Raw genomic sequence first — 54,452 nt, 5'->3', positions numbered from 1 at the left:
GGCGGCTGCCGTCGATTCGAGCAAGGACGCCATGCAGGCGATGTTCGGCGGCCCCGCCCAGCGCAGCGCTTCCGAAAGCGCGACGCTGAGCGCCGCCGGCCGTGCCGACGCGGCCGCCGGCATCCGCTCGCAGGCCGGCGATCCGGGTACGGACGTAGTGAACAAGGGCGACACGACCCGCGACATCATCGCCGCGCCCGAAGGCGACGGTCAGGAAGCCCGCGCCGCCGTCCCGCAATAATCCTGGCGGGAGGCGGCCTTAGCCGTCTCCTTCCAACAGGTCGCGCAGGCGGCCAAGCGTCCCGTCCCATTGCGCGCCGACCTGGTCGAGCCAATGGCGGGCCGTTTCGATTCCCTCACGCCGCAATGTGATCTGCACTTCGCGCCCGCTCTTGCGGCGGCGGACGAAGCCTGCGTCCTGCAATATGTCGAGATGTTTGGCGACCGCCTGCCGGCTGACCGGCAGGCCTTCGCCGAGCCGCGCGATCGAATATTCGCCGCCATCGGCCAGCCGGGCGAGCAGGCCCAGACGGGTCGGGTCGCCCAGCGCGGCGAACAGGACGGCCGGTTCAGCCTTCGACATGGCGCCTGATATTCTGCACCTGTTCGGCCCAGCCGCCGTCATTGGACCGCATCACATGGGTCCGGCGGGGTTCGGGCACCTTGTCGAAGCCGCTTTCGGTGACGACGAGCTTCGTGCCGAAAGCGATCGGCTGAAGCAGAAACTCCACCAAAGTCCATTCCGGCACGCCCGACCTGATCGCGTCCGCATCGCCGCCGGTGGCGGGCCATTCAAACGCGAAGCGGGTCATCGGCTCGATCGCGACGGTGCGCGATTCCCAGGGGAAATGCTCATAGCCGGGATAGGTCATGCGCCCGGTCGTGATCTGGCCGACGACGAACGGCTGGTCGAGCGCCACCTGGAACCAGGCGCCGAATTTCTCATGGTCGATCAGCGCGTCCCAGACTTTTTCGCCAGGGGCGGCGATCTCGATGGTCTTGATGATGGAATCGGTCATATAGGCAACCTCCTGGTTGCTCATATGGGCGATGGACGGAAATATGCAACCAAATTGTTGCTTTTTCCATTTGGGTTGGAGGCAGTGGGCGAAGTCTGCGCTTCGCCCTCCGACAACGTCAGGCCCGCGCCTCCGCCCCGACGCTGTTGTGGCGCAGCGCGGTCAGGACCGTGGTCACGATGCCGTCCGCATCCAGCTTGGCCTCGGCATATTGTTTCTCGGGCTTGTCCTGGTCCTGGAACAGGTCGGGCAGGCGCAGCGTCCGCAGTTTCAGGCCATTGTCGATCAGGCCAAGGTCGCTCGCCAGCGTCAGCACATGAGCGCCCAGGCCGCCGATCGACCCTTCCTCGATCGTGACGGCGACATCATGGGTGGTCAGCAGCTTGCGGATCATCGCCTCGTCCAGCGGCTTGGCGAAGCGCAGGTCGGCGACGCTGGTGGACAGCCCCTTGGCCTCTAATATCTCGGCCGCCTTGAGCGCTTCTTCCAGCCGCGTGCCCAGCGAAAGGATCGCGACATGGCGTCCTTCGCGCATGATCCGCCCCTTGCCGATCTCCAACGCTTCCGGGACTTCCGGCATGGCGATCCCGGTGCCGTTGCCACGCGGATAGCGCACCGCGATCGGCCCGCTGTCATGGACGGCGCAGGTATGGACCATATGGACCAGTTCGGCTTCGTCGGCGGCCGCCATCACCACCATGTTGGGCAGGGTCGCCAGATAGGTGACATCGAAGCTGCCGGCATGGGTGGAACCATCCGCGCCCACCAGCCCCGCGCGATCGATGGCGAAGCGGACGGGAAGATTCTGGATCGCCACGTCATGCACGACCTGGTCATAGGCGCGTTGCAGGAAGGTGGAATAAATGGCGCAGAAGGGCCGCATCCCCTGCGCCGCCAGACCGGCGGCGAAGGTGACGGCATGTTGTTCGGCGATGCCGACGTCGAATATGCGGTCGGGAAATGCCTGCTGGAACTTGTCCAGCCCGGTGCCCGAAGGCATGGCGGCGGTGATGGCGCAGACGGCGGGATCGCGCGTAGCTTCGGCAATCAGCGCCTGGGCGAAGACATTGGTGTAGCTGGGCGGTCCCGGCGGCGCCTTGGCCTGGGCGCCGGTGACGACGTCGAATTTCTGCACGCCATGATATTTGTCTGCCGCCGCTTCGGCCGGGGCATAGCCCTTGCCCTTTTGCGTCACGACATGGACCAGGCACGGCCCCTGCGCGGCGTCGCGGACATTTTCGAGGACGGGGAGCAGCTGGTCGAGATTATGGCCGTCGATCGGGCCGACATAATAAAAGCCCAGTTCCTCGAACAATGTACCGCCCATCGCCATGCCGCGCGCGAATTCGTCGGTCTTGCGCGCCGCATTATGGAGCGGGCGTGGCAGCTTGCGCGCCAGCTTGCGCGCCAGATCGCGCAGGCCCAGAAATTCGCGGCTCGACACCAGCCGGGCGAGATAGGCCGAAAGCCCGCCGACCGGCGGCGCGATCGACATGTCATTGTCGTTCAGGATGACGACGAGCCGGTTGCCCGCTTCGCGCGCATTGTTCATCGCCTCATAGGCCATGCCCGCGGACATGGCGCCGTCGCCGATCACGGCGATCGCCTTGCCGGGCTTGTCCTGCATCTTGTTGGCGACGGCGAAGCCCAGTGCGGCGCTGATCGAGGTCGAGCTGTGCGCCGCGCCGAACGGATCATAGTCGCTTTCCGCCCGCTTGGTGAAACCGCTGAGGCCGCCGCCCTGGCGCAGGGTGCGGATGCGGTCGCGCCGGCCGGTCAGGATCTTGTGCGGATAGCATTGATGGCCCACGTCCCAGATCAGCTTGTCGTCGGGCGTGTTGAAGACATAGTGGATCGCGGTGGTCAGTTCCACGACGCCGAGGCCCGAGCCGAGATGACCGCCGGTGACGCCCACCGCCGCGATGGTTTCGGCGCGCAGTTCATCGGCCAACTGGCGGAGCTGCTCCGGTTTCAGGGTGCGAAGGTCCGACGGCCAGACAATCTGGTCGAGCAGCGCGGTTTGGGGGCGATCATTCATGAAAGATATAGACTCCGATGCGCGCCGGGCCGTTCCGGGGCCAGGCGCAACGTCCCATCAGGCCGCGCACTTGGCGCACAGGCCCAATATCTCGATAACCGGCCGTTCCGGGCGAAAGCCCTCCTGTTCCGCGATGGCGCGGACCTGACCGGTCACCTTGTCGTCGTCGACATGGGTCGCTTGTTTGCAATTGCGGCAGACCATGAAGATGCAATCATGATGGCAACCGGGATGGGCGTTGGCGATGTAGGCGTTCGCGCTTTCGACGCGCATGGCGATGTTGTTCGCCACGAACAGGTCGAGGATGCGATAGACGCTGTTGGGGGCGACCCGCTTGCCCCGCGCCTTCGACACGGTGTCGGCGATGTCATAGGCGGATGCCGGTTTCTCCTCCGCCGCCAGCGCATCGAAAATGGCCGCGCGCATGGGCGTCCATTGTTCGTCCTGCGCTTCCAGGGAGATGCGGGCGGCGTCCGCCAGCTTTGCGCCGGTCGGTTCCAGATGGTCATGATGGTGGTGGTCGGCCATGGGTTCAATCTATGCGTGCCGGACGGCGGGGGCAAGGGCGGTGCGTCAGCGCTGCCCGAAGGACCATGCGGCCCACAACCAGCCGGCGATCATCAGCGTGCCGCCAACCGGCGTGACGGCGCCCAGCCATTTGGGTCCGCCCAGCGCCATGAAGTAAAGCGTGAGGGCAAAAATGGCCGCGCCCGCCAGCAGCAGCGCCGCCGCGCCACGAGCGGTGCCCATGATCGCCAGCGCCGCGACGGCATGGATGAGTTGATAAAGGCCGCCGGTACGCAGCCATTCGGCCGCCTTGGGATCGGCAACGCCATGCGCCCCGAACGCGCCGGCGCCGATGGCGAGCGCCGCCGACAGGCAGGCCAATATCGCGATCATGCCTCTTCTCCATCCCCTCTGCTGAGCAGGCGCATGGACTTGCCGGGGCGATACATCAAGTCCTTTGCCGCCAGCAGCGTGCCATGTTCGATCTGGAGCGCCATGCGCTGCTCGTCATTCTGGCGATATTGACGCTCGACCTCCTCCACCTCCTTGGAGGGGACGCCGAGTGCCTCCATCGCCTGCACGCCCATGCAGATGGCCGATTCATAGACTTCCCGCACCACGCCGGCCAGGTCCATCTCCTGCAAACTGAGCACCTGCCGCCGGTCGAAGGCGCGCACCATCAGCGCCGCCTGCGGAAAGGCTTCGGCGATGGGTTGCAGCGCGCGCGCATCCAGCGACGGATCGTCGATGCAGAAGGCGATGAGGCGCGCCTCGTCACCTCCAGAGCGGCGCAGCAGGTCGATGCGGGTGCCGTCGCCATAATAGACCTTCATGTCGAAACGGCTCGACACCTCGATCTGCGCCGGCTTCTTGTCGATCAGCACGACGCCGAAGCCATGTCCCATCAGCATCTGCGCCACGGTCTGGCCGAACCGGCCATAGCCAACGATGATGGCGGTGCCGCGCGGCGCGTCCTCCGGTCCGGGCAGGTCCGCATGATCCTTTGTCCGGGCGAATTCGAAGCGGCGGGCGAACAGCATCAGGAAGGGCGTCGTCGCCATGGAGAAGGTGACGATCGCGCTGAACAGGCTGGCCGCCTGCGGCGCAATCAGCAGCGCGCCCTGCGCCTGGGTGAACAGCACGAAGCCGAATTCGCCGCCCTGGCTGAGCAACAGGCCGGCGCCCAGCGCCTGTTGCCAGTTCATGCCGAACAGGCGGGCGAGGCCGGCGATGACCGCCGCCTTGGTCGCGACCAGGATCGCCGCCATCGCAATCACGAACAGCGGGTTCGCCGCGACCGCGTGCAGGTCCAGCACCATGCCGACGGCCAGGAAGAAGAGGCCCAGCAGGATCGAACGAAACGGTTCGACATCGGATTCGATCTCGTGGCGATAGGGCGAATCGGCCAGCATCACGCCGGCGACAAAGGCGCCCAGCGCGGTCGAGAGATGCAGCGCGTGCATCAGCGCCGCGGCCGCCAGAACGGTGAACAGGCCGACCACCACGAACAGTTCGCGCTCGCCCATCCGCCCGACCAGCCCCAGCAGGGGGCGCAGGATGAAGCGGCCGGCCAGCACCAGGCCGGCAATCGCCGCCACGGTATAGCCCGCCATCATCCAGCCCGGCGGACCGCCCGCATCGGCAGGATTGCGCGACAGGGCGGCGATGATGGTGATGAGGGGAACGATCGAGAGATCCTGGAACAGCAGGATCGAAAACACTTTCTCGCCGAAGGGCGAGTTGATGCGGCCGCTGGACTTGAGGCCCGGCAGCACCTGCGCGGTGGAGGACAGCGCCAGCGGCAGGCCGAGCGCGATCGCGGCGCCCCAGGTGAAGCCGGTGCTGTAGAAGATGATCCCGGTCAGCGCGCAGCCGCAGATGACCACCTGCGCGAGGCCGAGCGCGAAAATATCGCGTTTCAGTCGCCACAGCCGCGCCGGGTGAAGTTCCAGCCCGACCAGGAACAGCAGCAGGACGATGCCGATTTCCGCAATGGCGAGCTTCGATTCCCCGCCGCCGACCAGCCCCAGGCCATAGGGTCCGACCAGCGCGCCCGCGACCAGATAGCCGAGCACCGCGCCCAGGCCGAAGCGGCGGAAGAGCATCACGAAAAAAACTGCTGCGCCCAGCAGGATCACGCCTTCGGACAGCAAGATGTCGGTGGCGCTGGTCGCGCTATGCCCGTCCATCAGGCGTCCGCCATCCGCGCGGCTTCGGCGATCGCCTCGAACCCCAGCCGGATGGAGGCGTGGCGCGCGGGATAGCCGCGCGCGGGCGCCAGCACCGCCAGACCCGGCCAGAAATCCAGATCGTCGCTGTCGCCGGCCAGATAGGCGGTGATCCGGTCGCGCGCTTGCGCCAGTTCATCCGCCGTCAGGCCGATCGCCTGCGCCGCCATCAGCGCGGCAGACGCCTGGCCCAGGGCGCAGGCCTTCACGTCCAGGCCCATCTCCGCCAGTCGGCCATCGGCCATCCGCACATCGGCCGTCACCCGCGATCCGCAGGTAGGGGAGCGCTTCTCGACGCTCGCCTGCGGGGCGGGCAAGCGGCGATGGTGCGGAATGCTGGCGGCGAGCCGCAATATGTCGTTGTTATAAAGGGGGGCGCTCATGCTGCTCCATGTAGGACAGGAATGGTCTTTGGTGAAGGCGATGATGGGTGTGCCGACGAAATAAGCCGCCTGCCATTGTTTCGCGCGGCAGGGCCGCCTATCGCGCCCAATATGAAGATCCTGGTCGATGCCGATGCCTGCCCCGTCAAGGACGAGATTTACAAGGTCGCCTGGCGTCATGAGGCGCCCGTCACCATCGTCAGCAACAGCGTGATCCGCGTGCCCGCCCATCCGCTGGTGGATCGGGTGGTGGTGAGCGACGGTTTCGACGCCGCCGACGACTGGATCGCCGAACGGGCGGGGCCGGGCGCTGTCTGCATCACGGCCGACATCCTGCTGGCCGACCGCTGCCTGAAGGCGGGGGCGGTGGTGATCGCGCCCAATGGAAAGCCCTTTACCCAAAGCTCGATCGGCGCCGCCATCGCCACGCGGGCGATCATGGCGGACCTGCGGGCGGGCGCGGTGGGCGATCCCATTGGCGGTCCACCGCCCTTTTCGAAAAGCGACCGGTCGCGCTTCCTGTCGGCGCTGGACGAGGCGCTCGTCCGGCTCAGGCGGACACGCTGATGAGCGATTATGACGCCATCATCCTGGGGGCCGGCGCGGCGGGCATGATGTGCGCCGCTATCGCGGGGCAGCGGGGCAGGCGCGTGCTGCTGGTCGATCATGCCGATGCGCCGGGCAAGAAAATCCTGATTTCCGGCGGCGGACGGTGCAACTTCACCAACATTAACACCGTGGCCCACGCCTATCTGTCGGCCAATCCGCATTTCGCGAAATCGGCGCTGGGTCGCTATACGCCGCAGGATTTTCTGGCGCTGGTCGAACTTTACGGCATCGCCTGGCACGAAAAGACGCTGGGGCAGCTATTCTGCGACGGATCGGCGCGGCAGATCGTGGCCATGCTGGTGGAGGAATGCGCCAAGGGGCGCGTGACCATGGCGCTGGGACAGCCGGTGAGCGATGTCGGCCATGGCGACGGCCTGTTCCAGGTGACACGCGGCGCCGATCTGTGTCGTGCGCCCGCGCTGGTGCTGGCGACCGGGGGCCCGTCCATTCCCAAGCTGGGGGCGACCGGCTTCGCTTATGACGTGGCCCGGCATTTCGGCCTGAACATCGTGCAGCCCCGGCCGGCACTGGTGCCCTTCACCCTGGGGCCGGACGATGCGCTGTTCCAGGCGCTGTCGGGCGTATCTGCGGATGTCGCGGTCCGCTGGAACAAGACCCGGTTTCGCGAGGCGGCCCTCTTCACCCATCGCGGCCTGTCGGGACCGGCGATGCTTCAGATCAGTTCCTACTGGCAGCATCGCACGCCGATCCATGTGAATTTCCTGCCGGATCAGGCAGCCGACTGGCTGATCGACCAGAAACGGGAGCGCCCGCGCACCCTGCTGCGCCGGCTGTTGGGACAGGCGCTGCCCGAACGGCTGGCCGACGCCTTGCTGGAGCGAACCGGCGTGCAGGGAGAATTGGGCAATCTGAGCGACAAGGCGCTGCGTCAGCTTGGCGCGCGGCTTGCCGATTGGCCCTTCACGCCATCGGGAACCGAGGGCTATGCGAAGGCGGAAGTGACGGTTGGCGGCATCGCCACCGCCGGCCTGTCCTCCCGCACCATGGCGGCGACGAAAATGCCCGGTCTCTATGCGATTGGCGAGGCGGTGGACGTGACCGGATGGCTGGGCGGCTATAATTTCCAATGGGCCTGGGCCAGCGGCTGGGCGGCGGGGCAGGCGCTATAAGGCCGCGCCTCTGGTCAGGCGCGCTGTGCCCGCGCGGCGGCGATGCTGGCTTGCAGATGCTTGGGCCGATATGGTTTGGACAGGCGCACCACATCGGGCGCGATCAGATCGACGCCCTGATAGCCCGAGATGATGAGCAGGGCGATGTCGGGATGGTCGCAGCGCAGGCGGATCGCCAGTTCCGCGCCGGTCATGCCGGGCATGACATGATCGGTGACGACGATGTCGGGGCGGTAGCCGGCCTCGATCATGGTGAGCGCCAGTTCGGCATGATCGACATCGACGACATCATAGCCCATGTCCGACAGCATGTCCCGCGTGCTGGCTCTGACCAGGGCGTTATCGTCCACCAGCAGGATCTTGCCCCGCTGCCGGCCGCCCTGGCTTTGTTCGTCTGCGACATCCGCCGTCCCGGCCGGCGCCGGTTCGACCTGCAACCAGAGCGTGACGGTCGTCCCCTTGCCCACTTCGCTGTCAATTTCCAGCGTGCCGCCCAGTTGCCCGGTCAGGCCATGCGCCATCGACAGCCCCAGGCCCGTGCCGTGGCCCGCAGGCTTGGTGGTGAAAAACGGCTCCGTGGCCGCTTTCCGGACGGCCGCCGTCATGCCGACGCCGGTGTCGGTAATGTACAGGCGCACATATGCGCCCGGCGCCAGCGAGGCGGGGCGTTGCGTCTCCCCCCGGTCGGCCGCGATGGTGAGCGTGCCGCCGTCCGGCATGGCGTCGCGGCTGTTGATGGCGAGATTGAGGATCGCCAGTTCGAGCTGATTGGCATCCGCATGAACCGCCGGCAAGTCCATCGGCATATCGACCGACAGCGCGATGCGCGGACCGACCGTGCTGGCGAGCAGGGGCTGCATACCGGCCAGCAGGTCCGGCAGGTCGACGGCCGTCGGTGACAAAGGCTGGCGCCGGGCGAAGGTGAGCAGGCGCTGAACCAGTATCTGGGCCGCTTCGGCCGCCTGCATCGCGACGCCGGCATGGCGGTCGATCGATTCGGGCGATCGTTTGCCGGTCAGGATCAGGTCCAGGCCGGCGATGATGGGTGTCAGCAGATTGTTGAAGTCATGGGCGACATGGCCGGTCAATTGCCCCAGCACCTCCATTTTCTGAATCTGGCGCACCGTTTCCTGCGCCTGTTCCAGTTCGTTGGTCCGTTCACGGACGCGTTCGTCAAGCTGGTCGTTCAGCGCTTCCAGCGACGCGAACAGACGGCCATTTTCCAGCGCCGTCGATGCCGCGCGGGCCAGCGCTTCCAGCAGCGCGATCTCGTTGTTGGTCGGTTCGCCCTGTTCGGACCAATAGGCGCCGACCGCCGCCATCGGGTCCAGCCGGCCGATCGGCACCATCAACATGCTGCGGACGAAGGTCTTGCGATAGGCATCGACCGGGACGCGCGGATCGTTGAATATGTCGGGGATGACCGCCGTCTCGCGGTTGGCCATGGCCCAGCCCGATACGCAATTGCCGGCGGGGAAACGTTGGCCGGCCCAGAGCGGGGCCATCGAATCCTCGGCGATATAATGGCACAGATTGCCTTCGCGCAGGATGATGGCGATGCCGTCGGCTCCGACCGCCCGGCGGGCGAAGGCGCGCAGGACGTTGGCGATCGCGTCCAGCGAGCGCGCGCCGGCCAGGGCTTCCATGGCCTCGGCTGCGATGCTCCATCGCGCAGCCAGCGCCTTATGCTCCGCATTGCGCTCGGTCATAAACCCCTTGTTCATCGACGGTCCTCTGAATCAGAGTCGCATCGCATATATCATCGAAAGGCGGCCGTCGTAAAATGCTCGATAGTCAGTGACTTAACCGCCGAACCGAAGATGGAGGGCGGACGCATCACGTTAACCGTGAGCCACCCGAGCAAACCAAGACTTTTCGCCTTTTCAGCCCCCTGCCATTAACATTTGCGTCAAGGCCCGCCATCCTCGGCGGCGGGCTGCGTCCGGGCGACGGGGGGCGGGGGAGCGCCCGTTGGCGGCGCCGGCGCGGATTGATCGGACGGGAGGCGGATGCGGTCCTGTCCGATATTCAGTGTCATCCCGTCCTGATCGACGCCCAGGCCGATATTGCCGATCTGTGTTTCCAGGCTGATATTGGCGATCGCGTTGACCAGGTCGGCGTCCTGCGTTTCCTGCGGCGCATCCTCGACCGGCTCGTTGATCGCCCCGCTCATGAAATTGCGCCAGATGCGGGCGGGCACGCCACCGCCGGCCGCGCCACCGGGCAGCGGACTATTATCGTCATTGCCGATCCACACCGCAGTGACCAGGCCCCCGGCATAGCCGACGAAGATGGCGTCGCGGCTATCCTGCGTCGTCCCTGTCTTGCCGAAAGTGCTGGTGCGCAAGGCCGCGGCGCTGCCCGTCCCGCGATTGGCGGCGGAGGACAGAAGGTCGCGGATCATCGTGAGGTGGGCCTCGCTGAAGCGGCGCTGACGCTTCATCAGTCGCTCGATCCAGCCCTGATCCTCCGGCGGAAGGCCATGGGCCGTGACGGGATAGGCCCCGGCCGCCACGGCGGCATAGGCCTCGGCCAGTTCGACCAACGGAATTTCCGATGTGCCGAGCGCGAGGCTGAGGTCTTCGGTCAGCGGCGCCGTGACGCCCAGATCGCGCGCGACCTTGATGACATTGGCGACGCCGACCTTTTGCGTCAGCCGCACCGCCGCGACATTGCTGGACGCGGCGAAAGCCTGGCGCAGGGAGATGGGGCCGCGATATTTACCGCCATGATTGGCCGGGCGATAGGTGCCGGTCGTGATCGGCGTGTCGTCGATCATGTCGTCGGGCGTCATGCCCGCGCGAAAGGCGGCGAGGTAGACGAATAATTTGAAGGTGGAGCCGGGTTGGCGCTTCGCCTGCACCGCCCGGTTGAAATTGCTCTTGGTGTAATTTTTGCCCCCGACCATCGCCAGCACGCTGCCGTCCGGCTTCATCGCCACCAGCGCGGCCTGCGCTCCGCCCAGCGGCGCGCGGCGGATGGCGGCCTCGGCCAGGCGCTGGATGCGCCAGTCGAGCGTGGTCTCGATCCGCTGCTCGCCATAGACGGCGCCGGCCCGATCGCGGGCGGTGGGCAGCACCCAGTCGGCGAAATAAGTGCCGCTGGTCGGGTCGGGATCATCATGCACGTCCAGCCGGGGCGGGCGCAGCGCATTGCGATCGGCCTGGCTGATATAGCCGGCATCGACCATTGCCTGCGTGACCAGTGCGGCACGGGCGCGCGCGCCGGCCAGATTGCCGGTCGGGGCCAGGCGGGACGGCGCCTTGAGCAGGCCCGCCAGCATCGCCGCCTGCGAAATGGTCAGGCGGCCGGGCGCGCGGTTGAAATAATGGCGCGCGGCCGCGCGCAGGCCATAGACATTGTCGCCGAAATAAACGTTCGACAGATAGCGTTCCATGATCTGGTCCTTGGTCAGCCAGACCTCCAGCCAGATGGCGATCAACGCCTCGCGCGCCTTGCGGCCCAGCGTCCGGTCGCTGGAGAGGAACACGCCCTTGGCCAGTTGCTGGGTGATGGTGCTGCCGCCCTGCGACGCGCCGTCGGACCAGATATTGTGCCACAGCGCACGGGCGATGCCGCGCGGGTCTACGCCCCAATGGGTGGGAAAACGCCGGTCCTCGATCGCCATGAACGCCTGGGGCACATGGGCGGGCAGTTCCGCCATCGTCACCGGTTCGTCGATCACCGCGCCACGCCGCGCGATGAGATGGCCGTCGGCCGACATCAGGCTGATGCTGGGCGGCGCGATCGGCTTCAGCGATTGGGACAGGGGCGCCGTGACCGCCAGCCAGGCGACCAGGATCATCAACAGCGCCAGCCCGGCCGCGATGATCCAGCCGAAAATCTGGAGCCGCCGGCGCCAGGGGGTGGGCGGCGCGAAGGCGCTGGGCGGCCCCGCGCCAAATTCGCGCGAGGGCGGCGGAGAGGGGGCGAGTGGACGCGTTTCGTTCATCGGTTGGGTCACACTGTATTATTCATATCATACAGTCAAGCATGTCCCGCACCGGGACAAGGCCAGATTAGCCATCATTGGCGATGGCTAAAAAGGTAAATTTTTGGTTAATCACGACTCATGCGAACCCGTCCTCTCGTCCTCACGACCGAATCGGCCCGCCATCCCTTCCGGCAGAGCTTGCCGCCCCATGTGTTTCGGGTCCGGGACGAATCGGCGCGCAAGCACAAGCGGATGGTGGATGACGATCAGGACTGGAAGCTGTTCGCATTGAGCTTCTGCGCCTTTTTCACGGCCTTCTACAGCTTCATCTTCTAACAGCGCAGCGGACACGGCCCGCCGAAGGCCCCATTAATGGCAGATCGGCCCGTCGCACGCCTTGTGCAGCTTCCACGCCATGGCCGCGCAGGGCAGCGACAGGATGGCGACCAGCAGCAACTGCATCACCACGGACACGCCCGCGATGCTCAGGCCGATGGCGCAGAGCGAACCGACCACCATCGCCCCGGCATTGACGATATTGTTCGCCGCCACGGTGCGGGCCGCCTCGCATTTTTCGACGGTCGTGGTCAGGAAAGCGTAGAGCGGCACGACGAACATGCCGCCGAAGGTCGCCACCCCCAGCAGGCAGAGTGACAGCGGCAACGCCAGCGGATGGGCCAGGAACTGGGCAAGCGACAACATCTGCCCGTCCGGCGCCGGTGTCCACAGGTCGCACACCACATGGAAGGCGACGATGCACAGCCCCATGCCGATGACGGATGCGGGCGCATATTTGGCCGATACATGCCCCTGGAGCAGCCGGTTGATCGCGACCGATCCGATGGCGATGCCGATCGAGAAGATGGCGAGGAACAGGCTGGCGACGGGCTTGTCGGCCGTCAGCACATTCTTCACCAGCGGCGGGAACTGGATGAACAGGATCGATCCCACCGCCCAGAACAGGCTGATCGCCATGATCGCCAGGAACAGGCGGCGGATATGCATGGTGCCGCGCACCAGCGCGACCGACGATCGAATGATGTGGAAATCGATCGGCTGCGCGTCCAGCAGCGACGGGGCAGATGGCACCTCGCGCCCGGCGACATAGCCGATCAGCGCCGTCACGATGATGCAGACCGCGGCGATTTCGACCGGGATGATGCCGGCCAATATGGTGCCGGCCAATATGGCGATATAGGTGCCCGCCTCCACCAGGCCGGTGCCGCCCAGCACTTCTTCGTCGTGAAGATGCTGGGGCAGGATGGCATATTTGATCGGACCGAAGAAGGTTGAATGGACGCCCATGGCGAACAGGGCGGCGAGCAGCAGCGGGATCGCCAGCGTATGGACCGCGATACCGCCCCAGATCAGCGCAAGGCCGATCGCGCCCACGCCCATGATGGCGATTTCCGCCGCCTTCACCCAGCGGATGATGACGGCCTTGTCGCGCTGGTCGGCAAGCTGCCCCGACAGCGCCGACAGCAGGAAGAAGGGCAGGATGAACAGCCCCGTCGCCAGCGCGCTGAACCATGTTTCGGAGCGTTCGTCGTTATAGACCTGATAGACGACGAACAGCACCATCGCGTTCTTGAACAGATTGTCGTTGAACGCGCCCAGCAACTGGGTGATGAAAAGCGGCAGGAAACGGCGCTTGTTCAGGAGCCTGAGAGAGGCTTGCATGGAATTGGGGATCTTCTTTCCCGTTAGCGACCGGCGCGGGGTCTAGCCGCTGGCGGCGTGCATGTCCAATGGTTGCGCGGTCGATGTTCGGGGTCGCTTGTATGCGGCGGCGGACTGTGGCAGTCCGCGCTCATGCTGACGCTGCCAAACCTGCTGACGCTTTCGCGTATATTCACCGTCCCGCTGCTGGTCGCGTTGCTCTGGCCCGCGGAGATGGGCGCGCGCTGGATCACCGGCTATGCGCTGGCTTTCGGCCTTTATTGCCTGATGGGCGTGACCGACTATTTCGACGGCTATCTGGCCCGCGCCCAGGGCACGGTGTCGAAACTGGGCGTATTCCTTGATCCCATCGCCGACAAGATCATGGTCGGCGCGGTCATACTGATGCTGGCGGCCACGCGCGACATAGCGGGGCTGCACATCGTTGCGGCGATGATCATCCTGTTGCGGGAAATCGCGGTGTCGGGGCTGCGGGAATTTCTGGCGGGCCTTCAGGTATCGGTGCCGGTATCGCGGCTGGCCAAATGGAAAACGACCTTTCAGATCATCGCGCTGGGCGCGCTGATCCTGGCGGGCGCCGTGCCGCAATTCCCCTTCGTGCAGATGGTGGGGATCGTGACGCTCTGGGCGGCCGCGATCCTGACGCTGGTCACGGGCTGGGATTATCTGCGCGTCGGCATCAAGCATATGGATTGACCCATGGGGCCGCTCACCATCGTCTATTTCGCCTGGGTGCGTGAAGCGATCGGCCGGGACCAGGACGTGGTGGACCATCCGGGGCCGGGGGCGACGCTGGCCGATCTGGTGGCGATGCTGGCCGGGCGGGGCGGCGGCTATGCCCAGGCGCTGGGTGATTCGGCCCGGCTGCGCGCCGCGATCGATCAGCAATTCGCGCCGCTCGACACAATGATTGGCGATGCGCGCGAAGTGGCGATCTTCCCCCCGGTGACGGGCGGATGAAACGGGTGGCGGTCCAGCCGCAGGACTTTGACGCGGCCGCCGAACTGGCCGCGCTGGAAGCGCTTGGCGGCGGCGGCGTCGCCAGTTTCACGGGTATCGTGCGCGGCGAAGGCGGGCTGGTCGCGCTGGAACTGGAGCAATATCCCGCCATGACGCAGGCGCAGATGGCGCGGATCGTCGATGATGCCATGGCGCGCTGGCCGCTGCTGGGCGTCAGCGTCATTCATCGTGTCGGCAGGCTGGAACCTGGCGCGCGGATCGTCTTTGTCGGCACCGCGTCGCGGCATCGCACGGCGGCGCTGGAAAGCTGCGCCTTCCTGATCGACTGGATGAAGTCGGACGCGCCCTTCTGGAAGAAGGAATATTTCGACGACGGCCGGACCGCCTGGGTCGCCGCCCGGAGCGAGGACGACGCCAGGGCGCGGGCCTGGCAGCGTTAGGCCGCTTCGGGTAAACGGCAGCTCAGCGTCGCAGCATCCCGCAAAATGCCGGCCAGCATGTGAAATTCCTTCTCGCGCGGGCTGTTCTTGCGCCAGACCAGCGCGATGTCGCGCGCCGGCCGGTCCGACCGGATCGGGCGGGCCGTGATCCTGGTATGTTCCAATATCCCGCTGGCGATCGCCATTTCCGGGATCATGGTGACGCCCAGTCCATTGTCGACCATCTGGATCAACGTATGGAGCGACGTGCCCATCATGGTGGTGCTGGCGCGCAGGTCCGGCCGGTTGCAGGCGGCCAGCGCATGGTCCTTCAGGCAATGGCCGTCTTCCAGCAGCAGCAGCTTGCTCTCGTCGATCATGTCGGGGCCGATCCATTCCGGCGGGTCGCGCGGCTCGTCATGAGGAAAGGCGACATAGAGCCGGTCCTGGAACAGGATCTCGCTGTCCAGTTCGCCCATCGGGAAGGGCAGAGCGAGCAGCACGCAATCGACATGACCATGGCGCAGCGACTCGATCGCCGCCTGCGTCGTTTCTTCGCGCAGATAAAGTTTGAGTTCCGGCCGGTCCGCCCGCAACCGGGGCAGCAGGCGCGGAAGCAGGAAAGGCGCGATCGTCGGGATCACGCTCATGCGCAACTCGCCGGTGAGGGGCTTGCCCGACGCTTCGGCGATTGCCGCCAGTTCCTCCGCCTCGCGCAGCACACGATGCGCCTTTTCGACGATGCGGTCGCCCAATGCCGTGAAGCGCACCACCCGCCGCGTCCGCTCGACCAGCGTCACGCCGATCAGCGACTCCAGTTCCCGGATGCCCGCCGACAGCGTCGATTGCGTCACGAAACAGGCGTCGGCCGCCTTGCCGAAATGCCCCTGTTCCTTGAGCGCGACCAGATATTGAAGCTGTTTGAGCGTGGGCAGGTAACTGGACATTTATCGGCTTCCTCGATCAGAAAGCCGAATATAAGAGGTTTAACCGATATATCCAAGCCATTTGGCGACGCCGAAGGCCGATGTCAGGGTCAGGATCACGCCCACCGCCATGAACAGCAGGCGAGGCGCGATGCGCCGGGCCAGCATCGCGCCGAAGGGCGCGGCGACGACGCCGCCGATCAGCAGCCCCAATGTGTAGGTGGTAAAGGTTTCCCAGCCGAGATGGATCAGGAAGGTCAGGCTGATCGACAGGGTCAGGACGAATTCGACGCTGTTCACCGTGCCGATGGTGTGGCGCGGGCTGGACCCTTGCAGCAGCAGGTTCGACGTGACGATCGGCCCCCATCCGCCGCCGCCGCTCGCATCCATGAAGCCGCCCACCAGGCCCAGCGGCGTCACCCATTTGGGATCGCGCGGCTTGGGCGGCAGGTGAAAGCCGCGCCAGAAAAGATAGACGCCGATCGAGGCGAGATAGACTTGCACGAAGGGCTTGATGACGGCGCCGTCGATATTGGACAGCAGATAAGCGCCGGCCACGCCGCCGACCACGCCGGGGACGATCAGGCGGGCGAACAGCTTCCAGTCGACATTGCCATGCAGGATATGGCTGATCGCGGAGACGCCGGTGGTGAAGGTTTCGGCGGCATGGACGCTGGCCGACACGCGGCTGGGCGGCACGCCCATGGCCAGCAGAAGCGTGCTGGAAATGACCCCATAGGCCATGCCGAGCGCCCCGTCGATCATCTGCGCGCCGAAGCCGATCAGGATGAAGGGCAGAATATCGCCGAAATTGGCGAAGAAGGCGTCAATCATCCGGGGTCCTTTGGTTTGATTGTCTACCTCATTGATAGGCATATAGTCATTTGCAAAGCAAGTTCCCCTTTGTACCGGAAAAGCTGCGCATTGGCGCGCCTCTGGAAAAAAGGATGCCAGGGCCTTATGTAGGCGAAACCAGAGGCAGGATTTCAGGGACGCGGGATGCTGGGCAATCTTATTGCTTATATCGATTCGGTGAAGGCGCGCGATCCAGCGCCGCGGTCCCGTGCGGAAATCCTGCTTTATCCCGGCCTGTGGTCGCTCGCCTTTCATCGCGTCGCCCATCGGCTCTATCGCGCGCGCCTGTTCTTCCTCGCTCGCGTGGTCAATCATATATCGCGCTTCCTGACGGGGAACGACATTCATCCGGGCGCGAAGATCGGCAAGCGCTTCTTCATCGACCATGGCTTCACCGTCATCGGCGAAACCGCCGAGATTGGCGACGATGTGACGCTGTACCAGAATGTCACGCTGGGCGGGACCGATCCGGCCAACGGCATTGCCGGCAAGCGGCATCCGACCCTGTGCGACGGCGTGATCGTCGGTTCGGGCGCGCAGGTGCTGGGGCCGGTTCATGTCGGCGCGCGCGCGCGCGTCGGCGCCAATGCGGTCGTGACCAAGAATGTGCCCGAAGGCGCGACGATGGTCGGTATCCCCGCCCGCCAGATGCTGGTCGACGTGACCGCCTATCAGCGCGATTTCGTACCCTATGGCACGCCTTGTTCCGATTGCTTCGACCCGGAAAAGCAGAAGCTGGAAATGCTCCAGTGCGAGGTCGAGCAGTTGCAGAAGCGGCTGGCCGAACTGATGGCCGAACGGCAAAAGCCGCAACTGCCCGACGCCGATGAACTGTTCAAGGATCGCGGCCGGGCCTGATGACCAATGTGACGCCGTTTCCCGCGGTATCGCCCGGACAGGTGGGTTTCGAGCGGCTGGAGTTGCAGCGGATCATGGACCTTTACGGCCGGATGGTTTCCGCCGGCCACTGGCGCGACTATGCGATGGATATGGGCCGGGAGGCAGCGGTGTTCAGCGCCTTTCGCCGGTCCGCCGAACGCCCTGAATATCGGATCGAGAAACGGCCGGCCCTGCGCCATCGGCAGGGCATGTGGGCGCTGGTCGGGGAGGGCGGGCACATCCTCAAGCGCGGCCCGGACCTGCATAATGTGCTGGCCCCGGTCGAGCGAAAATTGCTGCGGATCGTCAAGGAATAGGCGCGACGCGGAGCCGCGCCTGGGACCGCCCATTGCGATTGTCGCCAGCGCCGCTATCTCTGCCCCATGTCCTCCCCCCAATCCCCCGACCGTTTCAACGAAGACAAGGCGACCTATACCGTCACCGGCAGCCAGCCCGATATCGACACGGGTGTGGAGGCGATCCGCACGGTGCTCAAGACGCTGCCGATCCGCCCCGGCGTCTACCGGATGCACGATGCGCGCGGCGACGTGCTCTATGTCGGCAAGGCGCGGGCGCTCCGGAACCGCGTCGCCAACTATACCCAGGTCGATCGCCTGCCGCGCCGGCTCCAGCGCATGGTGGCGCAGACCCGCAGCATGACCATCGTCACCACCAACAGCGAAGCCGAAGCGCTGCTGCTGGAGGCGCAACTCATCAAGCGCTACCGCCCGCCCTACAATGTCCTGCTGCGCGACGACAAAAGCTTCCCTTTCATCCTGCTGCGCGAGGATCACGCCTTTCCCCGCGTCCAGAAGCATCGCGGCGCGCGCAAGGCGAAGGGCCGCTATTATGGCCCCTTCGCCAGCGCCGGATCGGTGACGCGCACCATCAATGCGTTGCAAAAGCTGTTCCTGCTCCGCTCCTGCACCGACAGTTTCTTCGCCAACCGTTCGCGCCCCTGCCTGCTCTACCAGATCAAGCGCTGCTCCGCCCCCTGTGTCGGCCGCATCGACGAAGCGGGCTATGCCGAACTGGTGAACGACGCGCAGGATTTTCTGGGCGGCAAGTCGACCGAGGTGCAAAAGAAGCTGGGCGCGACCATGCAGGCGGCGGCCGAGGCGATGGATTTCGAGCAGGCGGCGGTGATCCGCGACCGGCTGAAGGCGCTGACCTTCATTCAGGGCAGCCAGGCGATCAATGCCGAAGGGCTGGGCGACGCCGACATATTCGGGCTGGCGGAAAAGGGCGGAGCGATGTGCATCCAGGCCTTCTTCATCCGCGGCGGCCAGAATTGGGGCCATCGCAGCTTCTTCCCGGTCCACACCGCCGACGTCGCGACGGAGGAAGTGCTGGAAAGCTTCATGGCGCAATTTTACGAGGAAGTGCCGCCGCCCAAGCTGATCCTGACCGACCGCGAGCCGGCCGAGTGCGCACTCATGGCGCTGGCGCTGACCGAACGGATCGGCAGCAAGGTGCGGATCGAGGTGCCCCAGCGCGGCGAGCGCACCCGCCTCATCAAGCAGGCGCAGCGCAACGCGGTGGAGGCGCTCGACCGGCGGCTGGCCGAAACCACCAGCCAGGGCCGCATCATGGACGATATGGTCGAGGCTTTCGGGCTGGAGGGCGTGCCGGACCGCATCGAAATCTACGACAACAGCCATATTCAGGGCGCCCATGCGCTGGGCGCGATGGTGGTGGCGGGGCCGGAAGGCTTCCGCAAAAACGCCTATCGCAAGTTCAACATGAAGAACCCCGAAATGTCGAACGACGATTTCGCGATGATGCGCGAGATGTTCGAGCGCCGCTTTGGTAGAGCGCAGAAGGAAGACCCGGACCGCGACGGCGGCGAATGGCCAGACCTTGTCCTGATCGACGGCGGCAAGGGGCAGCTCTCCGCCGCGCGCACGATGCTGGAGGAAATGGGGATAGAGGACGTCACCATGATCGGCGTCGCCAAGGGACCGCATCATGGGCGTGAGGGGCGGGAGGTGTTCCACCTGCTGGACGGCCGCGAAATCACCTTCCCCCTCAACCATCCGGTGCTCTTCTACCTCCAGCGCCTGCGTGATGAGGCCCACCGCTTCGCCATCGGCGCCCACCGCGCCAAGCGCAGCAAGGCGATCACCGTATCGTCGCTGGACGAAGTGCCCGGCATCGGCCCCGCGCGCAAGAAAGCGCTGCTGATGCACTTCGGCACGGCGCGGGCGGTACGAGACGCCGCGCTGGACGACCTGCAACGCGCGCCCGGCGTATCGAAGGCGGTGGCGCAACAGGTCTATGACTATTTCCACGGGTGATGGGTGACGGGCGCGAATGGGGTGGCGTAAATGGGTGGGGAGCGGACTGCGGGTTTCGGAACGCCGTAGTTTGAAAACGGACGCTTTAGCGTGACTGCCTCTTATCTCTAAACCGACGCTAAATTGCATAGGCAATCGACGTGGGTAGAGCGATGATCAGATAGACTATCGGAGCCAAAAGTCCCCATGCCAATATAGCCGCAAAATCGCCCCGCCCTGGATTGCCATGAATATTTGGATTATAATTTTCGGGAACCGGCGTGGGGAATAATAAGACATAAAGCGCCAATGAGAGAAAGATAATCGGAACAAGCCCAAGCCGAAGCAACCACCATTGCAAGGGAAATCGTTCCCCAAAAATTGTGCTGAGCAGATAGCCGAGGCCGAAGATCACTAGTGGTGGAGCCAATATTAGAGCGGTCACAGAGCAGCCTCGGGCAATTACCTTACCATGATTATAAGTGGATGACGGGTTTGGCGAAACCATTTCCATCCGCAAATTTCCAAAATGCTCGTCCGCAGTCATTCCCGCGCGTCAGGCCGGGCTCGACCCGGCATCCCGCTGCCTTCTCGCGCATATCCGAACACAGCCTCTACAAATGTAGGATTTTCTCTGATCTATCCTGTGGGATGAACCGCTCACCCTGCTTTCCCGCACCGTCACCGTCACCGCCGCGCAACATGCGTGACCCCGGTGTCGCGCAACCATGACCCCGATGGCGCGTCAGTGGCGCGTCAGGGGCGCGTCAGTGGCGCGTCAGTGGCGCGTCAGGGGCGCGTCAGTGGCGCGTCACTGTGACCCACCTGTAGCGTCCCTGTAGCCTCCCCGTAGCAATTGGCCCCAAAACCGCGCATTTCGACGCACAAGAACGGTGTGAACTTCGATGCTGTGAACGAGTTGTGACCGTGCAGGGGCGGCGGCCGCCGCCATCCCCGTCCTCATTTCCCCACCCCCGGAGTCGTCCATGAAAAGCATCAACCCGGCCACCGGCGAACAGATCGCCACCCATGAGGCGCTGACCGAGGCACAGGTCGACGCCGCGCTCGACCGGGCGACGGCGGCGTTTGCCAAGTGGCGGCTGACCGGCCTGTCGGACCGCACGGCGCTGCTTTCGCGCCTCGCCGACGCCTATCATGCCAATCGCGACACGCTTGCCCGCATGGCGACGCAGGAAATGGGCAAGACGCTCAAATCCGCGCTGGCGGAGGTCGATAAATGCGTCGCCGCCTTCCGCCATTATGCCAGGCAAGGCCCCGCGATGCTGGAGGGCGGCAGCATCGCCCTTGCGTCCGGCGGCCGGGCCGACCTGGTGTGGCTCCCGATCGGCCCGGTGCTGGCGGTGATGCCGTGGAATTTTCCTTATTGGCAGGTGGTCCGCTTCCTCGCCCCCTGCATCCTCGCGGGCAATGTCGGCCTGCTCAAACATGCCAGCAATGTGCAGGGCGTCGCCGCGCTGATGCAGGATATGATGGCGCAGGCCGACGCGCCCGAAGGCCTGTTCCAGAATCTCCCGATCCGCTCGGACGCGGTGGCCGCGATCATCGCCGACGACCGCGTCGCCGCCGTCACCCTGACCGGCAGCGAGGGCGCGGGCCGCGCGGTCGCGGAGCAGGCGGGCAAGGCGCTCAAGAAAGTGGTGCTGGAACTGGGCGGCTCAGATCCGTTCATCGTCATGCCATCGGCCGACCTGGACGCGGCGGTCGGCCAGGCGGTCACGGCGCGCACGCAAAATACCGGCCAGTCCTGCATCTGCGGCAAGCGCATGATCGTCCACGCCGATATTTACGACGCCTTCCTCGCCAGATTTTCCGCCGCCATGGCAGCGGTGAAGGCAGGCAATCCGCTGGACGAGGGCACCGACATGGGGCCGCTCTCCAGCGCGGAACAGCGCCGCACCGTGCAGGACCAGGTCGGCAGGATGAAGGCCGCCGGCGCCACCCTGATCGGCGGCGAGACGCCCGATGGTCCCGGCGCCTTCATGCGGGCGGGCATCCTCACCGACATGCCCGCCGACCCGGCGCTGATGGGGGAGGAGATTTTCGGCCCCATCGCCATGGTGTTCAAGGCGGCGGACATGGACGAAGCCATCGCCATCGCCAACGCCATCCCCTTTGGCCTGGGATCGTCGGTGTGGACGCGGGACGCCGATGAAGAAGCGCGCTTCGTCCGCGACATCAATGCCGGCATGACGGCGGTGAACCAGATGCTCGCCTCCGCGCCCGAAGCGCCCTTCGGCGGCGTTAAACGCTCGGGCCATGGCCGCGAACTGGGTCCGTTCGGCCTCCACGAATTCATGAATCTGAAGAGCGTCTATCGCGCCGCATGACTGACGAATAAACGAGGCAACCGACCCTGATCCCGCTATGGCGACTTCATGCCCAGCCTCTCCACCGCCGCGATCGTCTGCGCCGTCCGCCATCATGGCGAACATGGCGCGATCGCGCGGCTGCTGACGCCCGACCATGGCTTGGTGCCCGGCTATGTGCGTGGGGGGCGGTCGCGGGCCATGCGGCCGATCCTGCTGCCGGGGAACGCGGTAAAAGCCGATTTCCGCGCCCGGACCGAGGATCAGCTGGCCGGCCTCACCGTCGAACTGGCCCACAGCCGCGCGCCGCTCCACGCCGAACCGCTGCCCGCTGCCGCGATCGACTGGAGCTGCGCGCTGACCGCCGCCGCCTTGCCGGAGGAGCAGGCCTATCCCGCGCTGCATCAGGCGCTGGACGGCTTGCTGGACGCGGTGGAGGCGGCCCCGGCCGCGCGCGGCTGGGCGGTGGCGCTGGTGCGCTACGAACTGCTGCTGCTGGCCGAACTGGGCTTCGGCCTCGACCTGACGCGATGCGCCGCGACCGACAAGGCTCAAGACCTCGCCTTCGTCAGCCCGCGCAGCGCCGCGGCGGTCAGCCGGGCGGGGGCTGTCGGCTATGAAAGCCGCCTGCTGCCGCTGCCCGCCTTCCTGATCGAAGGCGGCATGGGCGATTGGGGCCAGATCCTCGACGGGCTGCGCCTCACCGGCTTCTTTCTGGAGCGTTCGGTCCTGACCGACCGGCGCGCCGACGTGCTGGCGGCGCGGGAAAGGCTGGTCGAGCGGCTGAAAAGAGCGGTTGCCTAAGCGGCCTTCCTTCTGCAAAGGCCTGCCCCCATTGTACGCGCTTTTCTTTCAATAAGCGGCATCGAAGCGATAAATAAGGAATGAAGCATATGTTGATCGCCCTGTTCCCCGGTGACGGTATCGGCCCCGAAATCGTCGCACAGGCAAAGCGCGTGCTCGATGCGCTGGGGATCGACGGACTCACCTATGAGGACGGTCTGGTCGGCGGCGCGGCCTACAAGGCGGTGGGCCATCCGCTGCCGCCCGAAACGCTGGACCTGGCGAAGCGGGCCGACGCCATCCTGTTCGGCGCGGTGGGCGATCCCGACTGCGACGCGCTGGAACGGCATCTGCGCCCGGAACAGGCGATCCTTGGCCTGCGCAAGGAACTGGGTCTCTTCTCCAACCTGCGCCCGGCCAAGGTGTTTCCCGAACTGGCGGGCGAGTCCGCATTGAAGCCGGAAGTTGCCGCCGCCATCGACCTGCTGATCGTGCGCGAAACCAATGGCGACGTCTATTTCGGCGAAAAAGGCTTCCGCACCACCGCTGACGGCCTGCGCGAAGGCTATGACGTCATGTCCTATAACGAAGCCGAGGTGCGCCGCATCGCCCATGCCGGGTTCCAGGCGGCGCAGGCGCGGCGCGGCAAGCTCTGTTCGGTGGACAAGGCCAATGTGCTGGAAACCAGCCAGCTCTGGCGCGACGTGGTGATCGAAGTGTCGGCCGACTATCCCGACGTGGCGCTCAGCCATATGTATGTCGACAATGCCGCCATGCAGCTCGTCCGCAACCCCGGCCAGTTCGATGTCATCGTCACCGGCAACCTGTTCGGCGACATTCTCTCTGACCAAGCGAGCATGTGCGTCGGCTCCATCGGGATGCTCGCCTCGGCGACGCTCAACGGCAGCGGGCAGGGGCTGTATGAACCGATCCACGGTTCCGCGCCCGATATCGCCGGCACTGGCAAGGCCAATCCGCTGGCGACGATCCTTTCGGCGGCGATGATGCTGCGCTATTCGCTGGACCTGCCCGCGCCGGCCAACCGGATCGAGGCGGCGGTGGCGAAGGCGCTGAGCGAGGGCGCGCGTTCGGCGGACCTGGGCGGCGCAATGACGACGGTGGAGATGGGTGATGCGGTGCTGGCCGCGCTATGATCTTTCGGCTCGTCGCATAAGCGATGGAAAAATTTAAGTTTTGCGGCCCCATGTCGTTTAAATATAAAAATGGGGTCGCTTATTATGAAATATGATTTGGCGCGGGATCATGACGATCTGCGCGTGACGATGCGGGAGTTTGCGCAACTCCTGCAACGGTCCAACGTGGAGGACATGCCGGAAATCGCCCGTCGCCGGATCGTCTTTTCCCAGTTGTTCCGGGAACATATGGGGCGGGAGGACGCCGTTGTCCGGGGTGCCGGCCCGGCGCTGATGACGCCGGAAGCGACGAAGGCCGTGCGCGAACATGGCCGCGCCATGGTCGCGCTGTTCCTGCGCTATAGCGACCATATCAAATGCTGGACCCCGGCGCAGATCGTCAATGACTGGCAAGGTTATCGTGACGCGGTGCTGGCCCTGCAAGATGCTCTCTATGAGCGAATGGAGTGGGAGGAAGCGCATCTGCATCCCTTTTTCGCGACTATGCCTCGCAAGGCGGCGTGAACGGTCCAATCCGACGGCATCGGTCCTGTCGCCGGGCCTGACGGATCGATACAGGCGACAGGATGACCGACCTGTCACTCGCTTCGCTTCGTGCGGCCGCCGCCATGGTTCATGCCCAGGTGCCGCCCACGCCCCAATATGCCTGGCCGCTGCTGGCCGGGCGCACCGGCTGCGAGTTGTGGGTGAAGCATGAGAATCACACGCCCACCGGCGCGTTCAAGGCGCGCGGGGCGATCACCTATATCGACTGGCTGCGCCGCACTCATCCCGACGTGACCGGCATCATCACCGCCACGCGCGGCAATCACGGCCAGGCGCAGGTGCGCGCGGCGCGGGCGGCTGGCCTGGCCGTCACCATCGTCGTGCCCCATGACAATGCGCTGGAGAAGAACCGGGCGATGCGGGCCTTTGGCGCCACCCTGATCGAACATGGCCATGATTTCGACAGCGCCAAGGCGGAGGCGCTGCGCCTGTCCGAGGAACAGGGGCTGTTCATGGTGCCGGCCTATCATGGCCAACTGGTGCGCGGCGTGGCGAGCTATGGCCTCGAACTGTTCGACGCTGTGCCGGACATCGATACGGTCTACGTGCCCGTGGGCTGCGGGTCGGGCCTGTGCGGCACGATCGCGGCGCGTGACGCGCTTGGCCTCAAGACGAAAGTGGTCGGCGTGGTTTCCGCGCATGTCGATGCCGCCAAACTGTCGTTCGAGGCGGGCCGCCTGATCGCCAGCCCCACCGCCTACACCTTTGCGGACGGCGTTGCGGTCTGCACGCCGGTCCAAGCCGCGCTCGACTATTTCGGGCCGCGCGCCGACCGTTTCGTCGCGGTCACCGACGACGAGGTGGCTGGGGCGATCCGTATCTATTGGGAAGACACGCATAATCTGGCCGAAGGGGCGGGCGCTGTCGCGCTGGCCGCGCTGATGCAGGAAAAAGAGGCGATGCGCGGCAAGCGGGTTGCGGTAATCCTGTCGGGCGGTAATGGCGACAGGAGCCAGATGGCCGAGATATTGGGCGGCGCGACGCCGCGCGTGACGATGGATATGCGGAAAGCGATATGAAGCGGAAGAGCGGGCAGAACCCTGAAATCACCAATAACTGGAAGCCGGCGACGCTGGCCGTCCGGGGCGGCACCGCGCGCACAGAATATGGCGAAACGTCGGAGGCCTTGTTCCTGAGCAGCGGCTATTGCTACGATCGGGCCGAGGATGCCGCCGCGCGCTTTGCGGGCGATCAGGTCGGCATGACCTATAGCCGCCTTCAGAACCCCACCGTCGACATGCTGGAACAGCGCATCGCCCTGCTGGAGGGGGCGGAAGCGTGTCGCGCTACGGCCACCGGCATGGCGGCGATGACAGCCGCCCTGCTGTGTCAGCTTTCGGCGGGCGACCATGTCGTCGCTGCGAAGGCTGCGTTCGGCTCCTGCCGCTGGCTGGTCGACACGCTGCTGCCCAAGTTCGGGATCGAAACGACGACTATCGACGGGCGCGACAGTGCAGCGTGGGAAGCGGCGGTGAAGCCCAATACGAAGGTCTTCTTCTTCGAGACGCCGGCCAACCCCACCATGGACGTGGTGGACATGGCCGCCGTCTGCGCCATCGCAAAGGCGCATGGCGTCACCACGGTCGTCGACAACGCCTTCGCTACGCCCGCGCTCCAGCGGCCGATGGAATTTGGCGCGGACGTCGTCGCTTATAGTGCGACCAAGATGATGGACGGGCAGGGGCGTGTGCTGGCCGGCGCAATTTGCGGGACGCGCGACTGGATCGACAATGTCCTGCTGCCCTTCCACCGCAATACCGGGCCGACGCTCAGCGCCTTCAATGCCTGGGTGGTGCTCAAGGGGCTGGAGACGCTGGACCTGCGCATCCGTCGCCAGAGCGAGAATGCGCTGAAGGTTGCACGCTTCCTTGAAACCCGGTTGCCGAAAATTCTGTGTCCCGGTCTCCACAGCCATCCTCAGCATGATCTCGCCATGCGGCAGATGGAGGCGGCCGGGCCGATCTTCTCGCTCTATGTCGGTGGCGGCCGGGCGGAGGCCCATGGCCTGCTCAACGCGTTGGAACTGGTCGACATCAGCAACAATATCGGCGATTCCCGCTCGCTGATGACTCATCCGGCCTCCACCACCCATTTCGGCATGGCCGAGGAAGCCCGGCTGGAGGTCGGCATCACCGAAGATATGCTGCGCCTCAATGTCGGCCTGGAAGATCCGGACGACGTGATCGCCGATTTCGATCAGGCGCTGCGTGCGATAGGGCGTTGACGGAAAGGGGGGCAGGGCGCATCTCTGGGCCATGACGACCACATTCGCGCTCTTCCCATTCCATGCGACGACGCGCGACATCGGCGTGCACGTGGCCGTCACCTATCTGCCCGAACAGTCGGAGCCGGACCGGGGCCGATGGTTCTGGGCCTATCATATCCGCATCGAGAATATGGGCGAACAGCCGGTCCAGTTGTTGACCCGACACTGGGTCATCACGGACGGGCGGGGTGGACAGCATCGGGTCGATGGCGATGGCGTCGTGGGCGAACAGCCTGTGGTGCAGCCGGGAAAAAGCTATGATTATGTTTCGGGCTGTCCGCTGGGTACGCCCACCGGCTCGATGAAGGGGGCCTATCGCATGATCGGGCTGGACGGAGAGACGTTCGAGGTGGTGATCCCGCATTTCGCCCTGATCGCGCCGGCGGTGGCCGAATGAAGCGCACCCATTTGCCGCTCAACGGCCTGCGCGTGCTGGATGCGGCGGCGCGGCATCTGTCCTTCACCCGCGCGGCGGACGAACTGGCGGTCACCCCCGCGGCGGTCGGCCAGCAGATTCGCGCGCTGGAGGATATGTTGGGCGTCGTCCTGTTCCGCCGCACGCCCAAGGGGCTGGAACTCACGCCGGAGACGCAAGCGGGTCTGGACGCGCTGCGCGCCGGATTTCTGGAATTCGAGGAAGCGGTCCGGGCGATGCAGGCGGGCCAGTCCAGCAGCGCGCTCACCATCGCCGCGCCGCGCGACATCACCGCCAAATGGCTTCAGCCGCGGCTGGCGGCCTATGCGGCCACGCAACCGGATCTCACTTTTCAGCTAATTGCCGCCGATGAGGCTTTGGATTTCACCGAAGCCAATCTGGATATCGCCCTGCGCCTGACCGACGGCGCGGGCGAGCATGAGGGCATCAAGACCGGCGAGGCGGCCTATGTGACGGTCGAGGCGGCAGCGGGCGGCCCCGACCAGCGCATCGACTGGCCGGGCTGCCCGGCGGGGGACAAGCCCGCGACGATCCGGGTGGCCGATGGCGGCCTGGCGATCGAGGCTGCGGCTAACGGGTTCGGCCGTGCGCGGGTGCCCTTGTTGCTGGCCCAGGCCGACATCGCAGCCGGAAGGGTGCGGCAAGTGGGCGATCGGACGCCGACCCTGCTCGCCTATTGGCTGATCGCGCCGCTGCCGCAATGGCGGCAAAAGAAGGTCAAGGCGCTGGTCGAGGCGCTCACCGCATAGCCGGATCGACCGCCCGTCAGTGGCGGAAGAACAGGGTCACGGACGCCACATGGTTGATCCGCCTGTCGCCGCCGCTTTGGTTGATGAGCTGGTTGAGATAGCCAACCTCCAGCGTCGATGCGCCGGGCAGGCTGACCTCTGCGCCAACGAAGCTGCGAAGCTGGTCGAAGCCGCTCTTCGCCCCCCAATCGGTGTCGTTGAGCGCGACGAAGCCCTCGGCATAGACCAGTGCGTTGAACGCGTCGCTGCCGGCGGTGAGGGGCTTTTCATAGCGAATCATTTCGCGCAAGCGCCAGCCCATGTCGTCGCCGTCGGAACGCCAGCGCTGTTCAAGCCGGGTGCGCGACGATAATTCGCCGCCCCAGGGCTGGCCCAGCGTCCAGTTGAGCTGCTGAAAGCTGCGTTCCTCATTAACGTCCTGACCGCCGTCGATCGGCAAGACGATATGGGCAAAGCCCTGATAGAGGGTGAGGGAAGGCGAAAATTTCCAGCCCAGCGCGCCACGGAATAAAGACTGGTCTATGCGCGAGACGCCATCGCCCGCGCGCGGCTGGATTTCGGCGAAATAGACCAGTTCATCCTTCACCGACCCCATCGCCGTCAGGTTCAGCCAGAATTGCTCATCCTCGCTGGTCGCGGCGCGCGCGGGAGCGGAAAGCAAAGCAAGGCAAGCGGAGAGACAGAGGGCACGACGTCGCATCAGATTTCCTGGCGGGCGAAAAGGACAAGCGGCCTGATGGCCGCTCGCGCTTCCTAAAGGCCATGCGTTTCCGGCTTGTTTCCAGGCTGTTAGTTTGCGTTGGGCTGTTCGCTCGAAACGATCGAACCGGGCTTCAGGTGATGACGCTCGGTCTGTCCATACCGGTGAAACCGGCGATGTCCGCGACATCCTGCGCGGCGGCGATCAGCGGGGCGAGCGCATCGGCGGTGTCGAGGCCCAGATCGCCGTCCGGTCCCACATAACGCTCGATATAGACGCGCAGCGTCGCGCCTTGCGTGCCGGTGCCCGACAGGCGGAAGACGATGCGCGATCCGTCCTCGAACAGGATGCGAACACCCTGGTTGCGGCTGACCGATTGGTCGGTGGGGTCGGTATAGGCGAAATCGTCGGCGCTTTTCACCGTGCCGGCGCTGTTGGTCGTACCGGGCAGATCGTCGAGCTTGCCGCGCAGCGCCGCCATCAGCGCGTCGGCGTGATCCTTGGCGATCGCCTCATAATCATGGCGGGCATAATAGTTGCGGCCATAGGTCGCCCAATGGTCGGCCATGATCGCGACGACGCTCTGCTTGCGGACAGCGAGGATATTGAGCCAGAGCAGCACCGCCCAGATGCCGTCCTTTTCCCGTACATGGTCGGAACCGGTGCCGGCGCTTTCCTCGCCACAAATGGTCGTCATTCCGGCGTCGAGCAGATTGCCGAAGAATTTCCAGCCGGTCGGCGTTTCGTACAGTGGCACCCCCAGCTTTTCCGCGACTCGGTCGGCCGCGCCACTGGTTGGCATGGATCGCGCGATGCCCTTGAGGCCCGCCGCATATCCCGGCGCCAAATGGGCGTTGGCGGCCAGCACGGCGAGCGAATCGGACGGCGTGACGTAACAATGGCGTCCGATGATGAGGTTGCGGTCGCCGTCGCCGTCGGACGCCGCGCCGAAATCGGGCGCGTCGGACGCCATCATGCGCTCATATAATTGTTTGGCATGGACCAGATTCGGGTCGGGATGATGATGGCCAAAGTCGGGCAGCGGCGTGCCGTTCATCACCGTGCCTTGCGGCGCGCCCAGACGTCTTTCGAAAATCTCCACTGCATAGGGACCGGTGACCGCGCTCATGCTGTCAAAGACAAGGGTGAAGCCGCCCGCGATCATCGCCCGGATGGCGGCGAAATCGAACAGGCTTTCCATCAGATCGGCGTAGAGCGCAACCGGATCGACCACCTCAACGGTCATGTCGCCGATCCGGCTGGTGCCGATGATGTCGATGTCCACATCGTCCGCGTCGATGATCTTGTAGCTGTCGATCGTCAGGGTGCGGGCGTTGATCGCGTCCGTCACCTTTTCCGGGGCGGGGCCGCCATTGCCGATATTATATTTGATGCCGAAATCCTCGTCCGGCCCCCCAGGATTATGACTGGCCGACAGGATGAGGCCGCCAAAGGCGCCGGCGGAGCGGATCAGGTGCGATGCCGCAGGCGTCGAGAGGATGCCGCCCTGGCCGACCAGCACCCGGCCGAAACCGTTGGCGGCGGCCATTTGGAGCACCGTCTGGATGACGTCGCGATTGAGGTAGCGGCCGTCGCCGCCGACGACCAGCGTCTGGCCCGCAAATCCCTCCAGACAGTCGAACACCGACTGGATGAAATTTTCGGCATAATGGGGCTGCTGGAACACGCGCACCTTCTTGCGCAGGCCGGAGGTGCCGGGCTTCTGGTCGGTGAAGGGGGTGGTCGATCGGGTCTGGATCATGCCGGCATCCTTTGGAACATCATGTCGGTGGAAATCTCTCTGGCGCGCACTGCCGCACCCTGGCCATGCAGCATGTTCAGCGCTTTTGTGCAAACCAGATGACATGGCGTGGGCCTTTGCCATTGTCGCGGGCGCGAACCGCCACTTCATCGACGGCGAAACCGGCGCCCCGCAGGCGCCGGGTGAAGGCATCGTCCGATCCGGCGGACCAGATGGCGAGAATACCGCCCGGCTTCAAAGCCGCGCGCGCGGTTTCCAGTCCATGTCCACTATAGAGCCGGTCATTGGCCGCGGCGGTGAGGCCGTCGGGGCCATTGTCGACATCCAGCAGGATTGCGTCATAGCTGCCACGACCGGCGGCGATCACAGTGACGACATCGTCCAGGACGAGGGTGACGCGCGGATCGTCGAGGCATCCGGCCGCAAGCTCCGCCATGGGGCCGCGCGCCCATTGGATGATTTCGGGCACGAGTTCGGCGACGGTCAGCCGCGCAGTCGCGTCAAGCGCCCCCAAAGCGGCGCGCAGGGTGAAGCCCATGCCATAGCCGCCGATCAGCAGACGCGGCGCGGCGCGGCCCGTCAGCCGCTCGATCGTCATGAGCGCGAGTTGCTTTTCCGATCCGCTCATCCGGCTGCTCATCAATTCATTGCGCTCGAGCACGATCATGAAATCCCCGCCTCGTCGGTAGAGCTTCAGTTCCTGCCCGCCTGGCACGGCGGCGGACCCCAGATATTCGCGCGGCGTCATGACGGCTGTTCCTTACACGATAGTTCGATTAGCGGCGCATGGCAGCTTGGCTTCCGTCGCGCAAATGCTACAGGCGGGCGCGGGCGCCGTTCATGGCTTGGCCCCATCGCCGCCGGGATGCTATCGGCGCCCCGCCGGCGGCAGGTGATCGCCGCCACCGACCCGAATCTGGACAGGCTTGTTCTTCATCATGCGCTATTTTCTCGATACCGAATTCAACGGCTTTGGCGGGACGCTGATCAGCGTCGCCCTGGTGCCCGAACATGGCGACCAGGAATGCTATGTCTCGCTGCCGTTGCCTGATGAAATCGAGCCATGGGTCGCGAGTCACGTCGTTCCCTATCTGCGCCATGTGCCACCAGGCATCGACCATGAGCTGGAGCGCGCGGAAGCCGCCGACCTGGTCGCGACCTATCTGGCCGGCGACGCCGATCCGGTCATCATCGCCGACTGGCCGGAAGATCTGGCGCATTTCTGCGCGCTGCTGGTGACCGGGCCGGGACGCATGGCGGGGATTGATTTCGGTCTGAAGCTGGAACTCATCAATGCCGCCGGGTTCAGTGCGGCGGCCAACAGCCGCGTGCCGCACAATGCCCTGCACGACGCGCGGGCGCTGCGCGACTTCTATCTGGTCGACCGGGTCGGCTGACGGGCGAGGCGGCTGCGTTCCAGCCACCACAGCAGCGCGCTGGCCACCAGCCAGCCGAGCAGAAACGGCCATGCCGCGCCGGGGCGATCCTCACCCTTCGGATCGGCCGAGCCGTCACCGCGCAACATCAGCGTGGCGTCGCGATCCCGCGCGGCGCGCATGACCGGCAGGGCGGTGGCGGGCTGGACGTAAAAGGGCGTCGCATCGTCCTTGCTGCGCAGGACGTGCCAGCCGGCGCTGGCGGGCCAGAAGGCGGCGCAGCCGCTGATCGGGATCAGGCGCGCGGCCCCGCCATCGGGCCGTTCGACCCGCGAGTCGTCGGTCAGTCTGCACAGCGTCATGCGCTCGCCGGCCCAATGGACGCCCTCGATCGCCGGCGGAGCGGCGGCAGGACGAACCACAGCGCCGAGCAATGCGCGCCACCATTGGTCGTGCAGCAGCCGATGACCGGTCAGGGTCAGGGCATAGCTGTCAACACCCGTGAAGAGCGCCATGCGCCCCACGCCCAGCGCGCGCCAGACCGCGAGCGGTCGATCGCCGGCGTCCCGCAGCAACGGCACGGTGTCGGCGCCCGCCGGAATGGCGGCAAGGCGGCTGACTTCCGGCAACAGCGTATCGGGAAGCGTCAGATCGCCCGGCATGTCGGGGTCGGCTATCCCCGCGCGCGTGCGGGCGATGGCCGCGGCAGGCGGCTTGGGCAGGGCGAGCGGGGCGAGACCGGCCTGGCCGGTAAGCACAAATCCCAGTGCCTGCCATTGGGCGCGGGTGGCGGCGTCGAGCGGGCCGCTGGGACGCAGGATCAGGCCCAGCCCCTCCCGCACTGCGGCAAGCAGTGCGCTCCGTCTCGACCCGAGCGCCGCCCAACTGCGATCGTCCAGCAGGACCGCGTCGAACCGGCGCAAGGTCGCGCCGTCGATGGACACCGGCGGATCGCCCAACTGGACCCCGCCGCCCGCGCTCATCTGCGTCGTGACGGCAAAGCCCGCGTCCGTTGCCCAGCGACGCAGATATTTGACCTCTGGTCCGGGCGCGCCGGCCATGATCAACAGGCGTGGCCTGGCGCTGTCCTGCACGATGACGGGGACAACGGCTTGCTCCATGGTGGGGTCGCCGTTGCGCAGGCGCAGGCGGAATTCGGCCGCGCCCGCCGCGCGGGCGGTGCCGCTCAGCGTGAAATGCCCTTGTGCGTCCGGCTTGGCGCTGTCGGTCACGCGTCCTGCGGGATCGATCAGCTCGACTTTGGCCTCGGCCAACCCCTCCAGCGTGCCGCCTACCGGGAACGCCGCGCCCGGCGAAACGGGAGAAGGCGTGGCAAGATAACGGATACCATTGCGGAGAGGGGGTGGAGTGAAGCGGACCGCAAGCCCGGCCGCCGCCGGCAGGTCGCGGGGGCCTAGTCCCTGGCCGAGCAACTCTATCGTGCGCGTGGCGGGGTGCCGGCGCAGCGCGGTGGCGAGGTCGGGCACAGCCTCTGCGCCCACCATATCCGAACCGGGCAAAGCAACCAGCGGCGCGCCGCCCTGGGTCGCGGCCAGCCGGGGCGCGCCAGCGCTCGCCACGCGCAGCATATCGCTGCCGCCGCTGACGGTCGGCGGGAACAGGCCAAGGAACAGGAGGAGCGCACAGACCGGCTGAAGCAGCAGGAGCAGGATGAGGCGCGTGAGGGAAGCATATTCCCCCGCCGCGCGATGCCAGAGCAGGAGGCGGAGGGCCGCAATCAGCACGGCAAGGCCAAGGATGGCGGCGACGATCAGCCGGATGGTCATTGCCGCCCGCCCTCGATCGCGCGAAGATAGCGCGCCCCCGCCGCATCGCCGCCACGCCGCCGCGCGGGTTGGCCGAGCGGCCGTTCCATCGCCGTCCAGAGTTGCGCGCGCAGGCTTGCCCGGCAGGCGGCGCAGGCAGGATCGCGTCGGACGGCGTCGATCGCGCCGGTGAGCGCCAGCGCGTCCGGCAGGCGGTCGGCATGGGTGCGCGCCCATTGTTCGAGTGGGGCGAGGTTGACCGGACCGCGGATGGCGTCCGGTCCGCTACCCAGCGCCCGCCACGCCGCGGCGGCCGGGCCATCCTGCCGCTCAACGGGGGTAAGGTCCAGCGTCCGGTTGGCCAGCCCCTCGCGCTTGCCCGTCATGCGGCGCGTCGGGTCGATCGGCGGCAGTTCCGGCCCGACGCGCGCCAGGAAGATGCGGGTCGCCTGCTGCACTTCCTTGATGAAGCGCAGCGCCTTGTAGGCGAAGGGCAGGGCCTTGTCGGGATGGCCCTGGCGCAGTTCGCGTTCGGATTGCCACATTTCGTCAACCGCCTGTTTCAGGATGGCGCGGGTTTCGGGGTCGAGGCTGGAGGCCGGAGAATCGTCGTGCGGATGCCCGAATTTCGCGAGCACATCCTCGGGCGCGCCGAAGCCGACGCCTGGCTGTTGCGGCGGTCCGCCATGATCGTGGCCGTCGCCGTCATGATGCCCGTCCGCATCGGCGGTGGGGAGTTCCGGCTCGCCTTCCTCCTCGCCGCCCAGAAACTGACTGTAGCGCCCGCGCAATATCCGCTGGTCGCCGCCGATCGTGGCGGATCGGCTGAGATAGCGGTCGGCGGACAGGCGGGATTTTTGCTTGATGAGCGCTTCGGCGTCGATGATGATCTGGCGCTGGCTGCGGAAATAGGCGGGAAGGGTGGTGTTCACCATGCCTTCCAGGCCGCCGCTTTCCGGCGCCTTGGCCGATGGCCAGCGCAGGATCAGGCTTGGTCCGCGCACTTCCTGTGGTGACGGGCTGCGATTGTCGCGGACGATGAGCTGGACGACCATGTCGCCGCCCGCCGAAAAACCGAAACGGGAAAAGTCGAGTGGCGGCGCGAAGCGTCTGTCACGCGCCGGTCCGCTCCCGCTGATCGCAATCTCCCGCTCGCTGAACGTCACATTCTCGCCCTCTCCAATTGCCAGCGTGATGCGCAGGCGGGCGGTGGCGGCGACGCCATAGTCGTCCGTGACGGTAAACACCGGCGTCCAGCTCCGCTGTCCCGCTTTGACCAGGGTGAGGCCGGGAGTGATCGCCTTCACCTGCGGCGGCGCATCGGCGACCGCGTCCACCCGATGCAGCGGCGGGGTGGGGCCGCGCCCCGTCGCCGGATCGACGCGATAGAGGAAAGAGGCGTCCAGCGTGCGGCTGGCGATCCAGTTTGCGCCGTCCCGGCGCAGCGCCAGCGGCTTGCCCGATAGCATGGCCAGATGCGGGGCATCCGCTTGCGGATCGAAACGGAGCGTCCATTCCAGCCGGGCGCCCTGTGGCGCACGCGCATCGAGCGAGGCGGAATCGCGCGCGGGAAGGCCGGTATAGGCGGGCGGTATGATGCGCAGATTCTGCGCGCTGAGCCGGGGGACACCCGGCCGGGCGGGCGTGCCTTCCTGGCTGGGGGCCAGGGTCGGCGGCCCTTCCCCGGCGCGCGGCCAGAGCCACGCGGCGGCGACGATTGCGATCGCGGCGAGCGCCAGCACGAGCATTGCGTTACGGGACCAGCCGGGCGCGAGCTTGTCGGGCGTCTCACGATCCAGCCTTTCGGCAATGCGGGCGCGCTGAAGCGATTGGAGCGGCGACAATGATGGCGCCTCTGCGAAGAGGAGCGCGCTGCTATCCTCCAGGTCCGGGCGTGTCCGGTCGAGGCTGCTGGTCAGCCAGTTCCGATCGAAGCGCGCGGCCCGCCGACGGGCGATCAGGACGGCGGCGGCAAGGCCGAAAGCGACCAGCATGGCTGCTGCCCATGGCCCGGCCAGCCGTCCTCCAATCGCGGCGGCGGCGATCAGCACCGGCAGCGCCAGCGTCAGCGTGTCGATGAAGCGACGTTGCCGTGCCGGCGCGACCCAGCGGCTGAGGATGGCGTCGCCGCTCATGGCGCGATGCTCCGCCTGCGCCTGGTGGCGACCCAACGCTCGGCGATCAGCAGCAGCGCGATCAACATCGCCAGCCAGGGCTGAAGCGACCGGGGCGGCTGGGTATATCGGCGACCGCCGGTCAGCGGAGCATAATCGACCGCAGCGACGCGCGCGGGGGCGGGAACCGGCTGGACGATGGCGCGCAGTTGCGTCGGAAACGCCGGTTCAAGCAGCACGGGCATTTGCGCGGGCGTCAGGGGGCGCGTGAAGCGCAGCAGGCGACCCTTGCCCATCGGCATGGCGACCGCCAACGGCGCGCCCTGCGTGTCGCGCCAGACGGGCACGGTAGGCGGGGCGGAGGCAAGGCGAAGGTCGCTGCCGGCAAGCAGCGTGCCGCCCTGCTCCACCCAGTCGCGCACATTGTCGGGCAGCGTCCCGCTCGCGAGCCAGACCAGCACATGTCGCGTGTCGGGCAGGGGCGCGTCCAGCATCGCGGCGTCAAGCTCCACCGAACGCCCGGCCGGTAGCCATGCCGCCATGACGGCGCGAAGATAGCGCAGCGCCGGGCGGTGCGCGTCGTCATGCCGGATGGCAAGGACTGGCGGCGGCGCGGCGCTCTGTTGCGGGGCCGGCATGGCGCCGGGGACGATGCGCCATATCACCTTGCGCGACAGGCGCGGACGCTCCGCATCCGCCCCCTCGATAATGGTCGGCGTGATGATGGTGAGCGGGGTTGCGTGCGGAAGTTCGGCGTCGAGCTGGCGGATCAGGCTGGCGAGAGGGAGCCGCGTCGTGGTTGGCGTTTCGTCGAAGTCGGGGAAGCCGGGAGCGAGCCAGTGCAACCGCTTGCCCTTGATCAGGGCGCGGTCGATATCAGCGCCGGGCACGACGGCGATATAGGGGCGCTCATCGGCCGCGCCGAACAGCACCGGGTGCGCCAGCCACAGGATGGCGAGCGCAAGCAGCAGAAGCCGCAGCACCAGCAACGGCCATTCGTCGAAGCGCAGGCGCGAACGCGGCCGGGGCTTTTGCCGCAGCCAGCGCAACGCGGCGAAATCGGTCGGATGCTGTTCGCTGCGCCGTGCGATATGAATGATCAGCGGCACGATCAGGGCGACCAACGCCGCAAGCGCACCGGGAAGGAGCAAGCCCAGGCTCATGCATATTCCGCCGCGCCATGGGCCGAAAACAGGCGGCGCAGGGGGAGATCGACCGGCTCGTCCAGAATATGAGCGGCGTGGCGGATGCCGATGGCCTCAAGCCGACCATGGAGCAGATCGCGAGCGTCGGCGAAACGCGCCAGGAATTCGGCGCGCAACGCCGCGCCATCGGCCAGCAATTCTTCGCCCGTTTCCGGGTCACGAAAGCGATAGCCGCCGTCAAACGGGAAATCCCGCTCGGCCACGGTCAGCATCTCGATCACCAGCGTCTCGCGCCCGGCGGCGGCGAGCTTTTCCGCCAGCGCTACCGCGCCCTCATCGAAACAGTCCGACAGGAGGATGACGAGGTCATGCGCGCCGATCCGCTCCCAGACCGGGCCGAGTTGCGTTGCGCCGGCAAAGCCGCGCGCGGGGCGCACGGTCAGCAGGTCCAGCAGCAACCGGTCGCGCTGGCGCAGACCCGTCGCGGGTGGGAGCATCGCCAGCCCAGCGTCGCTCAATGCCATGAAGCCGAAGCGATCGCCCTGTTTCATCGCCAGTTCGCCGATGGCGGCGGCGATCGCCCTGGCGGCGTCTAGGCGGCTATAGTCGGGGCGGGCGGCATCGGCCTGACCCATGGAGGCACTGGCGTCGATCAGTATCCAGACCGCGACCGGGCTTTCGCGCTCGGCCTCCCGCACGAAAAATTTGTCGGACCGGGCGTAGAGCTTCCAGTCGATCTGACGCAGTTCGTCACCTGGCTCATAGGCGCGATATTGGGCGAATTCCAACCCTGCGCCCCGGCTGTGGCTCTGGTGCAGGCCGATGCCATGCGCGCCCACCGCCCGGCGCGTGACGAGGCGCAGGCCGCGGAGCCGGCTGCGGACGTCTGGGGGAAGGAGGTCGGTCATGGCCGGCTGGTCAGGCGAGCGGGACGGCGCGGACCAGCGCTGCGACCACATCATCGGCGCTGCGCCCTTCGGCTTCGGCCGCGAAGGAGAGGAGCAGGCGATGACGCATCACCGGGGCGGCGAGGGCGGCAATGTCATCGCGCGTAGCGGCGAGGCGGCCGTGCAGCAGCGCGCGCGCCTTGGCGCACAGGATCAGCGCCTGGCCGGCGCGCGGACCGGCGCCCCATTTCACATATTTGCGGATATCCTCCGGCGCGCCGTCGCCGGGGCGGCTGGCCCGGACGAGCCGCGTGACCCAGGCGAGCAGATCGTCGCTGAAATGCACGTCGCGCACCAGGCGCTGGAGCGCCAGCACTTCTTCACCCTGCATGACGGTCGGGACGACGCCGCTGTTTGCGCTGGTGGTCTGGGCCAGGATGGCGCGCTCTTCCTCCTCCGTCGGATAATCGACGCGAATGTGGAGGAGGAAGCGGTCGAGTTGCGCTTCGGGCAGGGGGTAGGTGCCGGCCTGCTCCAGCGGATTTTGCGTCGCCAGCACGAAGAACGGGGCGGGCAGGCGGTGAGTGACGCCGCCATAGCTGACGGTCTTTTCCTGCATCGCTTCCAGCAGCGCCGCCTGCGTCTTGGGCGGGGTGCGGTTGAGTTCGTCGGCCAGCAGCAGGTTGGTGAAGACAGGCCCTTGCTGAAAGCGGAAGCTGCGATGGCCGGTGCCATGATCCTCCTCGAGCAATTCGGTGCCGAGGATGTCGCTGGGCATCAGGTCGGGGGTGAACTGGACGCGGCGGAAATCGAGCTTGAGCGCGTCGCCCAGCGATCGGACGAGCAGCGTCTTGCCCAGGCCCGGCACGCCTTCCAGCAGGCAATGGCCGCCCGCGAGCAGGCCGATCAGCAATTGTTCGACCACATCGGTCTGGCCGACAATCGCCTGCCCGATCGCGGCCCGCAAGTCGGTGAGCCGCGCGAGGCGGGCCTGGATATCGGCTTCGGTAATGTCGGTCATGCGGGTTCCTGTAGTTGACCGGCGATTCCCGATCCTCCCCTGAAAGAGGAGGGGGACCGCCAGCGAAGCTGGTGGTGCAGGGCTGTCAGCCTGTCGTAAGGGTGACGCCCTCCGTCCGGCCTTCGGCCGTCCACCTTCCCTTGCAGGGGAGGGTGATTCTGCGCCTCACACCGATAGCGCGTACATCACGATATTGACCGCGAACCTGGTATTGTCCTCGGCCAGGAAGCGTTTGTTGCGCCAGTCATAGTCCCACTCGCAGCCATAATCCTTGTTGCTATAGAGCAGGGCGAGGCGGCCATTCACCTCTACGCCCTTGAGATATTCATGGACCAGATCGTCGCCCCAGCCATTGAGTTCGAGGCCGGTATTCGGCGGCCCGTCGAACTTGAAGAAGCTGCGGTAGATGCCGTGCGTCTTGGGCAGCTCCTTCAACGCATTGGCGCCGAATATCTTGGCTATCTGCGCTTCGAAGGAGCGCGCGAAGAGGCCGTCAATATCATGGTTGCAATCGTCTACCATGACGAAGCCGCCATTGCGGACATAACGCTCGAAATTGCGCCGCTCGGCAGGCGAGAATTCCACCAGCTTGTGCCCGGCCATATAGCAGAAGGGCGCGGTCAGCATTTTCGGGTCCGACAGGGCGATCACATGCTCCTGAGGATCGACGCGCAACGTCGTATAGTCGATCAGCGAGGTGATGATGTTGGAGGGGGCGCGCTGATCGACGTCCCAGTCGCCCGAATCATACCGCAACCGCGTGAACCAGAAATCATAGCCCCCGGCGGCGGCGGCGAGCGGCCGGGCCAGCAACCCGCTGGCCAGACCGCCCGCCATCAGCCGGAGGAAATCACTTCGCGTCATGCCGCGCGGCCCAGCTTCACACCGCGTCGGACAGCGAGGTGAAGGTGAAGTCGCGCAGCTTCATCGGCGGGATCACCATGGTCGTGTCCGATTCGTCGCTTTTCACCCGCACGGGCTTGCCGAACTCCTCGACATTGTTGAGCATGATGACCGGGCTTTCGTTGAACCGGAAATTCTTGATCGGATATTTGATCTGGCCGTTCTCAATATAGAAGGTGCCGTCACGGGTCAGGCCGGTCAGCAACACCGTCTGCGGGTCGACCATGCGGATATACCAGGTGCGTGAGACCAGGATGCCGCGTTCGGTCGTGCGGATGAGGTCGGCGGTCGATTTGGTGCCGCCCTCCATGATGATGTTACCGAACTGCGCCTGTTCGGGCTTGCCCTGCTTTTGCGCCCAGTAGCGGCTGTAGTTCATCGTCATCAGCTTGCCATTCTGGATGATCGGCATTTTCTTGCGGGGCAGGCCGTCCTCGTCCCAGGGATAGACCGCCGCGCCCGGATAGGCGGGGTCGGTGAACATGTTGACCTGAGGCCCGTAGACCTGCTCGCCCAGCTTGTTGCCGCCGCCCTTCTTCGACAGGAAGCTGCGGCCCTCGTCGGCCGAGCGCGCATCGAAGAAATACATCATGAAGGCGACCAGGCCAGCGGCCGCGGCCGGTTCCAGGATGACGGTATATTTGCCTGGCTCCAGCGCCTGCGCGCCGGCCGAAGCGCTGGCCTTGCGCATGGCGACGCGGATGTCCTCGCCCGCGTTGAACTGGCTGACATCCTGCACATTATGCCCGACCCAGCCCGAACCCCGGCCGTCTTCTGTGCGGACGGTGCAGGTATAGTCGGAGCTGGTCGCGGTCTGATAACCGTAATTGCCCTTGTTGTTCATGAAGGCGACGAAACCCGCCTGATCCTCCAGATAGCCGGCCGCGATCAGATTTTCCGCACGGCAAGGAGCGATCGAGTCGGTCGCGACCTTGGCGCGATAGGCCGGGTCGATGCCGGCGGTCGATGCGCTGAACGTGTCCGTCTTCATATAGGTCTGGCTGGGCACGGCGGGCATGAATTCGGGATTTTCCGGGGCCAGCTTCGCCAGTTCTTCGGCCCGGCGCACGACGCGTTCCAGCGCCGCGTCGTCGAACTGATTGATCGTGGCGGTGCCCACCCGCTTGCCGAACGCCACCTGCACACCAAGCTGGATGTCGTCGGTGACGCCGGCGGTCGATACGTCGTTGCGGGCGAAGCGGACATTGCCGCGGGTCGCGCCGGTCAGTTGGGCGGTGCATTCGTCCGCCTTGGAAAAGCCAACGACCTTGGTCAGGATGGCCTTGGCCTGCGCTTCGGGAAGGATGCTCATAATCTTGTCTCCTAAAGCGTATCAGCCGAGCGAGCGCGCGGTGTTGATGACATTGATGCCGTTGAAGCGCGCGGTCGACGAACCATGCGACACGGCCGAAACCTGCGCCGGCTGACCTTTGCCATCGAAGAAGGAACCGCCCAGGCGATAGTCGCTGGCGTCGCAGACCCCGGCGCAGGCGTTCCAGAATTCGGGCGTGCGGATCTGGTAGGCGACATCCTCGATCTGCTGACCGATCTTGCCATTCTTGATCTCGTAGAAGAGCTGGCCGCCGAACTGGGCGTTGTAGCGCTGCTGGTCGATCGAAAAGCTGCCGTCGCCGATGATGTAGATGCCATCCTCGACATTGGCGATCATGTCCGGAACGCTCTGCTTGGCCTTGCCCGGTTCGAGGCTGACATTGGCCATGCGCTGGAACTGCACATTGGACCAGCTATCGGCATAGCAGCAGCCGTCCGAAGCCGTTTTCCCCTCGATATGCGCCTGGTCGCGGATCGCCTGATAGCCGACCAGCTTGCCGTCGCGGATGAGATCCCATTTCTTGGTCTTCACGCCCTCATCGTCATAGGCCACCGCGCCCAGGCTGCCGGGCTGGGTCTTGTCGGCGACGATGTTCACCTTGTCGCTGCCATATTGGAAATGCGCCTTGAGCTTGTCCATCGTAGCGAAGCTGGTGCCGGCGTAATTGGCTTCATAGCCCAGCACGCGGTCCAGCTCGAGCGGATGGCCGACCGATTCGTGGATGGTGAGCCAGGTGTGCGACGGATCGAGCACCAGATCATATTTGCCTGGCTTGACCGAAGGCGCCTTGATCTTCGCCAGTGCCTGCTTGGCGGCGGCGACTGCATCCTCCTTCATGTCATAGGATTGGCCATAGACGGTGACGCCGTTGGGCAGCACCGTCTTGCCCGACGCCGCGCCGTCCAGATATTCGAAGCCCAGCCCCATCGGCGCGGAAAGCCCCTCGCGCACACGGAACTTGCCGCTCGCCTGATCGACGGCGGTCACTTCCATCGGCGCCCAGATGCGATGCACATCCTGGTCGATATAGCTGCCATCGGTGCTGGCGAAATATTTCTGCTCGTTGACCAGGAACAGGATGGAGCGGATGAAGCTGGCGCCTGCATCCAGCGCGGCGGCGTTGACGCCCATCAACAGGTCGACCTTGTCCTTGATCGGCACGGCCATGCTGTTCTTGACGATGGGCGTGCGCCAGCTCACCTCGCCCACGCCCTTGACCGGGGCGAGTTGCACCGGCGCGCTCTGGCCCGGCGCGTTGGCCTTGGCGATCGCGACGGCTTCGCGCGCGGCCTTGGCGACGGCATCGCTGGTCATCTCGTTGGTGGCGGCAAAGCCCCAGGCGCCGTCGGCGATCACGCGGACACCCACGCCCATCGATTCGGTGTTGACGATATTTTCGACATTGCGTTCGCGGGTGATGACGAACTGGCGCAGATAACGACCCACGCGCACATCGGTATAAGTGGCGCCAGCGCCCTTGGCCGCGTTCATGGCCGCATCGGCGAGCTGCTTCTTCACCGCCACGTCGATCGCGCTGTTCAGCGCTTCGGCCGCGATGACCCTGCCGAACATCGAAGGCAGCATGAGGCCGCCCGCGCCCATGGCCCCAAAGGCCAGAAAATCGCGTCTATGCAAGATATGTCTCCCACCTGCGAAAGCCCGCCTGATGCGGGTCGGATTGTGCCTGATATGCGGCCGGCGACCGTATTGGCTTGATAAGGCGGGATCATTGCCGCCCCGACAGGCCGGGTCAAACATCTTTTACGAGCGTGCAGGAAGCGCGTTCCGGCTTTCGACAGATGACATCTGTCGAAAAGCGCTGGCTAGGCTGAACATCCGGACCGGTGGAGCGCAGCAGAACGCGCCGCTGTTTTGTGGGTAAACTGGTTCGGTTTCAATGTGAAGAATAGAGCGGACAAAAGAGGAAAGCCGGTGACGGACCGCTGCAATCCGGCTTTTGCGCAGTCCGATCGAGATGCACAGCGCTGGTTATACGCCGCTTGTATTGGGCGATCATAAGTGCGTAATCGCTCCGGTGGAGCCGTTCTTATCACCTCGGCGCGAGAGGCGTGAATATTGCCAATGTCGGCATCACTGAATATGCAAAAAGTGTCGGCTTTCGTTTGCGGCGCACAAAAGGGCGGCACCACGAGCCTTCATGCCCATTTTCGCGACCATCCCGATCTGGCTGACCCCAAGGTGAAGGAACTGCATTTTTTCGACAATGAGTCGATCAATTGGTCTGCGCCTGATTATGGCAAGTTACATGCCTTCTTCGCGGGCGCACGTGAAGGTGGCATAAGATATGATATCACGCCGATCTATATGTTCTGGCCCGGCGCGCTTGAGCGAATTGCGGCCTATAATCCGGATGCCCGACTGATCTTCCTGTTCCGCGATCCGTTTGAAAGAGCGTTTTCCCACTGGGCAATGGAATGGGCGCGTAAAGCCGAGCAACTGCCATTTGCCGACGCCATCAGGTCTGGCCGGGCCAGATTGGCGGGATTACCCAATTATGCACGAGCATGGCGCGTTTACTCCTATCTGGAGCGGGGCCTTTATGGCCGTCAGGTGGAACATGCGCTCACCATCTTTCCGCAGCATCAACTGTTGTTTCTTCGTTCTGAAGACCTGCGCAGCGATCATGGGCGAGTACTGGAGAAAATTTCGCAATTTCTCGATTTGCCCGGCTTTCCTCCAAGCGAAGCTAGGAACGAACATGTGCGGGCCGAGATCGACTATCCTGCATCGCCCACCGAGGACGACAAACACCACGTTGCAGCATTTGTCGCGCGCGACCTGGAGCGGTTCGCGCGCCTGACCGGTCTGGACATTTCCCAATGGCCCTGCACGCTACATAATTTCTGACAAGGCACCAGCAGGGGGCGACGTCATCAAGAGCGAGGGTCATACCCCTGTAGACAGAGGTATGACAATGCGGAATAAACTGAGAAAATGTGGTCGGGGAAAGAGGATTCGAACCTCCGGCCCCTGCCTCCCGAAGACAGTGCTCTACCAGGCTGAGCTATTCCCCGACCGATGCCGAAACCGCTTTGTGGGCGGCCCCGTAAGGCAGGAGTGCGCCTATAGAGAGGGCTTTCCGGGCTGGCAAGCGATCAATGACGCTTTTTTTGCTGAGTTCAGAGCAGGCCGGCAGCGCGGAAGCTGAAGCGTTGATCGCGGGCATGAATCCTGTGATCGGCCAGGCGCAGGTCCAGCGGCCGGAAGCTGCGGACCAGGGCGCGGGTCAACTGGACATCGGCCGGACCGGGCAGGGCCGATTGTCCGTCCGGGCGCTGCTGGACCAATGCTATCCACTGGCTTTCTTCCAGCAGCAGGTCGGGCAAAACGACATGCAACCCGCGGCGCAACGGCAGGATACGGCGCGGCCGCCATTCATCGTCCAGGATCGTCAGCGCCAGCCAGTCATTGCCCGTCATGGCCAGATGCTGCCGTCAGGGGCGATGCCCGACCAGCCGGAAGCGGGTCCGAAGTGGAGCCAAGTGCCGATCATTTGCTCCGATCCGACAGCAAGATTGGCGGGCGGGCTGCGCTCGGCTACAGCCGCAGGCGATCAGACTCATTGCCGCAGGACACCGCCTTGACCGATATGCCCGCTTCGCCCGCACCCCATTATGAGCAGCAATATCTGGATTTGATGCGGCTGGTCTGGACCGGCGGGGATGAGCGTATCGACCGGACGGGCGTCGGCACGCGGTCGATCCTGGGGGCGACGATGCGATTTTCGCTGGCCGACGATGCGGTGCCGCTGCTGACCACCAAGCGGGTTTATTGGAAGGTCGCGGCGCGCGAGATGCTGTGGTTCCTGACCGGCGACACCAATATTCGCGAACTGGTGCGGCAGGGCGTGCATATCTGGACCGACTGGCCGCTCGACGCCTATCGCAAGGCGACCGGGGAAGCGATTGATCGTGACGCCTTCGAGGCGCGAATCGTCGCTGACGAGAATTTTGCCCGGCAGTGGGGCGACCTGGGGCCGGTCTATGGCGCGCAATGGGTGAACTGGCCGGTCTATGAGCCGGCGGGTGACGGGCTGTATCGCAGGGCCGAAAAAGGGCGCAACCAGATCTCCGACCTGATCGACGCCATTCGCACGACGCCGGGTTCGCGCCGTCTGCTCTTCACCGGCTGGAATGTGGCGGAAGTGCCGCGCATGGCGCTGCCGCCCTGCCATATGACCTATCAGTTTCAGGTGGCGGACGGGCGGCTGAACGGCCTGCTGTTTCAGCGCAGCTGCGACTTGGGCCTCGGCTTCGCCTTCAACATTTTTGGTCTGTCGATGATGACCCGGATGCTGGCGCAGCAAACCGATCTGGAGCCGGGGGAGATCGTCTGGCAGGGTGGGGACGTTCATCTCTATCTCAACCACGCGGCGCTGGTGGAAGAGCAGATGGCGCGGATTCCGTCCGGCGCGCCCAGATTACGGATCAATCGGCGGCCTTCATCCATTTTCGATTACAGGATCGAGGATTTTGAAGTGCTCGATTATACGCCGCAGGCCCCTATCTCCGCACCGGTCGCCGTCTGAAACGCGACAGCGAAAGCGACAGGTAAAAAGGGTAAATTGGGTCAGCAAGGCTTGCCTTCTGCGGCGTTGAAATATAATATCTGCGCAAAGCAATATTATTGCAACGCACCATAGGAGGCAGGATGAGCGATCCGATCGGATCTGTGGGTATTGAAGGGCAGGCGGGACATAATCTTCCGCCGCTGCGCCTGCATGTGCCCGAGCCGCCCGCGCGGCCCGGCGAGAGCGCGGACTTCACCCATTTCGACATTCCACCGGCCGGCGCCCAGGCGCGCCCGGACGAAGCGTGTCCGCCCGCCGACATGCGCGACATGGCCTATGGGCTGGTGCGCGTGCTGGATGAGGAGGGGCAGGCCGTCGGCCCCTGGAACCCCAGGCTTCCGGCCGAAACCCTGCTCAAGATGCTGCGCTATATGGCGCTGACCCGCGCGTTCGATGCGCGCATGTTCCGCGCCCAGCGGCAGGGCAAGACCAGTTTCTACATGAAGTCGACCGGCGAGGAAGCGGTGTCGATCGGGGCGGCGCTGGCGCTGGCGCGGGACGATATGTGTTTTCCCAGCTATCGCCAGCAGGGCATATTGATTGCGCGCGACTGGCCCATCATCGACATGATGAACCAGATTTACTCCAACACCGGCGACCGGCTGAAGGGGCGCCAGTTGCCGATCATGTATTCGGCGCGGGAGGCGGGCTTTTTCTCCATCTCCGGCAACCTCACCACTCAATATCCGCAGGCGGTCGGCTGGGCGATGGCCAGCGCGGCCAAGGGCGATACCCGCATCGCCGCGACCTGGTGCGGCGAAGGATCGACTGCCGAGGGCGATTTCCATTCGGCCTGCACATTCGCCAGCGTCTACCGCGCGCCTGTCATCATGAATGTGGTGAATAATCAGTGGGCTATCAGCAGCTTTTCAGGTTTTGCCGGGGCTGAGTCCACGACCTTCGCCGCGCGCGCCGTAGGCTATGGCATCGCCGGATTGCGGGTGGACGGCAACGACATCCTTGCGGTCTATGCGGCGACGCGCTGGGCCGCCGATCGGGCGCGGGCCAATGGCGGCCCGACGCTGATCGAGCATTTCACCTATCGCGTCGAAGGGCACAGCACCTCGGACGATCCCAGCGCCTATCGATCGGCCGAGGAAAGCAGCCAATGGCCGCTCGGCGATCCGATCGCGCGGTTGAAGCAGCATTGCATCGCGCTCGGCATCTGGGACGAGGAACGCCATGCGGCGATGGACCAGGAACTGGCCGAACTCGTCCGCGACGCAGCCCGCGCCTCGGAAAAGAACGGCATCCTGGGCCACGGCCTGCATCATCCGATGGAAAGCATGTTCGAGGAAGTGTTCGAGGAGATGCCCTGGCATCTGAAGGAACAACAGCAGCAGATGCTGGACGAATGGAAGGCGGCCGGGCTGTGAGCGAGGGCATGACGCAGGATGAGGCGCGTACCGACGTGCAGCAGATGAACATGATCCAGGCGATCAACAGCGCCATGGACGTCATGATGGAGCGCGATCCCGATGTGGTCGTAATGGGCGAGGATGTGGGCTATTTCGGCGGCGTGTTCCGCGCGACCGCCGGCCTTCAGCAGAAATATGGCAAGAACCGCGTGTTCGACACGCCGATCACCGAATGCGGGATCATCGGCGTGGCTGTGGGCATGGGCGCCTATGGGTTGCGGCCGGTGCCGGAAATCCAGTTCGCCGACTATATCTATCCCGCGCTCGACCAGCTGGTGAGCGAGGCGGCGCGGCTGCGTTATCGTTCGGCGGGCGAGTTCATCTCCCCCATGACGGTGCGGTCGCCCTTTGGCGGCGGCATCTTCGGCGGGCAGACGCACAGTCAGTCGCCCGAAGGCATTTTTACCCATGTGTCGGGCGTCAAGACGGTGATCCCCTCGACCCCCTACGACGCCAAGGGGCTGCTGATCGCGGCGATCGAGGATAATGATCCGACCATCTTCTTCGAGCCCAAGCGCATCTATAATGGTCCCTTCGACGGCCATTATGACACCCCGGCCAAGAGCTGGGCCGGCCATGCGCAGGCCCAGGTGCCCACCGGCTATTACCGCATACCGCTCGGCAAGGCGCGGATCGCGCGGGCGGGCGAGGAGCTGACCATCCTCTGCTATGGCACGATGGTCCATGTGGTCGAACATATGGTGGCGACGCTGAACGTCGATGCGGAGATCATCGACCTGCGCACGCTCGTCCCGCTGGATATAGAGGCGATCGAGGCATCGGTGAAAAAGACCGGCCGTTGCCTGATCGTCCATGAAGCCACGCGCACCAGCGGCTTTGGCGCGGAATTGTCCGCCCTGGTCCAGGAACGCTGCTTCTATCATCTCGAAGCGCCGATCGAGCGCGTCACCGGATTCGACACGCCCTATCCGCACAGTCTGGAATGGGCCTATTTTCCGGGGCCGGTGCGCATTCGCGAAGCCATCAACAAGATTTTGAAGGACTAAGGTCATGGCGCTGTTCACGTTCAAGCTGCCGGACATCGGCGAAGGCATTTCGGAAGCCGAAATTGTCGGCTGGCACATAAAGGTTGGCGACCGGGTCGAGGAGGACCAGCCGATCGCCGACATGATGACCGACAAGGCGACGGTCGAGATGGAAAGCCCGGTCGCGGGCGTCGTGGTGCGTCTGGCCGGTGAGCCGGGCGATCAGGTGCCGATCGGGTCGATGCTGGTAGAGATTGAGGTCGAAGGCGAAGCGGGGGCCGGGACTGGGGCCGGGGCCGGGACCGCGCCGCCGCCGAGCAAGGAGACGATTGAGGCGGAGACGCCGGGCGAGGCGGTGATGGAGGATGTCCGCCAGGACAGCGTTCGCACCGATCCTGAAAAAGCGCCTGCTTCTGCGGCGCCGTCCAGGACGGAAGAAGGAGAAGGTTCAGCCAGGCTCGACCCGAACGAAGCAAAGGGAGGAGCGGAACCGATCCTTGCTTCGCCCGCCGTGCGCGCACGGGCGAAGGAACTGGGCATTGACCTGTCGCAGGTGAAGCCGACGGGCGACCGCATCCGCCACGCCGATCTCGACGCCTATCTGCTTTACGGGTCGGGACAGGGCTATCGCCCCGCCGGCCGTTCGGCGCCGCGCGCCGATGAGGCCATCAAGGTGATCGGTATGCGCCGTCGCATCGCGGAAAATATGGCCGCCTCAAAACGTCACATTCCGCATTTCACCTATGTCGAGGAAATCGACGTGACCGCACTGGAGGATCTGCGCGCGCAGCTCAACGCCGGGCGCGGCGACCGGCCCAAGCTCACCATGCTGCCGTTGCTGATCGTCGCCATGTGCAAGGCGCTGCCCGATTTCCCGATGCTGAACGCCCGCTATGACGATGAAGCGGGCGTGGTGACGCGCCATGGTTCGGTGCATCTGGGGCTGGCGACGCAGACTGACGCGGGCCTGATGGTGCCGGTGATCCGCGATGCGCAGGACCGCAATGTCTGGCAACTCGCCAGCGAGATCCGTCGCCTCGCCGACGCCGCGCGCACGGGCAAGGCGAAGTCGGACGAATTGTCCGGCTCCACGCTCACCCTCACCTCGCTCGGCCCGCTGGGCGGGATCGCGACGACGCCGGTCATCAATCGGCCGGAAGTAGCGATCATCGGCCCCAATCGCGTCATCGAGCGGCCCGTCTTCCGGGGCAAGGAGGTGGTCGCCGCCAAGTTGATGAACCTGTCGATCAGCTGCGACCATCGGGTGGTCGACGGCTGGGACGCGGCCAGCTTCGTCCAGGCGGTCAGGAAGCTGCTGGAGGCGCCGGCCTTCCTCTTCGTAGACTGATCGGCCGGGCGCGCAGGAGGCAGGGCGCAGGAGGCAGGGCGCCTATTTCGTCAGGACGACGACGGCGCCCTCCTTCGGGTCGGGCATGAACAGCATCCGCATCGCCCGGCGCAGCATCTTCCAGCGCCGCTTGCTGAGCCAGCGGCCCGAAAAGTCGCGCTCCTGATAGAATGTGCTGAAAAGCAGCGACGGCATCGGCAGCACGCGAAAGCCGGTGAAGCCCGCTTGCCTGCCGCGCGCGATGATGACGTGCGGGGGCATGTCGCGTTCGTTGACGCCGAACCGCTCCATCGCGTCGATGGATTCGGCCGACTGGCTGTGCCCTTCGCCCGGCTCATGAGTGATGAGCAGGCCGCCGGGCCGCAGCGCCCGCCACGCCGACCGGATCGCCAGCGCCTCATCCTCGGCATGGTGGAGCGCGTCGAAGAAGATCGCGGCGTCGAACCGGCCGTCAAGCTCCAGTTGCTCGAAATCGCTGCACAGGAAGGTAGCGCGGTCCTCCACGCCGTTCAGCCGCGCATTCTCCCGCGCCACCGCGATCATGTCGGGCGCGATGTCCTGCCCGGTCACATCATGGCCATGACGCGCCAGGAAGATGCTGGTCCAGCCACCGCCGCAGCCAAGATCGAGAATGCGCGCGGGCGGAGGCGGCAACAGGCTCATGATGAAGCCGATCGAGGCCAGCTGGATGCCGCATTGCGGATCGGAAAAGGGCTTGCTGAGGGAATGTGCAACGCCCGATTCCCCCATGTTGGCGAGATAGGCGCGCTCGGCGTCTTTGGGCATGAACATATCTCCAGTCAGCCCTTTGCCCTAGGATAGCCGGCCTGCCGCCTCAACCCACATTGCGACGTCAGCGCAGCGTGGCGCGATAGCTGAGCCGCCCGGACTGTCCTGGCCCTGCTTCGGGCAGAGGCCAGCGCACATGGGTGACATCGGCCGGCACGGCGCGGCGGACACCGCCCAGAGCGGTCGGTAACCATAGCTGGTCGAGCCTGCCCCAATGGGCGCCGCCATCGACCGAGACTTGCATCAGCGGGTCGCTGGCGTCCAGTTCCACGCCCCGCGGCACGGGGCGGATCAGCGCCGCGTCGCGCAGAGGCGCGCTACCATCGTTGCGCCAGTTCAGGATGACGATCAACTGGTCGCCCGGCGCGGGTCGGGCGGTGCTGGCGAGGATGCGGCGAGGGCGTCCGTTGATGTCGGTGGTGACACGCTCGACGAAGGTCTGGGTGGTCAGCAAGAGGAGCTGCTGCGCGGTTGCGGGGGACGTCCCCGCCAGCGCCCCGATCGCGCTGAGCCATGCGCCCGCGCCCGTTTTCCATGCCCTCATGCCTCGCCCCTTTCCACGGCCCCGGCCCGGACTTATCGCGCGCATGCCAATATTTGGTTAAGCGCCTGTTTGCCCTGAAGATCGCACCGCTTTGGAAATTGACGCGGATCGCGGCGCGGCGCACATCCATGCGCGTGCGACGGGCGAGAGAATCAGGCGTGACAGCGGCGGAACAACAGGAAATTGATCGGCGGCGCGACCGTCTTCTGGCATCAATCGCGCTGTCGTCGGGCATCGGCCTGACGCTGGCGCTGCCCTTTGCGTTGCGGGCGGGGGCGGAGTTCTTCCTGCCGCTGACCGCCGCCTTGGTGATCGCGATCGCGCTGGTGCCGCTGCTCGAATGGATGGAGCGGCGGGGATTGCCGTCGGGCCTGGCCGCGCTGATCGCGGTGATCGGCTTTCTGGTGGTGGCCAATACCGCGCTGGTGCTGATCATCGTGCCGGCGACCGACTGGTTCAGCGCGCTGCCGCAGCGGCTGCCGCAGATACAGGCCAATCTGGCGCCGCTGATCGATTTCTACGCCAACCTCCAGCGCTTCGTCGACGAAACCGTTCAGATGCTGGCTTCCGGCCCTGTGGCCGCCGCGCAGACCGCAGCCGTCGATGCACCACGATCCTTGCTGCAATTCGCCGCGACCTCCGCGCCTTCGGCGATCATCCAGATGGTGTTCGCGCTGCTCATCATCTATTTCTTCCTCGCCGGCTGGACGAAGCTGCGGCGGCGCACGATCAACAGCCGGGGCAGCTTCGATGGCGCCATGGCGGTCGCGCGGGTGATCCAGAATGTGGTCGACGCGACGTCCGCCTATGTCATCACCATTGCCACCATCAACCTGTGCCTGGGGCTGGCGGTGGCGGTGGCGCTGTGGCTGATCGGGATGCCGTCGCCGCTGATGTGGGGCGGCATCGTCGCGCTGCTCAATTTCGTGCCCTATTTCGGGCCGATGCTGGCGGCGGTGCTGCTGGCGCTCGGCGGGTTGATGGTGTTCGACGATGTGTGGGTCGCGCTGACGCCGGCCGCGTTGCAGGTCGGCTTTCACCTGGTGGAGGCGAATGTCGTCACGCCGATGCTGCTGGGCCGGCGGCTCACCATGAACCCGCTGCTGATCCTGGTCTCCCTGGCCTTTTGGGGATGGGTGTGGGGCACGCCGGGCGCGTTGCTGGGCGTGCCGCTGCTCATCATCATCCAGACCGTCGTGTCGGCGGCGGGGATGCCCGATATTGCGGGTTTCCTGTTCGAGCAGGGAACGTTGACGGTGGCGCGGCGGAAAGAAAATGCGGATAAAGATGAAACTGATGTTGCGGACGGTTGACAGTCCTCGCGGACCCGCATAGACGGCCGCCCACACCAAACGCGGGTGTAGCTCAGTTGGTTAGAGTGCCGGCCTGTCACGCCGGAGGTCGCGGGTTCGAGCCCCGTCACTCGCGCCACTTTCCCTGACCGGAAGGCGGATTGGTGTTTTCAGACATGCATCGTCTGGTGATCGCAAGATCATCAACAGATCCCGCCCTGCGCGGGTGTAGCTCAGTTGGTTAGAGTGCCGGCCTGTCACGCCGGAGGTCGCGGGTTCGAGCCCCGTCACTCGCGCCACTTTCCCTGACCGGAAGGTGGATTGGTGTTTTCAGACATGCATCGTCTGGTGATCGCAAGATCATGAACAGATGCCGCCCTGCGCGGGTGTAGCTCAGTTGGTTAGAGTGCCGGCCTGTCACGCCGGAGGGCGCGGGTTCGAGCCCTGTCACTCGCGCCACTTTCCGGGAACGGAAAGTGTTTCGTCCAGACATTGTGTCGTCTGACGGCTGAAAGGCCGAAAAGGATGCAGCGGCCCGCGCGGCGGATGTCGAAGCGCGATCCTGCCAAGCTGGAGGTTGCGGCTCCGAATTCCCCCATGCGCGCCATCCCATGGTCATCGTCATGCGGGAGGGCCAGCGCCACGGACGGCGCCAGCCCTCATGTCATGACGTTACAGCGCTTCGCCGGTCACGGCCGGGGGCAGGGGCTCAGTCGCGATCCAGCGATATACGCCGCCCGCCGCCAGCGCGCCGACCACCGGCGCGATCCAGAACAGCCATAGCTGCTGCATCGCCAGACCGCCGACCAGCAAGGCGGGCCCCGTGCTACGCGCGGGGTTTACCGATGTGTTGGTCACCGGAATGCTGATCAGGTGGATCAGCGTCAGGGCAAGGCCGATCGCGATCGGCGCGAAGCCGGCCGGGGCGTGGCTGTCGGTCGCGCCAAGGATCACCGACAGGAAGCCGAAGCTGAGCACCAGTTCGATCGCCAGCGCCGATGGGAGCGAGTAGCCGCCGGGCGACAGGGCTCCATAACCGTTGACGGCCAGCCCGTCGCCCATGAGCATGAAGCCCGGTTGGCCGCTCGCGATGAACAGCAACAGGGCCGCCGCCAGCACGGCGCCGACCAGTTGGGCCACGATATAGGGCGCGATGTCGCCCACCGGAAAGCGTCCGCCGGCCCAAAGGCCGATGGTGACCGCGGGGTTGAGGTGGCAACCTGACACATGGCCGATCGAATAGGCCATGGTCAGCACCGTCAGGCCGAATGCCAGGCTGACGCCCAGCAGGCCGATGCCGACATCGGGAAAGGCGGCCGCGAGCACGGCGCTGCCGCATCCGCCGAACACCAGCCAGAATGTTCCCAAAGTTTCAGCGAAAAGCCTTTTGCTCAGAACAACCATCGCCTTCTCCCATATCCGTGGACCCATGCCACCGATGGCATCGACGTCCGGTGCGGGGTGGCGCCGCCCGGTGAGGCAGGAATGGACATGAAATGGCGGGGCGGCGCTGCGTGCGGAAAGAACTGCGATAGGCCTTGGATCATGGCGCCGCGCTCCGTCGGGTCGGCGTCCATCCGCCCGGAAATCGCGGGACGGCCGTTACGCTACCTCAACGGTTTAATAGCCCTTCGGCTTTGGCTTGTCACGGCTTAACCGCGCCGCCAGCGCCCCGTTTCCATCCAGGCGAGGAGGCGTCGGAGCGGCAGCAGCCAGATCCAGATGATCCCCAGCACCACATAGACCGGCACCTGCGCCCAGACCGGCAGCGCGCCGATCAGGCCCGACAGGCTGGCGACCAGCACTGCCCATGCCAGGATCAGGACGACGATCGCCAGCATTCCCATCGGCTTGCGCCAGCTGGGCTGATGATAATGGCGCGGATCGATGCTCATGCTTGCGTGCCCTCGATCAGTTCGACTTCGGTCATCACGATATGCAGGGGCAAGTCCCAGGGGTCGGCCGGCAGCGAGTCGATCTCCTGCGCCGACCAGGCCAGGCCCACGCGCAGCGCGTCGGGGAAACGTGCGAACGCCCGGTCATAATAGCCCCCGCCCTGGCCCAGCCGGTTCATCGACCGGTCGAACCCGATCAGCGGTGCGATGATGACATCGGGCGTGACCGCGCCGCCGCCCGGTTCGGGATGGCTGGTGCCAAACAGGCCGGGGAAAAGCTGATCCTCCGTCCGCCAGGCGAGAAATTCCATGCTGCCCAGCCGATCCAGCACGCGCGGGAGCGCCACGACCTTGCCCATCGCATGAAGCTGGGGGGCGAGGCGCTGGGCGGGGGCTTCATCGTCCATGCCCATGTAGAGCGCCACCACGGCGGCATCGGCGATGCGGCGGGCGAGCGGCGAGGGAACGGCCCTGAAGG

Annotated in this window: 54 protein-coding genes, 4 tRNA genes and 1 pseudogene; 28 read left to right on the top strand and 31 right to left on the bottom strand. The window is 65.5% G+C overall.

Annotation, left to right across the window (positions count from 1 at the left end; genetic code table 11):
* Window positions 1–241 (top strand): annotated as a pseudogene (locus tag C100_RS35080) (DUF3035 domain-containing protein); the annotation flags it as partial.
* 18 nt (window positions 242–259) lie between these two features.
* Here C100_RS35080 and C100_RS35075 read toward each other — a convergent pair.
* From C100_RS35075 to C100_RS35045, 7 genes are all read right to left on the bottom strand, one after another.
* Window positions 260–583 (bottom strand): ArsR/SmtB family transcription factor, encoded by a 324-nt coding sequence (locus C100_RS35075; RefSeq protein WP_024019724.1) that lies wholly within the window; start codon window positions 581–583, stop codon window positions 260–262.
* A complete protein-coding gene (locus C100_RS35070; RefSeq protein ID WP_031309363.1) occupies window positions 570–1,019 on the bottom strand; it encodes an SRPBCC family protein in 450 nt (149 codons plus the stop codon). The genes C100_RS35075 and C100_RS35070 overlap by 14 nt, the downstream gene beginning before the upstream one ends.
* Window positions 1,020–1,137: 118 nt before the next feature.
* Window positions 1,138–3,057 (bottom strand): 1-deoxy-D-xylulose-5-phosphate synthase, encoded by a 1,920-nt coding sequence (gene dxs / locus C100_RS35065; RefSeq protein ID WP_024019722.1) that lies wholly within the window; start codon window positions 3,055–3,057, stop codon window positions 1,138–1,140.
* Window positions 3,058–3,114: 57 nt separating this feature from the next.
* Entirely contained in the window at window positions 3,115–3,585 is a 471-nt protein-coding gene (locus tag C100_RS35060; protein ID WP_024019721.1) for a Fur family transcriptional regulator, read from the bottom strand.
* A gap of 45 nt (window positions 3,586–3,630) precedes the next feature.
* Complete coding sequence (locus C100_RS35055; protein WP_024019720.1) at window positions 3,631–3,957, bottom strand: DUF423 domain-containing protein; 327 nt, start codon at window positions 3,955–3,957, stop codon at window positions 3,631–3,633.
* Window positions 3,954–5,753, bottom strand: coding sequence for a cation:proton antiporter domain-containing protein (locus C100_RS35050; RefSeq protein WP_024019719.1), 1,800 nt, complete (start codon window positions 5,751–5,753; stop codon window positions 3,954–3,956). The genes C100_RS35055 and C100_RS35050 overlap by 4 nt, the downstream gene beginning before the upstream one ends.
* Window positions 5,753–6,175, bottom strand: a complete 423-nt coding sequence (locus tag C100_RS35045) for an iron-sulfur cluster assembly scaffold protein (protein WP_024019718.1) — start codon at window positions 6,173–6,175, stop codon at window positions 5,753–5,755. The genes C100_RS35050 and C100_RS35045 overlap by 1 nt, the downstream gene beginning before the upstream one ends.
* A gap of 111 nt (window positions 6,176–6,286) precedes the next feature.
* Between C100_RS35045 and C100_RS35040 the strand changes: the two genes are divergently transcribed.
* Entirely contained in the window at window positions 6,287–6,742 is a 456-nt protein-coding gene (locus C100_RS35040; RefSeq protein WP_031309362.1) for a YaiI/YqxD family protein, read from the top strand.
* On the top strand, window positions 6,742–7,914 hold the full coding sequence (locus C100_RS35035) for an NAD(P)/FAD-dependent oxidoreductase (protein WP_024019716.1): 1,173 nt from the start codon (window positions 6,742–6,744) through the stop codon (window positions 7,912–7,914). The genes C100_RS35040 and C100_RS35035 overlap by 1 nt, the downstream gene beginning before the upstream one ends.
* A 14-nt stretch (window positions 7,915–7,928) precedes the next feature.
* On the opposite strand, the gene C100_RS35030 is transcribed toward C100_RS35035, so the two are convergent.
* Together C100_RS35030 and C100_RS35025 are read right to left on the bottom strand one after the other, a co-directional pair.
* Entirely contained in the window at window positions 7,929–9,638 is a 1,710-nt protein-coding gene (locus C100_RS35030) for an ATP-binding protein (RefSeq protein WP_024019715.1), read from the bottom strand.
* A gap of 185 nt (window positions 9,639–9,823) precedes the next feature.
* Window positions 9,824–11,866: a transglycosylase domain-containing protein gene (locus C100_RS35025; RefSeq protein WP_200866560.1), complete on the bottom strand. Its 2,043-nt coding sequence runs from the start codon at window positions 11,864–11,866 to the stop codon at window positions 9,824–9,826.
* A gap of 120 nt (window positions 11,867–11,986) precedes the next feature.
* Here C100_RS35025 and C100_RS35020 point away from each other — a divergent pair, with 120 nt between their 5' ends.
* Window positions 11,987–12,184, top strand: coding sequence for a hypothetical protein (locus C100_RS35020; RefSeq protein ID WP_024019713.1), 198 nt, complete (start codon window positions 11,987–11,989; stop codon window positions 12,182–12,184).
* 33 nt (window positions 12,185–12,217) lie between these two features.
* Here the strand turns inward: C100_RS35020 and C100_RS35015 are convergent, their stop codons facing one another.
* On the bottom strand, window positions 12,218–13,528 hold the full coding sequence (locus tag C100_RS35015; protein ID WP_024019712.1) for an MFS transporter: 1,311 nt from the start codon (window positions 13,526–13,528) through the stop codon (window positions 12,218–12,220).
* Between the two features lie 132 nt (window positions 13,529–13,660).
* On the opposite strand from C100_RS35015, the gene pgsA reads away from it, so the two are divergent.
* The 3 genes from pgsA to C100_RS35000 are packed head-to-tail and all read left to right on the top strand — an operon-like array spanning window position 13,661 to window position 14,928.
* Entirely contained in the window at window positions 13,661–14,224 is a 564-nt protein-coding gene (gene pgsA / locus C100_RS35010) for a CDP-diacylglycerol--glycerol-3-phosphate 3-phosphatidyltransferase (RefSeq protein WP_024019711.1), read from the top strand.
* 3 nt (window positions 14,225–14,227) lie between these two features.
* Complete coding sequence (locus C100_RS35005; RefSeq protein WP_024019710.1) at window positions 14,228–14,488, top strand: MoaD/ThiS family protein; 261 nt, start codon at window positions 14,228–14,230, stop codon at window positions 14,486–14,488.
* Window positions 14,485–14,928, top strand: a complete 444-nt coding sequence (locus C100_RS35000) for a molybdenum cofactor biosynthesis protein MoaE (RefSeq protein ID WP_024019709.1) — start codon at window positions 14,485–14,487, stop codon at window positions 14,926–14,928. The genes C100_RS35005 and C100_RS35000 overlap by 4 nt, the downstream gene beginning before the upstream one ends.
* On the opposite strand, the gene C100_RS34995 is transcribed toward C100_RS35000, so the two are convergent.
* Together C100_RS34995 and C100_RS34990 are read right to left on the bottom strand one after the other, a co-directional pair.
* Window positions 14,925–15,854 (bottom strand): hydrogen peroxide-inducible genes activator, encoded by a 930-nt coding sequence (locus C100_RS34995; RefSeq protein WP_024019708.1) that lies wholly within the window; start codon window positions 15,852–15,854, stop codon window positions 14,925–14,927. The genes C100_RS35000 and C100_RS34995 overlap by 4 nt on opposite strands.
* A 39-nt stretch (window positions 15,855–15,893) precedes the next feature.
* On the bottom strand, window positions 15,894–16,667 hold the full coding sequence (locus tag C100_RS34990; RefSeq protein WP_024019707.1) for a sulfite exporter TauE/SafE family protein: 774 nt from the start codon (window positions 16,665–16,667) through the stop codon (window positions 15,894–15,896).
* Window positions 16,668–16,832: 165 nt separating this feature from the next.
* On the opposite strand from C100_RS34990, the gene epsC reads away from it, so the two are divergent.
* From epsC to uvrC, 3 genes are all read left to right on the top strand, one after another.
* Window positions 16,833–17,546 carry a serine O-acetyltransferase EpsC gene (epsC, locus tag C100_RS34985; protein WP_024019706.1) on the top strand — a complete coding sequence of 238 codons (714 nt, stop codon included), beginning with the start codon at window positions 16,833–16,835 and terminating at the stop codon, window positions 17,544–17,546.
* Window positions 17,546–17,884 (top strand): DUF2794 domain-containing protein, encoded by a 339-nt coding sequence (locus C100_RS34980; protein WP_024019705.1) that lies wholly within the window; start codon window positions 17,546–17,548, stop codon window positions 17,882–17,884. Before epsC ends, C100_RS34980 begins: the two co-directional genes overlap by 1 nt.
* A gap of 66 nt (window positions 17,885–17,950) precedes the next feature.
* Window positions 17,951–19,864 (top strand): excinuclease ABC subunit UvrC, encoded by a 1,914-nt coding sequence (uvrC, locus tag C100_RS34975; protein ID WP_024019704.1) that lies wholly within the window; start codon window positions 17,951–17,953, stop codon window positions 19,862–19,864.
* Between the two features lie 118 nt (window positions 19,865–19,982).
* Here the strand turns inward: uvrC and C100_RS48290 are convergent, their stop codons facing one another.
* Window positions 19,983–20,390 carry a hypothetical protein gene (locus C100_RS48290; protein ID WP_161633910.1) on the bottom strand — a complete coding sequence of 136 codons (408 nt, stop codon included), beginning with the start codon at window positions 20,388–20,390 and terminating at the stop codon, window positions 19,983–19,985.
* Window positions 20,391–20,829: 439 nt separating this feature from the next.
* Between C100_RS48290 and C100_RS34970 the strand changes: the two genes are divergently transcribed.
* The 8 genes from C100_RS34970 to C100_RS34935 all read left to right on the top strand — a co-directional run bounded on the left by C100_RS34970 (window position 20,830) and on the right by C100_RS34935 (window position 28,104).
* A complete protein-coding gene (locus C100_RS34970; RefSeq protein WP_024019702.1) occupies window positions 20,830–22,191 on the top strand; it encodes an NAD-dependent succinate-semialdehyde dehydrogenase in 1,362 nt (453 codons plus the stop codon).
* Window positions 22,192–22,239: 48 nt separating this feature from the next.
* Window positions 22,240–22,974: a DNA repair protein RecO gene (recO, locus tag C100_RS34965; protein ID WP_024019701.1), complete on the top strand. Its 735-nt coding sequence runs from the start codon at window positions 22,240–22,242 to the stop codon at window positions 22,972–22,974.
* Window positions 22,975–23,063: 89 nt separating this feature from the next.
* On the top strand, window positions 23,064–24,107 hold the full coding sequence (gene leuB, locus C100_RS34960) for a 3-isopropylmalate dehydrogenase (protein WP_031309358.1): 1,044 nt from the start codon (window positions 23,064–23,066) through the stop codon (window positions 24,105–24,107).
* 84 nt (window positions 24,108–24,191) lie between these two features.
* Entirely contained in the window at window positions 24,192–24,611 is a 420-nt protein-coding gene (locus tag C100_RS34955; protein WP_024019699.1) for a hypothetical protein, read from the top strand.
* A 62-nt stretch (window positions 24,612–24,673) separates the two neighbouring features.
* A complete protein-coding gene (locus tag C100_RS34950; protein ID WP_024019698.1) occupies window positions 24,674–25,672 on the top strand; it encodes a threonine dehydratase in 999 nt (332 codons plus the stop codon).
* Window positions 25,669–26,877 carry a trans-sulfuration enzyme family protein gene (locus C100_RS34945; protein ID WP_024019697.1) on the top strand — a complete coding sequence of 403 codons (1,209 nt, stop codon included), beginning with the start codon at window positions 25,669–25,671 and terminating at the stop codon, window positions 26,875–26,877. The genes C100_RS34950 and C100_RS34945 overlap by 4 nt, the downstream gene beginning before the upstream one ends.
* 31 nt (window positions 26,878–26,908) lie before the next feature.
* The gene (gene apaG, locus C100_RS34940) at window positions 26,909–27,316 is read left to right on the top strand and encodes a Co2+/Mg2+ efflux protein ApaG (RefSeq protein WP_024019696.1); all 408 of its coding nucleotides are present in this window, start codon (window positions 26,909–26,911) and stop codon (window positions 27,314–27,316) included.
* Complete coding sequence (locus C100_RS34935) at window positions 27,313–28,104, top strand: LysR family transcriptional regulator (protein ID WP_024019695.1); 792 nt, start codon at window positions 27,313–27,315, stop codon at window positions 28,102–28,104. The genes apaG and C100_RS34935 overlap by 4 nt, the downstream gene beginning before the upstream one ends.
* Before the next feature lie 16 nt (window positions 28,105–28,120).
* On the opposite strand, the gene C100_RS34930 is transcribed toward C100_RS34935, so the two are convergent.
* The 3 genes from C100_RS34930 to C100_RS34920 form a co-directional block, all read right to left on the bottom strand.
* Window positions 28,121–28,804, bottom strand: coding sequence for a DUF2490 domain-containing protein (locus tag C100_RS34930; RefSeq protein ID WP_031309356.1), 684 nt, complete (start codon window positions 28,802–28,804; stop codon window positions 28,121–28,123).
* A 133-nt stretch (window positions 28,805–28,937) separates the two neighbouring features.
* Window positions 28,938–30,566, bottom strand: a complete 1,629-nt coding sequence (locus tag C100_RS34925; RefSeq protein ID WP_024019693.1) for an alpha-D-glucose phosphate-specific phosphoglucomutase — start codon at window positions 30,564–30,566, stop codon at window positions 28,938–28,940.
* Between the two features lie 76 nt (window positions 30,567–30,642).
* Window positions 30,643–31,314, bottom strand: a complete 672-nt coding sequence (locus tag C100_RS34920; protein ID WP_024019692.1) for a spermidine synthase — start codon at window positions 31,312–31,314, stop codon at window positions 30,643–30,645.
* A gap of 190 nt (window positions 31,315–31,504) precedes the next feature.
* Between C100_RS34920 and C100_RS34915 the strand changes: the two genes are divergently transcribed.
* Entirely contained in the window at window positions 31,505–31,963 is a 459-nt protein-coding gene (locus C100_RS34915) for a hypothetical protein (RefSeq protein ID WP_031309355.1), read from the top strand.
* Here the strand turns inward: C100_RS34915 and C100_RS34910 are convergent.
* From C100_RS34910 to C100_RS34875, 8 genes are all read right to left on the bottom strand, one after another.
* Window positions 31,939–33,729 carry a hypothetical protein gene (locus C100_RS34910; RefSeq protein WP_024019690.1) on the bottom strand — a complete coding sequence of 597 codons (1,791 nt, stop codon included), beginning with the start codon at window positions 33,727–33,729 and terminating at the stop codon, window positions 31,939–31,941. The two genes, C100_RS34915 and C100_RS34910, sit on opposite strands and share 25 nt — an antisense overlap.
* Window positions 33,726–35,843 (bottom strand): DUF4175 family protein, encoded by a 2,118-nt coding sequence (locus C100_RS34905; RefSeq protein ID WP_031309353.1) that lies wholly within the window; start codon window positions 35,841–35,843, stop codon window positions 33,726–33,728. Before C100_RS34905 ends, C100_RS34910 begins: the two co-directional genes overlap by 4 nt.
* Window positions 35,840–36,985 (bottom strand): BatA domain-containing protein, encoded by a 1,146-nt coding sequence (locus C100_RS34900; RefSeq protein ID WP_024019688.1) that lies wholly within the window; start codon window positions 36,983–36,985, stop codon window positions 35,840–35,842. The genes C100_RS34905 and C100_RS34900 overlap by 4 nt, the downstream gene beginning before the upstream one ends.
* On the bottom strand, window positions 36,982–37,875 hold the full coding sequence (locus tag C100_RS34895; protein ID WP_031309351.1) for a DUF58 domain-containing protein: 894 nt from the start codon (window positions 37,873–37,875) through the stop codon (window positions 36,982–36,984). Before C100_RS34895 ends, C100_RS34900 begins: the two co-directional genes overlap by 4 nt.
* 10 nt (window positions 37,876–37,885) lie before the next feature.
* Window positions 37,886–38,875 (bottom strand): AAA family ATPase, encoded by a 990-nt coding sequence (locus C100_RS34890; RefSeq protein WP_024019686.1) that lies wholly within the window; start codon window positions 38,873–38,875, stop codon window positions 37,886–37,888.
* A gap of 165 nt (window positions 38,876–39,040) precedes the next feature.
* Window positions 39,041–39,739, bottom strand: a complete 699-nt coding sequence (locus C100_RS34885) for a DUF4159 domain-containing protein (protein ID WP_024019685.1) — start codon at window positions 39,737–39,739, stop codon at window positions 39,041–39,043.
* 16 nt (window positions 39,740–39,755) lie between these two features.
* Complete coding sequence (locus C100_RS34880; RefSeq protein WP_024019684.1) at window positions 39,756–41,090, bottom strand: TldD/PmbA family protein; 1,335 nt, start codon at window positions 41,088–41,090, stop codon at window positions 39,756–39,758.
* A gap of 21 nt (window positions 41,091–41,111) precedes the next feature.
* Entirely contained in the window at window positions 41,112–42,746 is a 1,635-nt protein-coding gene (locus C100_RS34875) for a TldD/PmbA family protein (RefSeq protein ID WP_031309349.1), read from the bottom strand.
* A gap of 447 nt (window positions 42,747–43,193) precedes the next feature.
* Here C100_RS34875 and C100_RS34870 point away from each other — a divergent pair, with 447 nt between their 5' ends.
* The gene (locus C100_RS34870) at window positions 43,194–43,979 is read left to right on the top strand and encodes a sulfotransferase domain-containing protein (protein ID WP_024019682.1); all 786 of its coding nucleotides are present in this window, start codon (window positions 43,194–43,196) and stop codon (window positions 43,977–43,979) included.
* Window positions 43,980–44,069: 90 nt separating this feature from the next.
* Here the strand turns inward: C100_RS34870 and C100_RS34865 are convergent.
* Together C100_RS34865 and C100_RS34860 are read right to left on the bottom strand one after the other, a co-directional pair.
* Window positions 44,070–44,146 (bottom strand) — tRNA-Pro (locus C100_RS34865).
* A gap of 105 nt (window positions 44,147–44,251) precedes the next feature.
* Complete coding sequence (locus C100_RS34860) at window positions 44,252–44,551, bottom strand: JAB domain-containing protein (RefSeq protein WP_024019681.1); 300 nt, start codon at window positions 44,549–44,551, stop codon at window positions 44,252–44,254.
* Window positions 44,552–44,721: 170 nt separating this feature from the next.
* Here C100_RS34860 and thyA point away from each other — a divergent pair, with 170 nt between their 5' ends.
* From thyA to C100_RS34840, 4 genes are all read left to right on the top strand, one after another.
* Window positions 44,722–45,660: a thymidylate synthase gene (thyA, locus tag C100_RS34855; RefSeq protein WP_031309347.1), complete on the top strand. Its 939-nt coding sequence runs from the start codon at window positions 44,722–44,724 to the stop codon at window positions 45,658–45,660.
* Window positions 45,661–45,782: 122 nt separating this feature from the next.
* Entirely contained in the window at window positions 45,783–47,078 is a 1,296-nt protein-coding gene (locus C100_RS34850; protein WP_024019679.1) for a 3-methyl-2-oxobutanoate dehydrogenase (2-methylpropanoyl-transferring) subunit alpha, read from the top strand.
* A 44-nt stretch (window positions 47,079–47,122) separates the two neighbouring features.
* Window positions 47,123–48,127, top strand: coding sequence for an alpha-ketoacid dehydrogenase subunit beta (locus tag C100_RS34845; RefSeq protein ID WP_031309345.1), 1,005 nt, complete (start codon window positions 47,123–47,125; stop codon window positions 48,125–48,127).
* 4 nt (window positions 48,128–48,131) lie between these two features.
* Window positions 48,132–49,454 (top strand): dihydrolipoamide acetyltransferase family protein, encoded by a 1,323-nt coding sequence (locus tag C100_RS34840; protein WP_024019677.1) that lies wholly within the window; start codon window positions 48,132–48,134, stop codon window positions 49,452–49,454.
* Window positions 49,455–49,496: 42 nt separating this feature from the next.
* On the opposite strand, the gene C100_RS34835 is transcribed toward C100_RS34840, so the two are convergent.
* Together C100_RS34835 and C100_RS34830 are read right to left on the bottom strand one after the other, a co-directional pair.
* Window positions 49,497–50,240, bottom strand: coding sequence for a class I SAM-dependent methyltransferase (locus C100_RS34835; RefSeq protein ID WP_031309342.1), 744 nt, complete (start codon window positions 50,238–50,240; stop codon window positions 49,497–49,499).
* 67 nt (window positions 50,241–50,307) lie between these two features.
* Window positions 50,308–50,787, bottom strand: a complete 480-nt coding sequence (locus C100_RS34830) for a hypothetical protein (protein WP_024019675.1) — start codon at window positions 50,785–50,787, stop codon at window positions 50,308–50,310.
* Between the two features lie 158 nt (window positions 50,788–50,945).
* On the opposite strand from C100_RS34830, the gene C100_RS34825 reads away from it, so the two are divergent.
* The 4 genes from C100_RS34825 (at window position 50,946) to C100_RS34810 (ending at window position 52,538) form a co-directional block, all read left to right on the top strand.
* The gene (locus C100_RS34825; protein ID WP_031309340.1) at window positions 50,946–52,100 is read left to right on the top strand and encodes an AI-2E family transporter; all 1,155 of its coding nucleotides are present in this window, start codon (window positions 50,946–50,948) and stop codon (window positions 52,098–52,100) included.
* A 41-nt stretch (window positions 52,101–52,141) separates the two neighbouring features.
* Window positions 52,142–52,218: transfer RNA gene (locus tag C100_RS34820), tRNA-Asp, on the top strand.
* Between the two features lie 83 nt (window positions 52,219–52,301).
* Window positions 52,302–52,378 (top strand) — tRNA-Asp (locus tag C100_RS34815).
* Window positions 52,379–52,461: 83 nt separating this feature from the next.
* A tRNA-Asp gene (locus C100_RS34810) sits at window positions 52,462–52,538 on the top strand.
* Window positions 52,539–52,751: 213 nt separating this feature from the next.
* Here the strand turns inward: C100_RS34810 and aqpZ are convergent.
* The 3 genes from aqpZ to C100_RS34795 form a co-directional block, all read right to left on the bottom strand.
* On the bottom strand, window positions 52,752–53,483 hold the full coding sequence (aqpZ, locus tag C100_RS34805; RefSeq protein ID WP_024019673.1) for an aquaporin Z: 732 nt from the start codon (window positions 53,481–53,483) through the stop codon (window positions 52,752–52,754).
* 248 nt (window positions 53,484–53,731) lie between these two features.
* Window positions 53,732–53,974: a DUF2842 domain-containing protein gene (locus C100_RS34800; RefSeq protein WP_024019672.1), complete on the bottom strand. Its 243-nt coding sequence runs from the start codon at window positions 53,972–53,974 to the stop codon at window positions 53,732–53,734.
* Window positions 53,971–54,452: 5-formyltetrahydrofolate cyclo-ligase (locus C100_RS34795; RefSeq protein ID WP_024019671.1), on the bottom strand; the 482-nt coding region annotated here is incomplete at its 5' end. The genes C100_RS34800 and C100_RS34795, both read right to left, overlap by 4 nt.

It is taken from the genome of Sphingobium sp. C100 (genome assembly GCF_000508185.1).
Lineage (GTDB): Bacteria > Pseudomonadota > Alphaproteobacteria > Sphingomonadales > Sphingomonadaceae > Sphingobium.
Note: the sequence above shows the minus strand (reverse complement) of the source record. Positions and strands in the feature narration are given on the sequence as shown.

Bases quoted from the DNA above. Each gene is read 5' to 3' on its own strand.
- C100_RS34995 (WP_024019708.1), bottom strand. From the start codon at position 15,854: ATGTCCAGTTACCTGCCCACGCTCAAACAGCTTCAATATCTGGTCGCG.
- C100_RS35035 (WP_024019716.1), top strand. From the start codon at position 6,742: ATGAGCGATTATGACGCCATCATCCTGGGGGCCGGCGCGGCGGGCATG.
- C100_RS35055 (WP_024019720.1), bottom strand. From the start codon at position 3,957: ATGATCGCGATATTGGCCTGCCTGTCGGCGGCGCTCGCCATCGGCGCC.
- leuB (WP_031309358.1), top strand. From the start codon at position 23,064: ATGTTGATCGCCCTGTTCCCCGGTGACGGTATCGGCCCCGAAATCGTC.
- recO (WP_024019701.1), top strand. From the start codon at position 22,240: ATGCCCAGCCTCTCCACCGCCGCGATCGTCTGCGCCGTCCGCCATCAT.
- C100_RS34925 (WP_024019693.1), bottom strand. From the start codon at position 30,566: ATGATCCAGACCCGATCGACCACCCCCTTCACCGACCAGAAGCCCGGC.
- C100_RS35040 (WP_031309362.1), top strand. From the start codon at position 6,287: ATGAAGATCCTGGTCGATGCCGATGCCTGCCCCGTCAAGGACGAGATT.
- C100_RS34850 (WP_024019679.1), top strand. From the start codon at position 45,783: ATGAGCGATCCGATCGGATCTGTGGGTATTGAAGGGCAGGCGGGACAT.
- C100_RS34945 (WP_024019697.1), top strand. From the start codon at position 25,669: ATGAAGCGGAAGAGCGGGCAGAACCCTGAAATCACCAATAACTGGAAG.
- apaG (WP_024019696.1), top strand. From the start codon at position 26,909: ATGACGACCACATTCGCGCTCTTCCCATTCCATGCGACGACGCGCGAC.
- C100_RS34890 (WP_024019686.1), bottom strand. From the start codon at position 38,875: ATGACCGACATTACCGAAGCCGATATCCAGGCCCGCCTCGCGCGGCTC.
- C100_RS35030 (WP_024019715.1), bottom strand. From the start codon at position 9,638: ATGAACAAGGGGTTTATGACCGAGCGCAATGCGGAGCATAAGGCGCTG.
- C100_RS34930 (WP_031309356.1), bottom strand. From the start codon at position 28,804: ATGCGACGTCGTGCCCTCTGTCTCTCCGCTTGCCTTGCTTTGCTTTCC.
- C100_RS34830 (WP_024019675.1), bottom strand. From the start codon at position 50,787: ATGAGGGCATGGAAAACGGGCGCGGGCGCATGGCTCAGCGCGATCGGG.
- C100_RS34920 (WP_024019692.1), bottom strand. From the start codon at position 31,314: ATGACGCCGCGCGAATATCTGGGGTCCGCCGCCGTGCCAGGCGGGCAG.
- C100_RS35070 (WP_031309363.1), bottom strand. From the start codon at position 1,019: ATGACCGATTCCATCATCAAGACCATCGAGATCGCCGCCCCTGGCGAA.
- C100_RS34845 (WP_031309345.1), top strand. From the start codon at position 47,123: ATGAACATGATCCAGGCGATCAACAGCGCCATGGACGTCATGATGGAG.
- thyA (WP_031309347.1), top strand. From the start codon at position 44,722: ATGCCCGCTTCGCCCGCACCCCATTATGAGCAGCAATATCTGGATTTG.
- epsC (WP_024019706.1), top strand. From the start codon at position 16,833: ATGCTGGGCAATCTTATTGCTTATATCGATTCGGTGAAGGCGCGCGAT.
- C100_RS34970 (WP_024019702.1), top strand. From the start codon at position 20,830: ATGAAAAGCATCAACCCGGCCACCGGCGAACAGATCGCCACCCATGAG.
- C100_RS35045 (WP_024019718.1), bottom strand. From the start codon at position 6,175: ATGAGCGCCCCCCTTTATAACAACGACATATTGCGGCTCGCCGCCAGC.
- C100_RS34910 (WP_024019690.1), bottom strand. From the start codon at position 33,729: ATGACCATCCGGCTGATCGTCGCCGCCATCCTTGGCCTTGCCGTGCTG.
- C100_RS34915 (WP_031309355.1), top strand. From the start codon at position 31,505: ATGCGCTATTTTCTCGATACCGAATTCAACGGCTTTGGCGGGACGCTG.
- uvrC (WP_024019704.1), top strand. From the start codon at position 17,951: ATGTCCTCCCCCCAATCCCCCGACCGTTTCAACGAAGACAAGGCGACC.
- C100_RS34885 (WP_024019685.1), bottom strand. From the start codon at position 39,739: ATGACGCGAAGTGATTTCCTCCGGCTGATGGCGGGCGGTCTGGCCAGC.
- C100_RS35025 (WP_200866560.1), bottom strand. From the start codon at position 11,866: ATGAACGAAACGCGTCCACTCGCCCCCTCTCCGCCGCCCTCGCGCGAA.
- C100_RS34880 (WP_024019684.1), bottom strand. From the start codon at position 41,090: ATGAGCATCCTTCCCGAAGCGCAGGCCAAGGCCATCCTGACCAAGGTC.
- C100_RS35000 (WP_024019709.1), top strand. From the start codon at position 14,485: ATGAAACGGGTGGCGGTCCAGCCGCAGGACTTTGACGCGGCCGCCGAA.
- C100_RS35075 (WP_024019724.1), bottom strand. From the start codon at position 583: ATGTCGAAGGCTGAACCGGCCGTCCTGTTCGCCGCGCTGGGCGACCCG.
- C100_RS35015 (WP_024019712.1), bottom strand. From the start codon at position 13,528: ATGCAAGCCTCTCTCAGGCTCCTGAACAAGCGCCGTTTCCTGCCGCTT.
- C100_RS35060 (WP_024019721.1), bottom strand. From the start codon at position 3,585: ATGGCCGACCACCACCATCATGACCATCTGGAACCGACCGGCGCAAAG.
- dxs (WP_024019722.1), bottom strand. From the start codon at position 3,057: ATGAATGATCGCCCCCAAACCGCGCTGCTCGACCAGATTGTCTGGCCG.
- C100_RS35050 (WP_024019719.1), bottom strand. From the start codon at position 5,753: ATGGACGGGCATAGCGCGACCAGCGCCACCGACATCTTGCTGTCCGAA.
- C100_RS34870 (WP_024019682.1), top strand. From the start codon at position 43,194: ATGTCGGCATCACTGAATATGCAAAAAGTGTCGGCTTTCGTTTGCGGC.
- C100_RS34955 (WP_024019699.1), top strand. From the start codon at position 24,192: ATGAAATATGATTTGGCGCGGGATCATGACGATCTGCGCGTGACGATG.
- pgsA (WP_024019711.1), top strand. From the start codon at position 13,661: ATGCTGACGCTGCCAAACCTGCTGACGCTTTCGCGTATATTCACCGTC.
- C100_RS34935 (WP_024019695.1), top strand. From the start codon at position 27,313: ATGAAGCGCACCCATTTGCCGCTCAACGGCCTGCGCGTGCTGGATGCG.
- C100_RS34835 (WP_031309342.1), bottom strand. From the start codon at position 50,240: ATGCCCAAAGACGCCGAGCGCGCCTATCTCGCCAACATGGGGGAATCG.
- C100_RS34950 (WP_024019698.1), top strand. From the start codon at position 24,674: ATGACCGACCTGTCACTCGCTTCGCTTCGTGCGGCCGCCGCCATGGTT.
- C100_RS34990 (WP_024019707.1), bottom strand. From the start codon at position 16,667: ATGATTGACGCCTTCTTCGCCAATTTCGGCGATATTCTGCCCTTCATC.
- aqpZ (WP_024019673.1), bottom strand. From the start codon at position 53,483: ATGGTTGTTCTGAGCAAAAGGCTTTTCGCTGAAACTTTGGGAACATTC.
- C100_RS34895 (WP_031309351.1), bottom strand. From the start codon at position 37,875: ATGACCGACCTCCTTCCCCCAGACGTCCGCAGCCGGCTCCGCGGCCTG.
- C100_RS48290 (WP_161633910.1), bottom strand. From the start codon at position 20,390: ATGACTGCGGACGAGCATTTTGGAAATTTGCGGATGGAAATGGTTTCG.
- C100_RS34900 (WP_024019688.1), bottom strand. From the start codon at position 36,985: ATGAGCCTGGGCTTGCTCCTTCCCGGTGCGCTTGCGGCGTTGGTCGCC.
- C100_RS34840 (WP_024019677.1), top strand. From the start codon at position 48,132: ATGGCGCTGTTCACGTTCAAGCTGCCGGACATCGGCGAAGGCATTTCG.
- C100_RS34905 (WP_031309353.1), bottom strand. From the start codon at position 35,843: ATGAGCGGCGACGCCATCCTCAGCCGCTGGGTCGCGCCGGCACGGCAA.
- C100_RS35020 (WP_024019713.1), top strand. From the start codon at position 11,987: ATGCGAACCCGTCCTCTCGTCCTCACGACCGAATCGGCCCGCCATCCC.
- C100_RS34980 (WP_024019705.1), top strand. From the start codon at position 17,546: ATGACCAATGTGACGCCGTTTCCCGCGGTATCGCCCGGACAGGTGGGT.
- C100_RS34860 (WP_024019681.1), bottom strand. From the start codon at position 44,551: ATGACGGGCAATGACTGGCTGGCGCTGACGATCCTGGACGATGAATGG.
- C100_RS34800 (WP_024019672.1), bottom strand. From the start codon at position 53,974: ATGAGCATCGATCCGCGCCATTATCATCAGCCCAGCTGGCGCAAGCCG.
- C100_RS35005 (WP_024019710.1), top strand. From the start codon at position 14,228: ATGGGGCCGCTCACCATCGTCTATTTCGCCTGGGTGCGTGAAGCGATC.